At 68.7% G+C, this 57,671-nt stretch carries 51 protein-coding genes (1 of these 51 cut by a window edge); 20 read left to right on the forward strand and 31 right to left on the reverse strand.

Annotation, left to right across the window (positions count from 1 at the left end):
• Positions 1–60 precede the first annotated feature (60 nt).
• The gene (locus tag IT779_RS21730) at positions 61–423 is read right to left on the reverse strand and encodes a hypothetical protein (RefSeq protein WP_196151237.1); all 363 of its coding nucleotides are present in this window, start codon (positions 421–423) and stop codon (positions 61–63) included.
• Positions 424–1,048: 625 nt separating this feature from the next.
• Between IT779_RS21730 and IT779_RS21735 the strand changes: the two genes are divergently transcribed.
• The gene (locus IT779_RS21735) at positions 1,049–2,098 is read left to right on the forward strand and encodes a helix-turn-helix domain-containing protein (RefSeq protein ID WP_196151238.1); all 1,050 of its coding nucleotides are present in this window, start codon (positions 1,049–1,051) and stop codon (positions 2,096–2,098) included.
• Positions 2,095–3,582 (forward strand): aminotransferase class I/II-fold pyridoxal phosphate-dependent enzyme, encoded by a 1,488-nt coding sequence (locus IT779_RS21740; RefSeq protein ID WP_196151239.1) that lies wholly within the window; start codon positions 2,095–2,097, stop codon positions 3,580–3,582. Before IT779_RS21735 ends, IT779_RS21740 begins: the two co-directional genes overlap by 4 nt.
• Before the next feature lie 132 nt (positions 3,583–3,714).
• Here the strand turns inward: IT779_RS21740 and IT779_RS21745 are convergent, their stop codons facing one another.
• Positions 3,715–4,353, reverse strand: coding sequence for a class I SAM-dependent methyltransferase (locus IT779_RS21745; protein WP_196151240.1), 639 nt, complete (start codon positions 4,351–4,353; stop codon positions 3,715–3,717).
• A gap of 48 nt (positions 4,354–4,401) precedes the next feature.
• Between IT779_RS21745 and IT779_RS21750 the strand changes: the two genes are divergently transcribed.
• Positions 4,402–5,817, forward strand: a complete 1,416-nt coding sequence (locus IT779_RS21750; RefSeq protein WP_196151241.1) for a hypothetical protein — start codon at positions 4,402–4,404, stop codon at positions 5,815–5,817.
• A 450-nt stretch (positions 5,818–6,267) separates the two neighbouring features.
• Here IT779_RS21750 and IT779_RS21755 read toward each other — a convergent pair whose 3' ends face one another.
• Complete coding sequence (locus tag IT779_RS21755) at positions 6,268–6,918, reverse strand: TetR/AcrR family transcriptional regulator (RefSeq protein ID WP_196151242.1); 651 nt, start codon at positions 6,916–6,918, stop codon at positions 6,268–6,270.
• Between the two features lie 91 nt (positions 6,919–7,009).
• Between IT779_RS21755 and IT779_RS21760 the strand changes: the two genes are divergently transcribed.
• Complete coding sequence (locus tag IT779_RS21760; protein WP_196151243.1) at positions 7,010–9,175, forward strand: MMPL family transporter; 2,166 nt, start codon at positions 7,010–7,012, stop codon at positions 9,173–9,175.
• A gap of 757 nt (positions 9,176–9,932) precedes the next feature.
• Here the strand turns inward: IT779_RS21760 and IT779_RS21765 are convergent.
• Positions 9,933–11,018 (reverse strand): stage II sporulation protein M, encoded by a 1,086-nt coding sequence (locus IT779_RS21765; RefSeq protein WP_196151244.1) that lies wholly within the window; start codon positions 11,016–11,018, stop codon positions 9,933–9,935.
• Positions 11,019–11,061: 43 nt separating this feature from the next.
• On the opposite strand from IT779_RS21765, the gene IT779_RS21770 reads away from it, so the two are divergent.
• Positions 11,062–11,838, forward strand: coding sequence for an RDD family protein (locus IT779_RS21770; protein ID WP_196151245.1), 777 nt, complete (start codon positions 11,062–11,064; stop codon positions 11,836–11,838).
• A 101-nt stretch (positions 11,839–11,939) separates the two neighbouring features.
• On the opposite strand, the gene IT779_RS21775 is transcribed toward IT779_RS21770, so the two are convergent.
• The 5 genes from IT779_RS21775 to IT779_RS21795 all read right to left on the reverse strand — a co-directional run bounded on the left by IT779_RS21775 (position 11,940) and on the right by IT779_RS21795 (position 18,267).
• Positions 11,940–13,235, reverse strand: a complete 1,296-nt coding sequence (locus IT779_RS21775; RefSeq protein WP_196151246.1) for a DUF58 domain-containing protein — start codon at positions 13,233–13,235, stop codon at positions 11,940–11,942.
• 2 nt (positions 13,236–13,237) lie between these two features.
• Complete coding sequence (locus tag IT779_RS21780) at positions 13,238–14,221, reverse strand: AAA family ATPase (RefSeq protein ID WP_196151247.1); 984 nt, start codon at positions 14,219–14,221, stop codon at positions 13,238–13,240.
• 118 nt (positions 14,222–14,339) lie between these two features.
• On the reverse strand, positions 14,340–15,383 hold the full coding sequence (locus IT779_RS21785) for a DUF4129 domain-containing protein (RefSeq protein WP_196151248.1): 1,044 nt from the start codon (positions 15,381–15,383) through the stop codon (positions 14,340–14,342).
• A complete protein-coding gene (locus IT779_RS21790) occupies positions 15,380–16,171 on the reverse strand; it encodes a hypothetical protein (RefSeq protein ID WP_332838903.1) in 792 nt (263 codons plus the stop codon). Before IT779_RS21790 ends, IT779_RS21785 begins: the two co-directional genes overlap by 4 nt.
• A 344-nt stretch (positions 16,172–16,515) precedes the next feature.
• Entirely contained in the window at positions 16,516–18,267 is a 1,752-nt protein-coding gene (locus IT779_RS21795; RefSeq protein WP_196151249.1) for a DUF4407 domain-containing protein, read from the reverse strand.
• Positions 18,268–19,321: 1,054 nt separating this feature from the next.
• Between IT779_RS21795 and gltB the strand changes: the two genes are divergently transcribed.
• From gltB to IT779_RS21810, 3 genes are all read left to right on the forward strand, one after another.
• Positions 19,322–23,974 (forward strand): glutamate synthase large subunit, encoded by a 4,653-nt coding sequence (gene gltB / locus IT779_RS21800; protein WP_196151250.1) that lies wholly within the window; start codon positions 19,322–19,324, stop codon positions 23,972–23,974.
• 59 nt (positions 23,975–24,033) lie between these two features.
• Positions 24,034–25,503, forward strand: coding sequence for a glutamate synthase subunit beta (locus tag IT779_RS21805; protein ID WP_196151251.1), 1,470 nt, complete (start codon positions 24,034–24,036; stop codon positions 25,501–25,503).
• 534 nt (positions 25,504–26,037) lie between these two features.
• The gene (locus IT779_RS21810) at positions 26,038–26,934 is read left to right on the forward strand and encodes a cutinase family protein (RefSeq protein ID WP_196151252.1); all 897 of its coding nucleotides are present in this window, start codon (positions 26,038–26,040) and stop codon (positions 26,932–26,934) included.
• An 85-nt stretch (positions 26,935–27,019) separates the two neighbouring features.
• Here IT779_RS21810 and IT779_RS21815 read toward each other — a convergent pair whose 3' ends face one another.
• From IT779_RS21815 to lysX, 4 genes are all read right to left on the reverse strand, one after another.
• Complete coding sequence (locus IT779_RS21815) at positions 27,020–27,319, reverse strand: hypothetical protein (RefSeq protein ID WP_196151253.1); 300 nt, start codon at positions 27,317–27,319, stop codon at positions 27,020–27,022.
• A gap of 148 nt (positions 27,320–27,467) precedes the next feature.
• Positions 27,468–28,094, reverse strand: a complete 627-nt coding sequence (locus IT779_RS21820) for a histidine phosphatase family protein (protein WP_196151254.1) — start codon at positions 28,092–28,094, stop codon at positions 27,468–27,470.
• A gap of 153 nt (positions 28,095–28,247) precedes the next feature.
• Positions 28,248–28,475: a hypothetical protein gene (locus IT779_RS21825; RefSeq protein WP_196151255.1), complete on the reverse strand. Its 228-nt coding sequence runs from the start codon at positions 28,473–28,475 to the stop codon at positions 28,248–28,250.
• A 146-nt stretch (positions 28,476–28,621) separates the two neighbouring features.
• The gene (lysX, locus tag IT779_RS21830; protein ID WP_196151256.1) at positions 28,622–31,945 is read right to left on the reverse strand and encodes a bifunctional lysylphosphatidylglycerol synthetase/lysine--tRNA ligase LysX; all 3,324 of its coding nucleotides are present in this window, start codon (positions 31,943–31,945) and stop codon (positions 28,622–28,624) included.
• Positions 31,946–32,077: 132 nt separating this feature from the next.
• Here lysX and IT779_RS21835 point away from each other — a divergent pair, with 132 nt between their 5' ends.
• A complete protein-coding gene (locus tag IT779_RS21835) occupies positions 32,078–32,299 on the forward strand; it encodes an RNA-binding S4 domain-containing protein (RefSeq protein WP_196151257.1) in 222 nt (73 codons plus the stop codon).
• A 6-nt stretch (positions 32,300–32,305) separates the two neighbouring features.
• Here the strand turns inward: IT779_RS21835 and rraA are convergent, their stop codons facing one another.
• The 9 genes from rraA to IT779_RS21880 form a co-directional block, all read right to left on the reverse strand.
• Positions 32,306–32,800 carry a ribonuclease E activity regulator RraA gene (rraA, locus tag IT779_RS21840; protein ID WP_196151258.1) on the reverse strand — a complete coding sequence of 165 codons (495 nt, stop codon included), beginning with the start codon at positions 32,798–32,800 and terminating at the stop codon, positions 32,306–32,308.
• Positions 32,801–32,866: 66 nt separating this feature from the next.
• Positions 32,867–33,232, reverse strand: a complete 366-nt coding sequence (locus IT779_RS21845; RefSeq protein ID WP_232541970.1) for a DUF5313 family protein — start codon at positions 33,230–33,232, stop codon at positions 32,867–32,869.
• A gap of 43 nt (positions 33,233–33,275) precedes the next feature.
• Positions 33,276–33,656 carry a DUF5313 family protein gene (locus IT779_RS21850; protein WP_196151259.1) on the reverse strand — a complete coding sequence of 127 codons (381 nt, stop codon included), beginning with the start codon at positions 33,654–33,656 and terminating at the stop codon, positions 33,276–33,278.
• A gap of 8 nt (positions 33,657–33,664) precedes the next feature.
• Entirely contained in the window at positions 33,665–34,138 is a 474-nt protein-coding gene (locus IT779_RS21855; RefSeq protein ID WP_196151260.1) for an SRPBCC family protein, read from the reverse strand.
• A 39-nt stretch (positions 34,139–34,177) separates the two neighbouring features.
• Positions 34,178–35,110, reverse strand: coding sequence for a CopD family protein (locus tag IT779_RS21860; protein ID WP_332838904.1), 933 nt, complete (start codon positions 35,108–35,110; stop codon positions 34,178–34,180).
• Between the two features lie 4 nt (positions 35,111–35,114).
• Positions 35,115–35,660, reverse strand: a complete 546-nt coding sequence (locus tag IT779_RS21865) for a copper resistance CopC family protein (RefSeq protein ID WP_196151262.1) — start codon at positions 35,658–35,660, stop codon at positions 35,115–35,117.
• Complete coding sequence (locus tag IT779_RS21870) at positions 35,657–36,319, reverse strand: YcnI family copper-binding membrane protein (protein WP_196151263.1); 663 nt, start codon at positions 36,317–36,319, stop codon at positions 35,657–35,659. Before IT779_RS21870 ends, IT779_RS21865 begins: the two co-directional genes overlap by 4 nt.
• A gap of 44 nt (positions 36,320–36,363) precedes the next feature.
• Positions 36,364–36,747, reverse strand: a complete 384-nt coding sequence (locus tag IT779_RS21875) for a hypothetical protein (RefSeq protein WP_196151264.1) — start codon at positions 36,745–36,747, stop codon at positions 36,364–36,366.
• Between the two features lie 289 nt (positions 36,748–37,036).
• Entirely contained in the window at positions 37,037–37,669 is a 633-nt protein-coding gene (locus tag IT779_RS21880) for a DUF6474 family protein (RefSeq protein ID WP_196151265.1), read from the reverse strand.
• A gap of 197 nt (positions 37,670–37,866) precedes the next feature.
• Here IT779_RS21880 and IT779_RS37930 point away from each other — a divergent pair, with 197 nt between their 5' ends.
• The 3 genes from IT779_RS37930 to IT779_RS21900 all read left to right on the forward strand — a co-directional run bounded on the left by IT779_RS37930 (position 37,867) and on the right by IT779_RS21900 (position 42,716).
• Entirely contained in the window at positions 37,867–39,693 is a 1,827-nt protein-coding gene (locus IT779_RS37930; protein ID WP_332838905.1) for a TM0106 family RecB-like putative nuclease, read from the forward strand.
• A gap of 83 nt (positions 39,694–39,776) precedes the next feature.
• The gene (htpG, locus tag IT779_RS21895) at positions 39,777–41,732 is read left to right on the forward strand and encodes a molecular chaperone HtpG (protein ID WP_196151266.1); all 1,956 of its coding nucleotides are present in this window, start codon (positions 39,777–39,779) and stop codon (positions 41,730–41,732) included.
• A gap of 165 nt (positions 41,733–41,897) precedes the next feature.
• The gene (locus tag IT779_RS21900) at positions 41,898–42,716 is read left to right on the forward strand and encodes a class I SAM-dependent methyltransferase (RefSeq protein ID WP_196151267.1); all 819 of its coding nucleotides are present in this window, start codon (positions 41,898–41,900) and stop codon (positions 42,714–42,716) included.
• A gap of 72 nt (positions 42,717–42,788) precedes the next feature.
• Here IT779_RS21900 and IT779_RS21905 read toward each other — a convergent pair whose 3' ends face one another.
• The gene (locus IT779_RS21905; protein WP_196151268.1) at positions 42,789–43,556 is read right to left on the reverse strand and encodes an SDR family NAD(P)-dependent oxidoreductase; all 768 of its coding nucleotides are present in this window, start codon (positions 43,554–43,556) and stop codon (positions 42,789–42,791) included.
• A gap of 237 nt (positions 43,557–43,793) precedes the next feature.
• Here IT779_RS21905 and IT779_RS21910 point away from each other — a divergent pair, with 237 nt between their 5' ends.
• Positions 43,794–44,453: a TetR/AcrR family transcriptional regulator gene (locus IT779_RS21910; protein WP_196151269.1), complete on the forward strand. Its 660-nt coding sequence runs from the start codon at positions 43,794–43,796 to the stop codon at positions 44,451–44,453.
• Positions 44,454–44,582: 129 nt separating this feature from the next.
• On the opposite strand, the gene IT779_RS21915 is transcribed toward IT779_RS21910, so the two are convergent.
• From IT779_RS21915 to IT779_RS21930, 4 genes are all read right to left on the reverse strand, one after another.
• Positions 44,583–45,302 (reverse strand): TMEM165/GDT1 family protein, encoded by a 720-nt coding sequence (locus IT779_RS21915; RefSeq protein ID WP_196151270.1) that lies wholly within the window; start codon positions 45,300–45,302, stop codon positions 44,583–44,585.
• A gap of 317 nt (positions 45,303–45,619) precedes the next feature.
• Positions 45,620–46,147: a peptidase gene (locus IT779_RS21920; protein WP_196151271.1), complete on the reverse strand. Its 528-nt coding sequence runs from the start codon at positions 46,145–46,147 to the stop codon at positions 45,620–45,622.
• A 194-nt stretch (positions 46,148–46,341) separates the two neighbouring features.
• Positions 46,342–46,965 carry a superoxide dismutase gene (locus IT779_RS21925; RefSeq protein WP_196151272.1) on the reverse strand — a complete coding sequence of 208 codons (624 nt, stop codon included), beginning with the start codon at positions 46,963–46,965 and terminating at the stop codon, positions 46,342–46,344.
• Between the two features lie 231 nt (positions 46,966–47,196).
• Entirely contained in the window at positions 47,197–47,832 is a 636-nt protein-coding gene (locus IT779_RS21930) for a hypothetical protein (protein WP_196151273.1), read from the reverse strand.
• Between the two features lie 522 nt (positions 47,833–48,354).
• On the opposite strand from IT779_RS21930, the gene IT779_RS21935 reads away from it, so the two are divergent.
• From IT779_RS21935 to IT779_RS21950, 4 genes are all read left to right on the forward strand, one after another.
• The gene (locus IT779_RS21935) at positions 48,355–48,741 is read left to right on the forward strand and encodes a rhodanese-like domain-containing protein (RefSeq protein ID WP_196151274.1); all 387 of its coding nucleotides are present in this window, start codon (positions 48,355–48,357) and stop codon (positions 48,739–48,741) included.
• 49 nt (positions 48,742–48,790) lie between these two features.
• A complete protein-coding gene (locus IT779_RS21940; RefSeq protein ID WP_196151275.1) occupies positions 48,791–49,858 on the forward strand; it encodes a DUF4328 domain-containing protein in 1,068 nt (355 codons plus the stop codon).
• Positions 49,855–50,616: a glycerophosphodiester phosphodiesterase gene (locus tag IT779_RS21945; protein ID WP_196151276.1), complete on the forward strand. Its 762-nt coding sequence runs from the start codon at positions 49,855–49,857 to the stop codon at positions 50,614–50,616. The genes IT779_RS21940 and IT779_RS21945 overlap by 4 nt, the downstream gene beginning before the upstream one ends.
• 65 nt (positions 50,617–50,681) lie before the next feature.
• On the forward strand, positions 50,682–51,602 hold the full coding sequence (locus IT779_RS21950) for a DUF5926 family protein (RefSeq protein WP_196151277.1): 921 nt from the start codon (positions 50,682–50,684) through the stop codon (positions 51,600–51,602).
• Between the two features lie 344 nt (positions 51,603–51,946).
• On the opposite strand, the gene IT779_RS21955 is transcribed toward IT779_RS21950, so the two are convergent.
• The 4 genes from IT779_RS21955 to IT779_RS21970 all read right to left on the reverse strand — a co-directional run bounded on the left by IT779_RS21955 (position 51,947) and on the right by IT779_RS21970 (position 56,005).
• A complete protein-coding gene (locus IT779_RS21955) occupies positions 51,947–52,495 on the reverse strand; it encodes a ferritin (RefSeq protein WP_196151278.1) in 549 nt (182 codons plus the stop codon).
• 147 nt (positions 52,496–52,642) lie between these two features.
• On the reverse strand, positions 52,643–54,079 hold the full coding sequence (locus IT779_RS21960; protein ID WP_408637780.1) for an LCP family protein: 1,437 nt from the start codon (positions 54,077–54,079) through the stop codon (positions 52,643–52,645).
• Between the two features lie 96 nt (positions 54,080–54,175).
• Entirely contained in the window at positions 54,176–54,964 is a 789-nt protein-coding gene (locus IT779_RS21965; RefSeq protein ID WP_196151280.1) for a CPBP family intramembrane glutamic endopeptidase, read from the reverse strand.
• Positions 54,965–55,243: 279 nt separating this feature from the next.
• Positions 55,244–56,005 (reverse strand): DUF2470 domain-containing protein, encoded by a 762-nt coding sequence (locus tag IT779_RS21970; RefSeq protein ID WP_196151281.1) that lies wholly within the window; start codon positions 56,003–56,005, stop codon positions 55,244–55,246.
• Positions 56,006–56,139: 134 nt separating this feature from the next.
• Between IT779_RS21970 and IT779_RS21975 the strand changes: the two genes are divergently transcribed.
• The 3 genes in view from IT779_RS21975 to IT779_RS21985 are tightly spaced (at most 47 nt apart) and all read left to right on the forward strand, a layout consistent with a single transcriptional unit that may run on beyond the window.
• The gene (locus IT779_RS21975) at positions 56,140–56,571 is read left to right on the forward strand and encodes a hypothetical protein (protein WP_332838906.1); all 432 of its coding nucleotides are present in this window, start codon (positions 56,140–56,142) and stop codon (positions 56,569–56,571) included.
• A 47-nt stretch (positions 56,572–56,618) separates the two neighbouring features.
• Complete coding sequence (pheA, locus tag IT779_RS21980; protein WP_196151282.1) at positions 56,619–57,533, forward strand: prephenate dehydratase; 915 nt, start codon at positions 56,619–56,621, stop codon at positions 57,531–57,533.
• Positions 57,530–57,671: the beginning of a histidine phosphatase family protein gene (locus IT779_RS21985; RefSeq protein ID WP_196151283.1), read on the forward strand. 521 nt of this gene lie beyond the right edge of the window; 142 of the gene's 663 nt are visible here — the first part of the coding sequence; the start codon lies at positions 57,530–57,532; the stop codon falls past the right edge of the window. Before pheA ends, IT779_RS21985 begins: the two co-directional genes overlap by 4 nt.

Consider the following 57,671-nt stretch of genomic DNA (forward strand, 5'->3'; position numbering starts at 1 on the left):
TTGTCGGGGTGGCGCGGTTCCTCTCCCCTCCGGAGGAACCGCGCCACGGGGGGAGGGTGGTCAGGGGGTTGGTATGGGTTCGGGGGGTTGGGATGGGGTCATCGGGGGTGGGATGGGGGTTGGGGGTTCCGGGGCTTCTCGTTCCAGGATTCGGATGGAGAGGCGGATCACTACGGCGGCGAGGGTTGTGCCGAGGGTTCGGGCTCGGTGGGCGGCTAGTTCCATCGCGGTCGCGGTGTCGGTCAGGTGTGGGTCGCTGAGGGTTTCGTCCAGGACCATGCCGTTGATGGCTTGTTCGCGGGTGAGGGGGATCTCGGGGAGCCAGCTGAGCAGCCAGTGGCCGCCTTGGTTCGTCGGGAAATAGCGCGCGTATTCGGGGGTGATGTCGCTGGTGATCAGTTCGGCGGTGATGTCGAGTGCCATGGGTGCGCTCTATTCGTCGAATCCGTCGCGGGGGTGTGCGGCGGGTGCGGGGTGAAGCTGTCGAGGTCCGCCGGGGCCGGAGGGTCGGCTCGGGGGTGTTCCTGGAGGGAATGGCGGAGGGGCCGCGGTTCGCGGCTGGGCCGGTGGCGGCTCGGTGGAGGGAGATCATCTCCGGAAGGGGCCGCATGGTGATGAGGTATCCGTATTCGACACCCCCTGGTTCCATGCGGGCTCTTGAACTCGAAGCGGTGGTCTGTCGCGAATACGCGGTGCCGCTGCGAAAAGCCTCTGCCAAAAATGCTAGGTGCCGCCACTTCTCGCTGTCAATGAGCGAGGATGATAGTTGTTGATACACACTTTGTGGCATTGCCGCTGTGAAGGCGTAGTGTGCGCAGTTTGTCGCTTTTCGGCTCAATTTTGGGCGGAATAATCGGAAAAATGACCTGTAAGGGAACCTGATCTGCGGTTTGTATCCGACCGTGGCTGCGCGGTGGGTGGCGTCGATGGGAAAAATCGGGCGGACTCGGATGCGTCGCGAAACTGCGAGTGCCACAGTGTGACTAGAATGTCGCGTCGTGACACATCATCGGCATTCGATTCCCGGGCGGCGGGTGGAAGGCGCAGGATGGCTCGCATAGCCAAGGACGGTGAGTCGATCGGCGAACTCGTTCGCCGACTCCGGTTGGAACGCGGATTCACCCAGGCCGCACTCGCCGCGAGGGCGGGTTGTTCCCGCAGCCTCGTCCAACAGATCGAGAACGGCACGCGAGTGCCGCCGCTTCCGCTGCGGGAACGGCTCAGCCTCGCCCTGGGTGAGGAACTGCCGGTCGCCCGCGACGCGGACGCCGGTCAGGAAGCGGGTGCGCACACCGATCTCAGGATGAGATTCAACGTGCTGCTCGGGAAAGATCCGGAAATCATCGAGCGGGTGCTCGGAATCGCCCAGAGCCTCATCGACGCCGCCGGGGTCAAGGACGAGATCGAACCGCTGCGGCTGATCGCCGACCGGCAACTCGACCGCGCGGAGGAGATCCTCGCCCAGATACCCTCGCGCAGCGCGACCGTGTGGGAGTGGAACACGGTCAGCGACTGGCTGACGATCATGGAACAGGCCGAGGTGTCGGTGCGCGCGATCCACACCGCCGACCTCGGCACCATCGGCGGCGACGTCGGCGACGACTATCACGCCGCCATTCTGCGCCTCGCCGACCGTGCGGAGTCGCCGAAGATCGACGTGCGCCGGATGTACGTACTCGACTCGATCGACGATGTCTGGGCATACGACGAGAAACTGTGGCGGCAGGCGCGTTCCGGGGTGGAGACGGTGCTCGTCAAACGTGAGCACGCGCGCAACGCGCAGGGCATGCTGGTCGTGGACGATCGCTACGTCGCGGTGGGCGAATACGACTATTCGCGGCAGGCGCGGGTCGCCACCCGGTTCTCGGTGCTGCGCCACGACGTCGGATTCGCGGTGCGGCGGTTCGAGAAACTCTACGAACTGCGCACCTCGGGATCGGCCGTTCTCGTCGACGACATCGTCACCAAGCCGCCACTCGAACGGTTCGAGCACCTCACCGACGGCGACTGCCGCGACCTGTTCCGCGCCGCCCTGAGAGCCGAGTGGGCGCGAATGCCCGAACCCGGCGAACCGTCGAGCCGGAGTGTGCATCGTTGAACGCGGTCGGGCGCTCCGCCGCGGATCTGCGTGAAGTCGTCGATCGCTCCGAGGCCCGCAAGCGCGTGGTGCGCGCGCGGCTGCGCGACGATCTCGGTTTCGCGGGCACCCGGGGACGCGGATACGCGGGCGTGGTCGACGCCTACCACGGCGACACCGGACTCGCGATGGCCGAGGCGGCGGCCGCCGCGCGCGAGGTGGCGTGGAAGGAGGTGAACGAATCCGAGTTCCCGCCCGGATACGGTGACCCCGATTACGACAAGCGACAGCCCCGGCGACTCCTGGAAGCGGCGGCGCACCGGATGTTCGCGGCGCTGTCACGACCCGCCCCCGATGTGCCGGGAGTGCGGGTCGAGCCCGATCAGGTCGTGGTGGCGCCGTATTCGAGCACGCTGCTGCTCGAGGAGGTCGTCGCGCAGCTGGCGAGCCGGTGTCCCGGTGGCGCGCTGGTCTGTCCCGAGATGTTCTACAAGAACGCCCCGCTGCATGTCGCGAAGTCGGGGCTGCGGATCGAACGATCCGCCGTGACCGCCGACGACGCGGCCCGCATCGACCCCGTCGCACTGGCCGAACTGCTCGCGCGACTATCGAACGCGGGCGAGCTGGCGGGCGTGTTGCTCACGCTGCCCGGCAATCCCGTCGTCGCCGACTACACCACGCGCGAACTGCTCGACATCGGTCGAGTGCTGGTGGACAGCGGCGCGCGGGTCGTCTGCGACATGGCTTTCGACCATCTGGTGGCGGGTCACGTGCCGATCGCCGCGATGCGGGTGCCCACCGCGCACGGCGAGGTCGCGATGTTCGACCGCGTGCTCACCGTCACCGGTAATTCCAAGGGCTACAACGCTTCCGGCCCGACCAAGATCGGGGCGGCCTGCACCGGGGACGCACGCTGGCTCGGCGAGGTGCGGGAGCGGTTGACGATCGCGTTCCAGCGCGAGACCACGCACTTGGCCGCGGCGGTGATCGAGAACACGCCGGATGCCTATTTCGAAGCCAACCGCGCGCTCGCGCAGCGGCAGCAGCGGCGTGCGCTGCGCCGTATCGCCGAGATCAACCGGTGCGACCGGATCGCCGCGCGTTTCGGGCCTGCCGCGCTGCGCCCGCTCGGCAGCGGTCATGGCATGTTCTCGACGATCGAGTTCGCGCCGGAGGTGCTCGCGGCGGCGGGTATCGAAGACACGCCGCAACTAGAGGACCTGTTGCTCGCGGTGGCGGGTATCGACAGTGTCGGACTGCTGCGCACCGGCTCGGAACGGGCCGCGGTGCGGCTGAATGTGCTCACCCCGCGCAATCGGCACACACCGGCGCGGACCGACGACGGCGAGCCCGTGCAGCGCAGGGTGTCCGTGCTGGACGAGATGTTCGATCGCCTGGAAAGAGTGCTGCTCGACATCGCCGATGGCCGTACGTACGCCGAGGCGGTGGCTTCGCGCGGGCTGACGCCGTTGGCCGCCATGGGAGGCGGTCGGATCGCGCGATGATCTCGGGTGTGCCGTCGCAGACCGCGCGCGGCGCTCGTCCCGCCGATATCGCGCGGGTCGTGGCCGACGCGGTATCGAGGTGACGGGCGCACCCACATGACGTTCCCACGGTGACACGGCCGAGGCGGACGGTCAGTTCGGTCGGGCGATCAGTAGGTGGTAGGGAATCGGTTTGTGGGCGACGGGGCGGTGTTCGACCTTGCATCCCGCGCGTTCCAGTGCGGCGATCACGTCGGGGACCGGGCGCAGGGTGAATCCGTACCGGGTGAGGGGGATGCGGGACATGGTGTCGGGGTCGCCGATGCCGATCACCGCCGTGCCGCCGGGACGGATGACGCGGGCCAGTTCCGTCGCGGCGGTGTCCAGGTCGGGGACGAAGTAGATGGTGTTCACCGTGATGGCGGCGTCGAGGCTGTCGGTTTCGAGGGGGAGGCTCGTCATGGAACCCTCGGTCAGCGTGAGGCGACCAGCGGTGATCGGGGCGGTGTGCGCGGCGCGGGCTCGGGTGAGCATGTCGGTGGCGACCTCGACGCCGTGTACGACGCCGTCGGCGCCGACCGCGTCGAGTAGCAGGGTGAGGCCGACGCCGCCGCCGAAACCGATGTCGGCGACCCGAGCGCCGTGGGCGGGGTCGGCGGCTCGCACGGACGATTCGATCATCGCCTTGTTCCCCAGATTGAGGAAATGCGCGACGCCCTTGCCGAATAGTCCGTGTGGTCTGCCCAATTGGCCCGCGAGGGTGGACAGGACGCGATCCCGAATTCCGCTCATGTCGAACCAGCTTAGGCTGATGACGCGGCCTGGGAACGGAGACCGGTAATGCGTGCGTTCTTGCTCACTCTCACGGTGTGCGCCGTGGTTTCGGCGTCGGTCGGGCCCGCGGGCGCGACGGGCGCGTTCGGGCCGTTGGCGCCGCCGAATCCGTACCTCGGTCCGGCGGGGACCGCGACCATGCACGGTGATGCCGGGTCCTCGGATGCGACGGCACTGCCCGGGCCGGGGCCGGGAACCCGGCCGGTGACGGTATATCCGCTGGCAGCGGCGTGTCCGACGCTGTTGCAGGGGTACGACGGCATGGTGGTCGGGTTGTGCACGTCGATCGCGGGGCGGACGCCGACCGTGCACCTGTTCGATCCGGATTTCGAAGGTCCGGTCGGAACATCCTCGGCCGCACTGGAATTGACGAAGGGTAGCCTGCTGGGCGGGGTGTACGCCTATCTCGACCACGCGGACCGGCTGGTGCTCGTCGACGGCGCGCGTGCGCTCGTCCGGGTGGGGCACACGAGGGACGAGCACGGTCGGTGGCGGCTCGCGGTGGACAGCAGTACGGATCTGTCGGGCGCGATTCCGGAGGGCGACAATGTCACCGGGTTGGTGGCCGACTGGTCGGGTGCGGTGTGGTTCGCGACCGGTGGCGGGGTGGTCGGGACGGTGCTGCCCGACGGCGCGGTGTCGACGGTGGCCTTGCCCGAGGGGGAGCGGGTGGCGAACAGTATTTCCGCGGCGCCGAGCGGGCGGGTGGCGATCGCTACGACGCACGCGCTGTACGAGTTCCGCGCGGACGGGTCGGGGCGGCCCGAGCGGTTGTGGCGCGCGCCCTACGATCGCGGGCCGGGACGTAAACCGGGACAGCTCAGTTGGGGTACGGGGTCGACGCCGACCTACTTCGGTCCCGATACCGGCGCCGACTATCTGACGATCGTCGACAACGGCGCGGATCAAGTGCGCGCGTTGGTGTTCCGCTCCGGTGGCGGTGCACCGGTGTGTTCGGCGCCGGTGCTCGCCGGTGGCGGCGCGGGCAGCGAGAACTCGCCGATCGGTGTCGGGCATTCGGTGTTCGTGGCGAGCACCTACGGCTACCCGTATCCGGCGACGCCCGACGACGCGGGTCCTGCGCTGCCATCGACCGCACCGTTCACGGGCGGGATGACGCGGGTGGATGTGGGCGCGGACGGTTGTCGCGTGGTCTGGGACAACGCGGTGCGCAGCGCGGTGGTGCCGCATGTTTCCACCGCCGACGGATACCTCTACACGGTCGAGCGCACGGGCGCCGCCGTCACGACGCCGGTGGACGGATACGAGTTCGCGGTTCTCGATCCCGATACCGGCGAGGTGCTGTCGAGGTCGGCGCTGCCGGGGACGGTCGCACACGATCCGATCCAGATGTCGGCGCTGATCGATACCCGTGCGCGGGTTTGGCAGGGCACCGTGACCGGCATCGTCCGCATCGGGTGAGGGCGGGAACACCACGGATCACGCCCTCGAACTGATCGATGGCACGTGATCGGCATCGTCCAGCGGAGAGGGAGTGCGGGGGACGGCTAATCATGCTGTCGGGCTGGTCGGTGGGCGCCGCGACCCGGCTTTGTCCGCATCGGGTGACCGTCCGGGAACCCTGTGGATAGCTCTGGAATTTCTGTGGATAACTTTTCCGAGTTCGGCGTGTCCCAGGAGGGCTGTGGATAACTGGACACCACCCGTTCGGAGGTTCCCACAGCACGGCTCGACCGAGGCAGAAGTTATGTGAATCGGCTGTAATAGCAGGTAGTTGCCGGTATTGTGGACCTGTGCCGTCGGGCGCGGGTGTGGCATTCAGCGCGCCCGACCGTCGACCCGGGTGGCGGTGGAGCGAGTCTCATCCTCGGCTAGAGGGTTATTCACAGGTTCCGGAATAGCCTGTGGGTATCAGCGGGAACCGGCGTCGTTGAGGTGCGCTTCGGGGCCGGTGCCGAGACCGCGTCGCACCAGCTCGATCACACGCTGGATCACGATCTCGCGCTGGAATTCGTCGAGCGTGCCCATCGCGTCGTCGATGAACAATCCGGCAATGCCGTGCACCGCCGACCACGCCCCGAATTCGGCGCCGGGTCGGTCTTCGGGATCGGTGTATCCGACCTCGACCAGTTGATCGAGGATCTCGCCGAGCAGCAAGTAGGCGGGGGCGTCGAGGTAGCCGTTGTCGGAGGTCTCGGCGACGCAGAAGGCGGTGCGGAACAGTCCAGGCTCGCGCAGGGCGAAGGTGATGTAGCCGCGACCCGCCGCGTCGAGCCTGCGGATGGGGTGCGCGTCGGGGGGCAGCGCCGCCAAGGTCTGGGAGATGGCGCCGAACAGGTTCTGTTGGGCCTGCTCGTGCGCCGCCTGCAACAGCTGGTCGTGGTTGGCGAAGTGCCGGTACGCCGCGGTGGGGGTGACGCCGACGCGGCGGGCCGCGGCGCGCACGGTGACCGCCTCGGGTCCGCCGGTCTCGGCCAGTTCCGCGGCGGCGTCGACCAGCGCGTTGCGCAGGTCGCCGTGGTGGTAGGGGCCGTCGCGGGTCGGTTTGGCGCTGCTGTTCATCAATTCGATGTTGACACCCGCACACATCGCGTGGCAAGTTAACACCCGTAAAGTTAACAGGCGAAAACATCTCGATCGGGGGAGGCCCGACATGTTCGAACGACTCGGCGTATTCGTTGTCCATCGAGCGCGCTGGATACTCATCGCCAGCGTGCTCGCGCTCATCGCGGGCGGGGCGTTCGGCGTCACCGCCTTCGGCAAGATGCAGACCGGCGGCCAGGACGATCCCGCCGCCGAATCCAGCCGCGCCACCGCGCAATTGACCCGCGAATTCGGCGCGGACTCGGACTACATATTCCTGATCAGGGCCAAAGAAGGCACCGTCGACGCGGGCCCGGCGGCCGACGCGGGCCGCGAACTGGCACGCACCCTCGCCACCGACGCCAGGTTGACGAATGTGGTGTCGTACTGGGACACCAAGTCACCGGCCATGCGCTCCACCGACGGCACGGCCGCCGTCGTGATCGCGGGCAATGTCGAAACCGACCTGGCCGAACAGAACAAGATCGCCGCGAAGATCGTCGACGAGTACAGCTCCGACGGCCCGGTCGTCGAGGTGCGCCTCGGCGGGCTCTCGGCCACCTTCGGCGCGGTCGGCGAACAGATCGGCAAGGATCTCGGACTCGCGGAGGGCATCGCCATACCGCTGATCATGGTGCTGCTGGTCCTCGCCTTCGGCAATGTGGTCGCGGCGCTGCTCACCCTGGTCGTCGGCGGTATCGCGATCCTCGGCACCTTCACCGAACTGTCCATCCTCGGTTCGATCACCGACGTGTCGATCTACTCGGTCAACCTCACCACCGCGCTCGGTCTCGGTCTCGCGGTCGACTACGGCCTGCTCATGGTCAGCCGGTACCGGGAGCGGCGGGCCGCGGGAGCGCAGACCGGGGACGCGGTCGCCGCCGCGGTCTCGACGGCGGGCCGGACCATCGTGTTCAGCGCGGCCACCGTGATCGCGGCGCTGTCGTCGCTGGTGATCTTCCCGCAGTACTTCCTTCGCTCGTTCGCCTACGCGGGGATCGGCGTCGTCGCCGTCGCGGCCGCGGCGGCCGTGCTCACGCTGCCCGCGCTGATCGCGGTGCTCGGCCCGCGCGCCGACGCGTGGAAGGTGCCCGGGGTCGGCGGCATTCGCGGGGAGAGTTCGCGATTCTGGTCCGGGGTGGCCGATTTCGCCATGCGCAGGCCCGCGCTGGCCGGTATCCCGGTGGTGGCGGCGCTGCTGCTGGCCGCGACTCCGCTGCTCGGCGTTCAGTTCGGCACGCCGGACGACCGGGTGCTGCCGACCACGGCGCAGGTGCGGCAGGTCGGTGACGCCATGCGCACCGAATTCGGTGGGGGCGGGGCGAATACGCTGGCCGTGGTCACCACCTCCGGTGCGACGACCGATGCGGTGGGCGAGTACGCCGCCGCGCTGTCGCGGGTCGAGCACGTGGTCCAGGTGGATTCCAGCGCGGGCACTTTCGCGGCGGGGCAGCGGCAGTCGCTCACTCCCGCGGACGCGCGATTCGCCCGAGCGGAAGCGCAACGTCTGACCGTGCACATCGATCTCGATCGCAATTCCGCCGAGGCGCGGGCGCTCGTGGACCGGGTGCGCGCGGTGCAGGCGCCGCAGGGGACCGCCGCGCTGGTCGGCGGTCAGGTCGCGGAACTGCGGGACAGCTTGGCCTCCATCGGTTCTCGGCTGCCGATGGCGATCGCGTGGATCGTGCTCACGACCTTCGTACTGTTGTTCCTGTTCACCGGCAGTATCGTGCAGCCGCTGCGCGCCCTGCTGTCGAACGCGCTGAGCCTGGCCGCGACCCTGGGGCTGATGGTGTTCGTCTTCCAGTACGGACATCTGTCGGGGCTGCTCGGGTTCACGCCCGCGCCGCTGGACGTCTCGATGCTGCTGCTGTTGTTCTGCATCACGTTCGGGCTCTCGATGGACTACGAGGTCTTCGTGATCAGCCGGATCAAGGAATTGCACGACAAGGGCGCCGCGACGGCGGAGGCGGTGACCGAGGGACTCGGGCGCACCGGTCGGCTCGTCACCACGGCGGCGGCGTTGATCTCGATCAGCTTCCTGGCCTTCGTCACCAGTGACGTGCGGTTCATCCAGTTCTTCGGGCTCGGCGCCGGGCTGGCGATCCTGATCGACGCGACCCTGGTGCGCGGTGTGCTCGTGCCGGTCGCGATGCGTCTGCTCGGGCGGGCGGCTTGGTTCGCTCCGCGGCCACTGCGCGTGGTGCACGCCAGGCTCGGGCTGGTAGACGCCTGAACCGACCGTGTCGACCGCGGTCGCCGATTCCCGGAGTTCATCGGGCGGCGACCGCGGTCGACGTGTGTCCGCGAGCGGTCCCGTGAACCTTCCGGGATCGCCGATCGGAGCCGAGATATTCACCGGTGAGGCGAAGATCACACCGGGCTACATAGTTGCCATTATGGTGCCGAACCGGCGGCGCGAGGCGGGTCCGGTGGCCAAAAATTCACCGCTGGTTATCTCTCTCCTCGACCGCATGCGGGTAGGTGTACAAGGGGTTGGGGGAGTCTGATGTCTGGATATTGACCGGCTTAACAAACCTGAGGTTTCTTTCTGGTCGTCCAACGTTCGGCAATCGACCATGATCGGTATATATCGCCAGGTCAGAGCCAACTGGATATTGCATACCGAATGACGCTTCGGGAGGTTGGCAACTCGCACAAGGCGGGTCTCGGAGGTGGCTTCCGAGCCTTGGTCGCGGCGTTGTGGCGACCCATGTTCGAGCGGGTTGATCGAGCGCCTAACGCCGGTTCGAAAACAGCTGAAGGTTAGCTGTGGATGTGAAACGGTAGTGGCTCACCGAGGTTTGCTCGCATACTGCTTTATACGCTTGACACGGGCGACGAGGGTTGCGCCGCCATAACGATTGTGTAGAGTTGACGGTAACGCTGACCGCAGCTGAGCTCGACTCGCTGCGGTCAGCGGAACTCAAATGGGGGAGTTCTTCACTACTTCGTAACCTGGCGTTGCTGCCGGTTATCCGGATCGCGTCGATCTACCGTATGCCCGAGGTTGTCTGCCACTGCTCCGAGCGAACCGCTCCCGCCGTGTCACCCGCGGCCGAGGCGCTGTCACCGGCCAGATGCGCCCCGCCGCTCGCCGACACCGATTCGATCAGCGCCCGCGCCGCGCCGTCCTGCTCCTGTGCCGCGCGCCTGCCGATCACGAACACATACGCCAGGAACGCGGCCTCGGCGGCGAGGCCGATCGCCACGCGCAGCGCCACGGGCAGGGAACTCGGCGTCACGAACCCTTCGAGCAGTCCCGAGACGAACAACACCACGACCAGACCCACCGCGATGCTCGCCGTGGCCCTGCCCTGCCGCGCCACCGCCTCCAGCCTGCTCAGCCTGCCCGGGTCGACCAGCGTCCAGCCCAGTTTGATGCCCGCGCCGCCCGCGACGAAGACGGCGGTCAGTTCCAGCGCGCCGTGCGGGAGGATGAATCCGAAGAACGCGTCGAGGCGACCCGCCTCCGCCATCAGCCCGGCGGTGATGCCGACATTGAGGGCGTTCATGAACATCATATAGATCGCGGGCAGGATCAGGATGCCGGTGAACAAGGCGATCGCGGCCACCCACGCGTTGTTGGTCCACACCTGCGCCGCGAAGGCGTCATTGGGGTGTTCGGTGTAGTAGGTCTCGAACTGGCCGCCCTGAGCCGTCAGATCGCTGTTGTCGGACGGGATGCCGAACAACTCGCGGGCGTCGCCCGATCCGGGCACCCACACCGCGAGCACGGTCGACACCGCGATGAACAGCAGCGCCGTCACCACCCACCACGGCCACGCCCGGTACACCGCCGCGGGGAAACCGTGGGTGAAGAACCGGCCGATCTCGGCCCATGTATCGGATTTCGTGCCGAGCACCCGTGCCCGCGCCCGCGTGAGAATCGCGCTCAGCCCGGCGATGAGCTGCGGATCGGGACTGTGCGACTGCAGGCGGGCCAACTGCTGGGAGGTGCGTCGATACAGCACGATCAGTTCGTCGGCCTCGGCGCCGGTGAGCTTGCGCCGTTTGGCCAGCTGGTCCAGCCGCTCCCAGGACCGCCGATGTGCCAAGCTGTAAGCGTCCACATCCATTTCGGTTGCCTCCCTAACCGCCGGTCGAAAGAATGCTATCGAGATGGCCGAATTCACCACCGGCGAAGCGGTCGCCCTCGAATTGCCGATCGCCCGCATCCCGACGCGGGCCACCGCGTTCGTGATCGACCTCCTGGTCCAGATCGCGCTGCTGTTCGGGCTGGTCGCCGGGCTCGCGGTGGTGCTGGTGCCCGCCGACCTCGACTCCGCGTGGACCGACGCGATCTGGCTGGTGACCATCGTGTTCGTACTCGTCGGCTATCCGGTCGCGTTCGAGACCCTGAGCCGCGGCCGCAGCGTCGGCAAGTTCGCGCTCGGGCTGCGAGTCGTGCGCGCCGACGGCGGGCCAACCGACTTCCGGCACGCGCTCACCCGTGGACTGTGCGGCGCCATCGTGGATTTCTGGCTGTTCGGCAGCTTCGGCGCGGTCGCGGTGATCACCTCGATGTGCTCGCCCAACGCCCGCAGGGTCGGTGACGTGCTCGCGGGCACCGTCGTCGTACACGCGCAGGCCACGCTGCCCATGCCCGCCCTCGTGGTGCCCCCGCCGTGGCTCGCAGGCTGGGTCGGCCGCTTGGACCTTTCCGGTATCCCCGAGGATCTGGCGCTGGCCGTGCGGCAGTACCTGACCCGGGTACGCACCCTCACCCCGGCCGCCGAGGCCGGAATCGGCAGCGAGCTGGTGCAACTCGTGTGCGCGCGCCTGCAGGTCAAGCCGCCGGTGGGGTACCCGCCGGTGCAGGTGCTCGGCGCCATCGTGGCCGAACGGCAACGCCGCTCGCTGACTCCGCGCGCGGCGGGCCTGGTCCGCACCGGCTGACACCGGCCGCGCTCGCGCGACGACCTGCGCGGTCGCGACGGTCACGGTGCGGGGGGCCGTGTGGGCCGAGCCCGGTCGCGCTTGTGGTGGGGCGTGGGCGGTCACATCGCGCCGGACTGTTTCAGTTCCAGGTATTCGTCGGCGAGGGCCTCGGGCAGTTGGGCCGGGCCCGCGGCGACCACCGCGACACCGCGGCGGCGCAACGCCTCTTGGACCAGTGCGCGTTCGGCGAGTACCGATTCCGCCGCCGCCGCATGGTACAGGTCCGACAGGGTGGTGCGTCTGCTCGCGGCGCGGACGATATCGGGGTCGGTGGCCGACACGATGAGGACTCGGTGGCGTTGGGCGAGCACCGGAAGTACCGGCAGCAGGTTCTCTTCGACCGCCGCGCCGTCGAGGGTGGTGAACCACACGACCAGGCTGCGGCGTCTGGCCCGCTGCAAGGTCGCGCGCACCAGGCCCGCGCTGTCGGTGTCGACGAGCGCGGGGGTGATGCCCGCCATCGCGTGCATCAGGCCCATCTGCAACCGCCGGCCCGCGATACCGCGCACCTCCGAGCGCACCTCGCGGTCGAAGGCGAGCAGGTCAACCGAATCGCCTGCCGCGGCGGCGATTCCGCCGAGCAGCAGCGCCGCCTCGATGCTCGCGTCGAGGCGGGTGCCTTCGCCGACCCGGCCCGCGCTGGTGCGGCCGGTGTCGAGGACCATGAGCACGTTGCGGTTGCGTTCGGGCCGCCAGGTGCGCACCAGGACGTCGGTGGCGCGGGCGGTGGCGCGCCAGTCGATGGAGCGCACGTCGTCGCCCGCGACGTATTCGCGGAACGAATCGAATTCGCTGCCCTGGCCCCGGGTGTTCGCGACATTGCGGCCCTCGAGGTGTTGGAGTCGCTTCACTTTCGAACGCAGCAGCCGCTCGCTGCGGAACGCGGGCAGTGCGCGGACGCGGGCGGACACGGTGCGTCGGGTCTGGCGGCCCGCGAGGCCGAGCGGGCCGAGCAGTCGCACGGTCACGGGTCCGGCGACCCGGTCGCCGCGGTAGGTCGGCGTGAGCGTGGTGCGCAGGCGCACTTTGGTATTGGGCGCCGAGTCGAGTCGGTGCGCGTGCCGCGTGCCGCGGGCGCTGTCGGGCCAGTCGTCCCACAGGTAGCCGCGGGCGTGTCGGGCGCCGGTGTTGACCACGGTGAGCTCGATCTCGGCGCTGTGCCCGAGCCGTACCACGGTGAGCGCGGTGCGCGACAGGGTGAGATCGCGGGCGCGCGCCACCGAACCGAGATCGATGAGGACGGCCGCGCACAGCAGCCCGGACACCACCGCGACCCCGACCCAGTCGTGCAACACCACCGCGACCAGGACCGCGCCTAGCGCGGCGACGGCGACCAGCCGACCGGTGACGACCACGACTACACCGGGACCGGGACCGCGAGCAGCAGCGAGGACATGACGCCCTCGGTGGTCACCCCGTCCAGTTCGGCTTCCGGCTTGAGGTGCAGGCGGTGCCGCAGCACCGCGGTCGCGACGAATTTGACGTCGTCGGGGGTGACGTAACCGCGTCCGTTCAGCCAGGCGAAGGCGCGCGAGGCCGCCATCAGCGCGGTCGCGCCACGGGTGGACGCGCCGTGCTGCACGGCGGGCGAGTTGCGGGTCGCCCGGCACAGGTCGACGGTGTAGGCGAGCACTTCCGGGCTGATCGCGACCTGCGCGACGGCGGCGCGTCCGGCGGCGATGTGCGCGGGGCCCGCGACCGGGCGCAACCCGGCGGCGGCCAGGTCGCGGGGGTCGAAGCCGGACGCGTGCCGTTGCAGGATGCGGAATTCGTCGTCGCGGCCTGGCAGTTGGATGTCGACCTTGAACAGGAAGCGGTCGAGTTGCGCCTCGGGCAGCGGGTAGGTGCCCTCCTGCTCGATCGGGTTCTGGGTGGCGATGACCACGAACGGATCGGGCAGCGCCTGCGGTTTGCCCTCGACGGTGACCTGGCGTTCCTCCATGGATTCCAGCAGCGCCGACTGGGTCTTCGGCGGTGTGCGGTTGATCTCGTCGGCGAGCAGGAGGTTGGTGAACACCGGGCCGTGCCGGAAGGTGAACTCGGCCGAATGCGGATCGTAGATCTGCGATCCGGTGACATCGCCCGGCATCAGGTCGGGGGTGAACTGCACGCGCGCGTGCTCCAGGTCGAGCGCGGTCGCCAGCGCGCGGACCAACAGCGTCTTCGCGACGCCAGGGACGCCTTCGAGCAGTACGTGGCCGCGGCACAGCAGTGCGAGCACCAGGTACATGACCGCGTTGTCGTTGCCGACCACCGCCTTGCCGATCTCGGCGCGCAACGCGCCGAAGGCCGCCCCCGCCTGTTCGGCGGTGGGTTCGCGGTTGGTGTCGGTCTGGGTCATCGTGCCCTCCTGTATGTCCCGTTCGGAGCGCTCGCGCTCGGTGTTGCGTTCGGAGCGCTCGCGCTCGGTGTTGCGTTCGGAGCGCTCGCGCTCGGTGTTCGGTTCGGAGCGCTCGCGCTCATCGCCGCGCCTCGATCTGTTCGAGTCGGGATGCCACCTGATGCAGCGCGCCGGTGTCGGACACCGGCACGAACAGCGCGGCGCCGACCGTCGCCTGGTCGATGCCGGTGCGCGCGGAGATCGCGGTGACGAGTTGGTCGGGGGTGGCCTCGGCGGGCACGCCGAGCGAGGGCCGGATCCGCCGCAGGGTGCTCGCCCGCAGTTTCTCGGCCACGTAGTCGGGTGTGCTCGCCTTGCGGTACAGCGCGGCCTGCCCGTCGAGCAGTTCGTTGGCGGCGACCTCGACCGGGCGCGGTTCGCCGACGAGCGCGCCGCGTCGCCTGGCCCGCCACCACACCAGCAGTGCGGCCGCGATCAGGAATTGCAGTCCGCCGAAGGCGATCGGTGCGGGCAGCCGCTCGAAGATCGAGTCCTGGCCCGCGCCGAACAGCGGACCCGAATCGTAGTCGCTGTCGGGTTTGCCCGGCGGTTTCGGCGGCGGTTCCGGTTTCGGCGGCGCGATCGGAGCGCTCAACGCCTGAATCAACGCCCACACCAGCAGCGCGAGCACCACCGCGCCGATCAGGACGGCCCAGAACTTGGGGTTGCGCAGCAGCGCGGGCAGCGGCGGCAGTTTCCGGCGGACCCGCCGCTCGACCTCGATGGCCTCGGTTTCCACGGGCTCCGGTCGCGGCGGCGGCGCGGCCTCGGAGAAGCGGTCGGCGTATTCGAGCCTGCGGTACTCGTCCTCGGTGGCGCGGCGGCCGCCGTAGACGACCTCGTCGAAGCTGCGCGCGCTCGGCTGGAGTTCGCCCGCGAAGTCCGGCGGCAACGCGGTCGACACGTCGTCGACGGTTTCGTCGGCGGTGCGGGAACGCCGGACCTCGATCACACCGCCCTGTTCCAGGCCGCGCAGCATGGCGCGGAACCGTTCGCGCAGCGCCCGGTCGAAATCGCGGTGGTGGGCGGCGGCGTCGGCGGCCGAGCGGTGATCGGCGGCGGCGCCGAGCCGCGGCGGCGCCGGTGTGCCGGTGTCATCGGGTCGGTAGGACGGGTCGCTCACCTTGCCTCCGGGATGACGATGTCCAGTCCTTCGCGCCTGCAGCGCAGGTCGACGTAAGTCAGGACGCGCGAACTCGCCTCGACGATCTCGCCGAAGGCGACCAGCAGCAGCACCGCCGAGGTGAGCAGGGCGATCACCGGCCAACGGTGGGTTCCGGTGAAATCGGACAGGAACAGCGGCACGCCGAGCAGCGGCACCGCGAGCAGGGTGAACAGCGCGCGTTGCGCCATCCACAGGCCCGCCACGGTCCATTCGCGGCCGGCGACGAGCAGTTTCGCCCGGCCGACCGCGACCGAGTGACCGGCGCGCTCGATGAACATCGCGGGCACGGCGACGAAGCGTTTGGCCCGCAGCCACCCCAGCCAGGGCAGTGCGATCGGCGCGGTGATGACGAGCACCGAACACAGCGCTGTCACGCCGAACCCGGTCAGGGTGAACAGCAGTTGGAAGATCAGCAGCGGGAGCGCGCGGTCGCGGAGGGCGCCGAGCGCGGCGCGCACGGTGCGCGGGCCGCCGAATACGGTGGCGAGACCGAGGGCGACGGTGGCGCCGCGCAGCAGGTAGCGCAGCAGCCAGGCGCACACCGCGGTGGACAGGATGGCCGACCACCAGGTCGCGGTGTCGTCGCCGTCGGTGAGGTGCGAGAAACCCGCGGTGGTCACGAGCACCGCGGTCTCGGCGAGTACCAGTCCGCCCGCACCCAACCAGCACAGCGCGACGACATTCGCCTGGATCAGCGCGAATGGCGTATCGAGCAGTTCGCGGAAGGTGAACGGGCGTATCGGCACCGTGGCAGGGGAGGGTGGTGCCGGATCTTCGCCCGCCCCTGCGGCACCCGCCTCGACGGCTGGCAACACGCGGCCGAGTCTAGATCGTGTCACGCGAGTTGGCGGGACATCCCCGGTCGAGTGGTCGAGCGCGGGCGGGGGCGCCGCCCTAGTTGCGACGCGTTCACGCAGCGTCACGAACTCCCGAGACCCCACAGTTCGGCTGCGGCCGCGTCCGCCGCCGCAGCCGTGTCGGCCACCGTCGACACCTTCCGCCCTCCTGTTTCACAGGTCCGCACAGCCGCGCCGCCTCGTTCACCGGATCGCCGCTGACGCGCGCGGATCGCCGCCGCCGCGCATCCCGGTCAGTGCCCCGGTGGCAGCTCCCGCGGACCGCGTCGGGCGGCGAGTTCTTCGGCGCGACCGGCCGCGAGTCCCGCCTTGCGCGCGGCATCTACTTCCGTGCCGCGCGGGTCGGCGGCGACGTCATAGCCGACCGAGTCGACCACGGTGGCCGCGACTCGATTCGCGTGCCATGCCTCCGGTGCGAGCTGGTAGCCGCCCGGATGGGCATGGGGCGAGTCCTGGGTTTCGATGGTCACCTTGCGGGTGCGGCGCAGGGTGAAGGTGATCTCCTCGACCTCTTCGAAGGCCTGGCGCGCGGTGCGCAGCGGGTGGGTTGCGGTGTCGATGGCGTTGGCGACGAAGGTGGGGACGAGGGGGCGGATCCAGCGGGCCGCGGTGTCGCTGAACGGGACCTGGCCGATGATCGGCAGTTCTATGCCGCCCTTGGGTTCGGTCTCGGCGAGTTGGCGGCGACTCTCGGCCGGTGCGATGGCCGCGGGTGCGACGGCGGCGGGCAGATTCGGCGCGGAGGGTTCGGGCACGGTGCTGTCCTTTCGGTCGGCGGCGGGCAGTTCGGCGCCGCGTTGTGCGGTGGCGCCGCGTTGTGCGGTGTCGGCGGCGCGTTGTGCGGTGGCGGCGCGGCCTTCGGCGAGCCTGCGCGGTTCGGTGACGCCGAGTTCGATCCCGCCGATGGCGGCGATGATCCTGGTGCGCTGGCGTTCGCGGTCGATGGCGGCGTCGGCCTCGACGGCCAACCGCGTCGCTTCGAGTTCCCGTTCGGCGCGCAAGGCTTCCGATTCGACGCGGACCTCGGCGCGTTTGCGCACCACGGCGGTGTCGGCGTCGAGTTCGGCCTGTTCCTTGACGGCACGGTACGCGGCGTGCCGGTCGAGCGAGGTCTCGCCGCGCCACCAGCGCAGGATCAGCGGCAGCAGGGCGAGCAGGACGAACGCGGCGATGGTGAGCAGCCGCAGCAGCAGTACGCCCGCCGACCGGGCGGATTCCTCGTGCATGACAAGCCAGCGCGCGCCGATGCCGCGGTCGGCGTCGGCGAAGGCGGCGGTGCGCGCGGCGGAGACGGCCTGTTCGTCGGCGGCGACGCGGAGGTCGGCGCGGGTGACTCGTTCCTGGGCGGCGGTGTGTCTGGCGCGCGCGTCGTCGAGCATCGCGTTGGCGGTCTGGGCTTCGGGGCCGCGACCGGGGACGCCGGTGATGCGGGTCTGCGGGCATTCGGGGGTCGGATTGAATTCGCAGCGCGCGATGACCAGCGCGTTGTCGATGTCGGCCTGTGCGGTGTCGACCGCGCGGGCGGCGGTGTCGCGTTCGGTGCGGGCCGCCTCGAGTTCGGTGACCGCGGCGAGTACGCCCGCGCCGGTGGCGACACCCCGCTGGGCTTTGTCGTCGAGCAGTCGGTCGACGGTGCCGCCGAACAGGGCGGTGGCGGCGAGTTCGGCGAGCAGGACGCCCGCGAGGACGGCGACTGCTATACGCGCGGTGAGTCCGAGCCGGTCCGGGAGGCGGCCCGGTTTCCTGGTGGCCAGCGCGCGCCCGATGGTTGCGGCGATGAGCGCGGCCGGTACCGCGACGAGTGTGATCACGGCCGCGTGCCACCCGCCGGAGGCGGCAGGCGCCGCGATCACGACCACCGCGCTGACCAGCGCGAAAAGTACGACTGCCAGCCCCGTGACGAGGTATCCGGAGCGTTCGTGCCCTTCGTGGACATCGGTGGATCGGCCGCCGCCGAGCCAGGTGAGAGTTCCGGTGACGGTCATGGAGATCTCACATCCTCTGCGTCCCGTTGCGGCGTCCGGTCGTCACAGCGTGACAGGCCGTATCTCGACACACCGAGTATCGGCCGCAGGTTGTGGGCAGCCTCACAGCTGTCCTCGCGAACTACCGACTGACATGGACATTCCCGGTTTCCGGCCGGAACCGCCGGATCCGCCCTGCCACACCGGATCTCGTTTTCGGCCTGGTCCGAGCCGCCGCCGCGAGCCGCGTGGTTCGCCGTTCACATCCGGATGCTCGTGTCCGGTTCGCGGTCGGGTCGTCGCCCGAACCTCCGTGCGATGGCGGTCGGCCCGGCGCGTCGCGGCGCGACACGGCTCATGTGGCGAATGCCACCCAGTTGGGTAGCTGGATGTGTGCTGATGGTCATTTCGGGGAAAAGAATCCGAACGGTCGGATATGGTCACGGGCTCGTCACGGGCTTGTCGTGGGTGTGCGGCGATCGAGGGGCCTCGATTAGCCGCCACCAGGTGGTTTGCCCCCGCCCGCACCGGGGAAATCCATCTCGACGCAGGTGAGCGCCGGTTCGGCCGCTCCGACTCCACACCCGTCGGCGCGGAATTCCGGGGTCGACGAGGCCTGCGGCACCCGGTGCCAGGGGATCGATCCCGACGCGTTCGCTGCTTTACACTGGAAAACGCGCACAAGTGAAGGACGGAAAGAATTGGCCCTGCTAGACCGGTTTATTAGTACGACCTAAGTTGGTTGGGCCCCGGACCTGACTTATCGTTTGCTCTTACGCCGAACACAAAAATGGTCGGCACCATCGCCCGCTCGGGCTCACCAAGTCGGTGCGCTCACCGAACCGGTGCCCGAGGTAGCGGGCGAACACCCGCGCGGAAGCACGGAACACGTAAGCGTTCCGTTACCTCCGAGCACCCACTACGTAACACCAACGCGGGTGGACAACTGGAGACGTGACTGCACACCGAAGACCATCAGCGCGGCTGGATTCGGATCGTACGGGCGCATCTTGACGAAGGCGTTCGACGAAAGGCCCCTTTTTCTTCGAAGGCCGACTTTCTTGAAGGCAGAGGCATGACGCAACTTCCTGGCCACAGGTCACCTGGACCGATCGGTCTCTACGACCCGGCGAACGAACACGACGCCTGCGGCGTCGCATTCGTCGTCGACATGCACGGCCGCCGCAGCCGCGACATCGTCGACAAGGCTATTACGGCTCTGTTGAACCTGGAGCACCGAGGCGCCGCGGGCGCCGAGCCGAACTCCGGCGACGGCGCGGGCATCCTGCTCCAGATCCCGGATCGCTTCTTCCGAGCGATCGTGGACTTCGAGCTGCCCCCCGAAGGCTCCTACGCCTCCGGTATCGCCTTCCTGCCGCAGGCGCGCCGCGAGGCCGCTCGCGCCGCGTACGGCGTCGAGAAGATCGTCAAGGAGGAGGGCCTCGAGGTCCTCGGCTGGCGCGAGGTCCCCATCGACGAATCGTCGCTCGGCGCACTGGCCCGCGACGCCATGCCGACCTTCCGGCAGATCTTCGTCGCCTCGCCGCGCAACGGCGCCGAACAGCTCTCCGGCATGGATCTGGAGCGCCGCGCCTACGTGGTGCGCAAGCGCATCGAGCACGAACTCGGCAAATCGGGTGCGGGCGAAGGCGCCGTCGGCAAGGAATCGGTGTACTTCCCGAGCCTGTCCGGCCAGACCTTCGTCTACAAGGGCATGTTCACCACGCCCCAGCTGCGCGCGTTCTACCTCGACCTGCAGGACGACCGGGTCGAATCGGCCCTCGGCATCGTGCACTCGCGCTTCTCCACCAACACCTTCCCGTCCTGGCCGCTGGCGCACCCGTTCCGCCGCGTCGCGCACAACGGCGAGATCAACACCGTCACCGGCAACGAGAACTGGATGCGGGCGCGCGAGGCGCTGCTGCGTTCGGACGTCTTCGGCGTCGATGAGGCGGGCAAGAACCGCTTGCAGAAGATCTTCCCGGTCTGTACGCCGGGGGCGAGCGACACCGCCCGCTTCGACGAGGTGCTCGAGTTGCTGCACCTCGGCGGGCGCAGCCTGCCCCACGCGGTCCTGATGATGATTCCCGAAGCCTGGGAACGCAACGAGAACATGGACCCGACCCGCCGGGCCTTCTACCGCTACCACTCCATGCTCATGGAGGCGTGGGACGGCCCGGCGTCGGTGTGCTTCTCCGACGGCACCGTCGTCGGCGCGGTCCTCGACCGCAACGGACTGCGCCCGAGCCGCATCTGGGTCACCGACGACGGCCTCGTCGTGATGGCCTCCGAGGTCGGCGTGCTCGACATCGACCCGTCGAAGGTGGTCAGGAAGGTCCGGTTGCAGCCGGGCCGCATGTTCCTGGTCGACACCTCGCAGGGCCGCATCGTCGGCGACGAGGAGCTGAAGTCCCAGCTGGCCGCCGAGCATCCGTACCAGGAATGGCTGGACGCGGGCGTGTTCAAGCTCGCCGATCTGCCCGACCGCCCGCACGTGCACATGTCGCACGATCGCGTGCTGATCCGCCAGCAGATCTTCGGATACACCACCGAGGAGCTGAATCTGCTGCTCTCGCCGATGGCGAAGACCGGCGGCGAGGCGCTCGGGTCGATGGGCACCGACACCCCGATCGCGGTGCTCTCGGCGCGCCCGCGCCTGCTGTTCGACTACTTCTCGCAGCTGTTCGCGCAGGTCACCAACCCGCCACTGGACGCGATCCGCGAGGAGGTCGTCACCAGCCTGCGCCGCGCGCTCGGCCCGGAGTCGGATCTGCTGCATCCCAGCGGTGATTCCTGCAAGCAGATCACCATCCCGCAGCCGATCCTCGACAACGACGAGTTGGCCAAGCTCGTGCACATCAACGACGACGGCTCCCATCCCGGCCTGCGTTCGGTGGTGGTGCGCGGCCTGTACCCGGTGAAGAAGGGTGGCAAGGGCCTGCGCAAGGCGCTCGAGGCCATCAACATCCAGATCTCGGCGGCCATCGACGGCGGCGCGCGCATCATCGTGCTCTCCGACCGCGAGTCCAACGAGAAGTTGGCGCCGATCCCGTCGTTGCTGCTCACCGCCTCGGTGCACCACCACCTGGTGCGCGAGCGCACCCGCACCATGGTCGGGCTGGTCGTCGAGGCCGGTGACGCCCGCGAGGTGCACCACATGGCGACGCTGGTCGGTTTCGGCGCGGCCGCGATCAACCCGTACATGGCCTTCGAGACCATCGAGGACATGCTCGAGCGCGGCGCGCTGGAGATGCCGGGCAGCACCGGCGACGTGCGCGCCGACTACGCCAAGGCGGTCGCCAACTACATCAAGGCGTCGAGCAAGGGCGTGCTGAAGGTGATGTCCAAGATGGGCATCTCCACCATCGCCTCCTACACCGGCGCGCAACTGTTCCAGGTCATCGGCCTGTCTCAGGAGTTGATCGACGAGTACTTCTCCGGCCTGCGCTCACACCTCGACGGCATCGGCCTCGAGGAGATCGCCGCCGATGTGGCGGCCAGGCACCGGATCGCCTTCCTGGAGAACCGCAACGAGCGCGCGCACCGCGAACTCGAGGTGGGCGGTGAGTACCAGTGGCGGCGCGAGGGTGAATACCACCTGTTCAACCCCGACACCGTGTTCAAGCTGCAGCACGCCACCCGCAGCGGGCAGTACTCGATCTTCAAGGAGTACACCAAGCTGGTCGACGACCAGTCCGAGCGGCTGGCCTCGCTGCGCGGTCTGTTCCAGTTCAAATCCGGTGAGCGCGCGCCCATCTCGATCGACGAGGTGGAGCCCGCGGCCGCGATCGTGAAGCGCTTCTCCACCGGCGCGATGAGCTACGGCTCCATCTCGGCCGAGGCCCACGAGACGCTCGCGGTGGCCATGAACCGGCTCGGCGGTCGCTCGAATTCCGGTGAGGGCGGCGAACATCCGGCGCGTTTCGAGGTCGAGGAGAACGGCGACTGGCGTCGCTCGGCGATCAAGCAGGTGGCCTCTGGCCGCTTCGGCGTGACCGCGCACTACCTCACCAACTGCACCGATATCCAGATCAAGATGGCCCAGGGCGCCAAGCCGGGCGAGGGCGGTCAGCTGCCGGCGCACAAGGTGTACCCGTGGGTCGCCGAGGTGCGGCACTCCACACCCGGCGTCGGCCTGATCTCGCCGCCGCCGCATCACGACATCTACTCCATCGAGGATCTGGCGCAGCTGATCCACGACCTGAAGAACGCGAACCCGCAGGCGCGGATTCACGTGAAACTGGTCGCGGAGCCGGGCGTCGGCACCGTCGCGGCGGGCGTGTCCAAGGCGCACGCCGACGTGGTGCTCATCTCCGGCCACGACGGCGGCACCGGCGCGTCCCCGCTCACCTCGCTCAAGCACGCGGGCGGTCCGTGGGAGCTCGGCCTCGCCGAAACCCAGCAGACCCTGCTGCTCAACGGCCTGCGCGACCGCATCGTCGTACAGGTCGACGGCCAGATGAAGACGGGCCGCGACGTGATGATCGCCGCGCTGCTCGGCGCCGAGGAGTTCGGTTTCGCCACCGCGCCGCTGGTGGTCTCGGGCTGCATCATGATGCGGGTCTGCCACCTCGACACCTGCCCGGTCGGCGTCGCCACTCAGAATCCGGTGCTGCGCGAACGGTTCACCGGCAAGCCGGAATTCGTCGAGAACTTCATGCTGTTCATCGCCGAGGAGGTCAGGGAACTGCTGGCCCAGCTCGGTTTCCGGACGCTGGATGAGGCCATCGGCCGGGTCGACCTGCTCGACACCACAAGGGCCAAGCAGCACTGGAAGGCCAGCAGGCTCGACCTGTCGCCGATTCTCGACAAGACCGAGACGGCGTTCATGTATCAGGACCGTCGCTGCACCAAGACCCAGGACCACGGCCTGGACAGGGCGCTCGACCAGCAGTTGATCACGCAGAGTCGCGACGCGCTCGAGCGCGGGGCCGCGGTGAAGTTCGAGACGAAGATCACCAACGTCAACCGGACCGTCGGCACCATGCTCGGCCACGAGGTCACCAAGCTCTACGGTGGCGCGGGCCTGCCCGACGAGACGATCGACATCACCTTCACCGGGTCGGCGGGCAACAGCTTCGGCGCCTTCGTACCGGCGGGCATCACGCTGCGGGTCAACGGCGACGCCAACGACTATGTCGGCAAGGGACTTTCGGGCGGCCACATCGTGGTCCGGCCGTCGCTGAACGCGCCCGCCGATTTCGCCGCCGACGAGAACATCATCGCGGGCAACGTGATCCTGTTCGGCGCGACCAGCGGGCACGCGTTCATCAGCGGTGTGGTCGGCGAGCGGTTCGCCGTGCGCAACTCCGGCGCCATCGCGGTGGTGGAAGGCGTCGGCGACCACGGCTGCGAGTACATGACCGGCGGCCGCGTGGTGATCCTCGGCGAGACCGGTCGCAATTTCGGCGCCGGTATGTCGGGTGGTCTCGCCTTCGTCTACGACCCGAACGGCGCCTTCGCCGAGCGGGTGAACCCGGAGCAGGCCGAGGCCATCGAAGCGCTGTCAGGTGACGATTTCACCTGGTTGCGCGACATCATCACCCAGCACCGCGAGCAGACGGGTTCGGCGGTCGCCGAACGCATTCTCAGCGACTGGTCGCAGCAGGTGAACCATTTCGTGAAGGTCATGCCGCGCGAATACAAGAAGGTTCTGCTCGCCATCTCCGAGGCGGAGAAGGCGGGTAAGGACGTGGACGAGGCGATCATGGAGGCCGCTCGTGGCTGACGTAAGCCGCGTCGAAAACGCAAGTGCACTGTTGAGAGGCGAGAATACGGAGGCCGCTCGTGGCTGACCCGCAGGGTTTTCTGAAACACACATCGCGGGAACTGCCGAAGCGCCGTCCGGTTCCGCTGCGTCTGCTCGACTGGAAAGAGGTCTACGAGGAGGGTTTCGAACACAAGACCCTCCAGGCCCAGGCCAGCCGCTGCATGGACTGCGGTATCCCGTTCTGCCACAACGGCTGTCCGCTCGGCAACCTGATTCCGGAATGGAACGACCTGGTCTACAAGGGTCAGTGGCGTGACGGCATCGACCGATTGCACGCCACCAACAACTTCCCGGAATTCACCGGGCGGCTGTGCCCGGCGCCGTGCGAGGCGTCCTGTGTGCTCGGGATCAACCAGGATCCGGTGACGATCAAGCAGGTCGAGGTCGAACTCGTCGAGAACGCCTTCGACGAGGGCTGGATCGTCCCGGTGTACCCGACGCGCATCACCGGCAAGAAGGTCGCCGTCGTCGGTTCCGGTCCGGCCGGTCTCGCGGCCGCGCAGCAGCTGACCCGCGCCGGGCACACCGTCACGGTTTTCGAGCGGGCCGACCGCATCGGCGGTCTGATGCGTTACGGCATCCCGGAATTCAAGATGGAGAAGCGCTTCATCGATCGCAGGCTCGCGCAGATGGAGGCCGAGGGCACCATCTTCAAGACCGGCGTGAACGTCGGCGTCGACATCACGGCCGCGCAGTTGCGTGAGCGTTTCGACGCGGTGGTGCTCTCCGGCGGCGCCACCATCGCGCGCGACCTGCCGATTCCCGGTCGCGAACTCGACGGCATCCACCAGGCCATGGAGTTCCTGCCGTGGGCCAACCGGGTGCAGCTCGGCGACGACGTCACCGACGCCGACGGGCTGCCGCCGATCCACGCCAAGGGCAAGAAGGTCGTCATCATCGGCGGCGGCGACACCGGCGCCGACTGCCTCGGCACCTCGCACCGGCAGGGCGCGGAGACGATCCACCAGTTCGAGATCATGCCGAGGCCGCCGCAGGAGCGCGCGGGCTCCACCCCGTGGCCGACCTATCCGCTCATGTACCGGGTGTCCTCGGCGCACGAGGAGGGCGGCGAGCGGGTGTTCTCCGTGAACACCGAACGTTTCGTCGGCGCCGACGGCAAGGTGAAGGGCCTGGAGGCGCACGAGGTCAAGATGGTCAACGGCCGTTTCGAGAAGGTCGAGGGCACCGAGTTCACCCTCGAGGCGGATCTGGTGCTGCTCGCCATGGGCTTCGTTGGGCCGGAGAAGCGCGGCCTGCTCGAGGATCTCGGTGTCGGCTACGACCAGCGTGGCAATGTGCAGCGCGACAAGAACTGGTCGACCAATGTGCCCGGCGTCTTCGTCGCGGGCGATATGGGTCGCGGCCAGTCGCTGATCGTGTGGGCGATCGCCGAGGGGCGGGCCGCCGCGGCGGCGGTGGACAACTACCTGGAGGGTGAGACGGCGCTGCCTGCGCCGATCACGCCGGGCATGGTGGCCCAGCGCTGACCTGATTCACCGAACGAGCGCCCGCGGACTTCCGAGTCCGCGGGCGTTTTCGTATTCATGTCTCGAAATGTCGCGGCCTGAAAGTCGCGATCCTGTGTCGCGGGATCGGTGCGTGCCGTGATTGCCTCGTAATGGACATGCATCCGATAACGAACATATGTCCCGATTCTGTACGCGTGTCGTCGCGTGTCGCGCACGTTGATGTTCATGCTGCGAACGCTTACGTAAGTGGGTCGCGCGCAGCATCACTCGCGTCGGGGGACCGGCCTGTCGAATCGATAGTGCGAATCGCGACACGTCGGAGGTGTTCGAATGGCATCCGGGCGGTTGTCGCTCTATTGTGATCAGCGGCGCGTGACGGGACTAGGGGTTCGTGGGGCCGATACGCGCAAGCGCATTGTGGAAACCTCAGTTAACCAGCTGTGCACTGGCCGGACATCCGCCGAGTTCAGCATGGTTAGCGGCAAACTTTTGTCGGAATTGCTACCGCAGGGGCGACTGGCTCCGCCGGTGCATGGTTCGAACTGGAGCAGTATGCGGTTGAAGAAGGTTGTCGCGGCCCTTGGTGCGTCCGCGGCGGTGGCGTCGGGCCTGGTCTTCGGCGGTGCGTCCGCGGTGGCGGACAGCTGCCCGAGCCTCTACGTGGTGGCGATTCCCGGCACCTGGGAGACCGGCCACGAGAAGACGCCGCAGCCGGGAATGCTGTCCGGCGTCACCAGGGGCCTGCCTCGCAACACCGAGGTCGACTACGTCACCTACGCGGCCACCGCCTTCCCGTGGGAAGGCGATGTGTACGGCTCCTCCAAGAAGGAGGCAACCGACAACGCGCGCGGCCTGATCACCGCGATGGCGCAGCGTTGCGGCGCCACGAATATCGCGCTCGTCGGCTACAGCCAGGGCGCTGACGCCGCGGGTGATCTGGCGGCCGAGATCGGCACCGGGATCGGCCCGGTCCGTCCGGAGCGCGTCGCCGGTGTCGGCCTGATCTCCGATCCGCGCCGTTCGCCCACCGACGTCCAGGTCGGTCCGCCCGCGCCGGGTGCGGGCGCCGGTGGTCCCCGCGTCGGTGGATTCGGCTGGGTCAGCGACCGCACACGGACCATCTGCGCGCTGGACGATCTGTACTGCGCCACGGCCAGCGACGATTTCGTGACTCGTTTCGCCGGTTTCCTGGCGCAGAGCTCGGACGCGAACCCGGCCAACATCTGGCGCTACCAGATCGAGGCGGGTGCGATCCTCAACGATCTGATGGCCAACGGCGGCGTGCCGATGTTGCAGTCGCAGCTCACCGAGTCGGCGACCGAGCAGCGCGCCAAGGATCTCGAGCGGTTCTACCGTTCCGAATCGCACACCCTGTACGGAAGTTACAACGTGGGCGGCGGCCAGACCGCCATCTCCTGGATGCACAACTGGATCGCCGGAATGGCCTGATCCGTTCGAAATCTCGCGGGCCCACCCCCAAATTGGGGGTGGGCCCGTCTCGTTGATCCAGCCGTGCGGCTATCCGGTTGTGTGCCTATCCGGCCGAGCCGGTGGGCGGCTGGATCTGGTGGAAGAACGCGCCGGGTCCTTCGGGGCCGCGGAACTGCACCCTCGGTCCCTCGTGCTCGTCGTGGCCGCGACGGTGGCGGGGATGTTCGGCGATCTCGGCGCCCGAGGTGTCGGAGGCGGAGACGACCGGTACGGCGTCGGTGGGGTCGGGGGTCTGCGCGGAGGCGGTGACGGCGAGCGCGCCGAGCGGGACCGCGACCAGCGCGCCCGCGACGGCGATCCGGGCGGCGCCCCGGCGCCACCGTGTCGATATCGTGGAGTGCAACGGAATTCCTTTCTGACCGAACATGAGTCGCTGCTGCGACTCACGGGGTCCATCGAAGGTTCCGTCACTGGGACACCGGTGCGATCGGGCCGGCAATCGCCTGTGTGTCGTCCGCGCCGATCAGCCGGCGCCGATCAGCCGGCGCCGATCAGCCTGCGGTGCGCGCGGCGATGTTGCGCGGCAGCAGATCCCACACGTGACCGTTCTCGTTGATGGTGGCCGCGGTGCGCCTGCCGGTGCGGGAGAACAGGATTCGGGTGATCGAGCCGTAGTCGATGGGGAAGGTCAGCGGGCGGGCCAGGCCGAGGATGTCCTGTAGCAGGATGTTGATCACACCGCCGTGCACGAAGGCGACCACGGTCTCGGACGGGTCGGTGGCGGCGGCGATCTCGGTGACGGCGTCGCGCACCCTGGTGACGAAGGCCGGGCCGTCGATCTGTTCGGGCAGGTATCCGGCCTTGATGCGGTCGTAGGCGGCGCGAAATTCGGTCTTGGCGTCCTCGATGGGGATGTACGCGGGCAGGTCGCGGTCGTATTCGGCCAGGTCGTCCACGATTTCGACATCGAGGTCGAGCTTCGCGCCGGTCGGCGCCGCGGTGTCGCGCGCCCGGCGCTGCGGACTGGTCAGTACCCGCGCCACCCGGTGCTGGTCGAGGGCCGTCGGCACGCGTTCGGCCTGTTCCCGCCCGATCGCCGAGAGTTCGGGATCGGCGGGCCCGGCCGCCGCGTTGTCGATCCGTAGCGGCTGCGCATGGCGAACGAGTATCAACTGCACGCCCAACACTCTGCCGTATTCCGACGGGAAATCTCGCGGTGGCCGGTGCGCGATACCGATCACACATCGGTGCGCGACGCCTGCACGGACTTCGGGAAACCCGCGGCGGTGACCCGAGCGGATGTCGAGGTCACCGCCGTTCGACGGGGTTCGTCAGCTGCTCTTCTTGCGCTTGGTGAACAGGACGATGGCGACGATGATCGCCACCACAACGAGCACGCAGCAGATCAGGCCGAAGATCAGTCCGCCGCCGCCGCTCTTGCGCTTCTTCTTCGCCGCGAACTCCATGGCGGTGTTCACGGTGTCGGAGCCGAGTACGTCCGGGCTCGCCCACACCGTGTGGTCGAGCAGGCTCGCGTTGGTGAGCAGGTCTAGATACATGTTTTCCCCATTCCGTCGGTGGCGGCCTCCTCCTCTGGCCGAATCCTTAAGGTTATCCGGGCCGCTGAATTCGGCGTTAACGGTTCGCGAACGCGTCCTTCATCGTGAGATTCGCCATCGGGCGCCTCGCGGTGCGAGTACCCCGGTCACCGCGGTTTGACCAAGGGGAACGGCAGGGTCTCGCGGATGCTTCGGCCGGTGATGAGCATGACCACGCGGTCCACGCCCAACCCGAGTCCGCCGGTCGGCGGCATGGCGTGTTCGAGGGCCTGCAGGAAGTCCTCATCGAGTTCCATCGCCTCGGGATCGCCGTTGGCCGCGAGCAGCGACTGTTCGGTGAGACGGCGGCGCTGTTCGATCGGGTCGGTGAGTTCGCTGTAGGCGGTGCCAAGTTCGACGCCCCACGCCACCAGATCCCAGCGCTCGGTGACCCCGGCGATGCTGCGGTGCGCGCGGGTCAGCGGGGAGACCGAGGTGGGGAAGTCGATGTAGAAGGTCGGTTCCTCGGTGTGCGCCTCGACCAGGTGCTCGTACATCTCGAGCACCACCTGTCCGGCGTCCCAGCCGTGCTGGTAGGCGATACCCGCCGTATCGCACAGCTTGCGCAGCTCGGCCACCTCGGTGGCGGGGGTTATGTGCGTGCCGATGGCGTCCGACACCGCGCCGTGCACCGTCTGCACCGACCAGTCGCCGGAGATGTCGACCTCGTCGAAGCCGCCGTCCTCGTTCGGCCGCAGCGCCACCATCGCGCCGTTGGCGGCCAGCGCCGCGTTCTGGATGAGTTCGCGGCAGGTGTGCATCATGCGTTCGTAATCGCTGTGCGCCTCGTACGCCTCGAGGATCGTGAACTCGGGGTTGTGACTGAAGTCGACGCCCTCGTTGCGGAAGGTCCGGCCGATCTCGAACACCTTCTCCATTCCGCCGACGCACAGCCGCTTGAGATAGAGCTCGGGCGCGATCCGCAGGTACAGGTCGAGGTCGTAGGCGTTGATGTGGGTGATGAACGGTGTGGCGTTGGCGCCGCCGTGCACCTGTTGCAGGATCGGGGTCTCCACCTCGAGGAAGCCGCGGCCGTCGAGGGATTCGCGCAGCGAGCGCAGTACCGCGCTGCGTTTGGCCAGCACCTCGCGGGTCTCGGGGTTGATCGCCATGTCCACGTAGCGCTGGCGCACCTTGGCCTCGGGATCGGACAGGCCGCGCCACTTGTCCGGCAGCGGGTGCAGGCATTTGCCGTTCATGCGCCAATCCGCGGCCAGTAAAGACAATTCGCCGTTTCGGCTCTTCCCGATCTGACCGCTGACCTCGATCAGGTCGCCGAGGTCGAAGTACTCGCCGAATTGCGCGCTGCGTTTCACCCCGACCCGGTCGCGGTCGATGACCAGCTGGATCTCGTCGGTCCAGTCGCGCACCACCGCGAAGATGACGCCGCCGTAGTCGCGGATGCGCAGCAGCCTGCCGCAGACCCGGACCGTGGTGCCGCGTGGTGACCGGCGCGCGGCGGCCACGGTGTGGGTGGGCGGATAGGCGACCGGGTAGGCGTCGATGCCGTCGGCGGTCATCCGGTCCAGCTTGTCCATGCGCACCCTGACCTGCTCAGGTCGGCGCGGGGCCGGTTCCTCGGCCGCGCTCGCGGGCGCGTCGGGCGGACTGCCGTCGGCGTGCAGTCCGGTGACGGTGTCGGGTACGGCGCTGTGCAGACCGGTGTGCGTCGCGGTCACGGGGTCCTTGCCGAGCCTCGGCAGGAATCCTTCGGCCAGCGCACTCGCCATCGCCACGCGCGGCAGCTGCCTGCGTTCCTCGAAAAGGAAGAAGCGCGGCACCCATTTCGGCTGGTATTTCACATTCGACCGGTACAGCGCCTCGAGCTGCCACCAGCGTGAGAAGAACAGCAGTACCCCGCGCCACAGCCGCAGCACCGGTCCCGCCCCGATCTGCCCGCCCTCCTCGAACACCGAACGGAACACCGCGAAGTTCAGCGAGACCCTCGTGATGCCGTGCAATTCCGAAGTCAGCGCGAGCTGCGAGATCATCAGTTCCATCGTGCCGTTGGGCGCGTTGGGGTCGCGGCGCATCAATTCCAGCGACGCGCCGGTGCGCCCCCACGGCACCAGCGACAGCATGGCCAGCACCCGGTCCTGAGTGTTGACCGCCTCGACCAGCAGGCAGTCGCCGTCGAGGGGGTCGCCGAGTCGGCCGAGTGCCATGGAGAATCCGCGTTCGGTCTCGGTGTCGCGCCACGCGTCGGCCCTGGCGATGATGTGCTCGAACTCGACGGCATCGATGTCGCGATGGCGCCGGATACGCACCGTGACACCGTGTTTGCGCAGCCGGTTCGCGGCTTGGCGCACCTGCTTCATCTCCGGACCGGCGAGGGAGTAGCCGCGGGTGTCGAGGATCGCCTCGTCACCGAGCCGCAGCGCGGACAGGCCCGCCCGCCGGAACGCCTGCGCGCCGACCTCGCCCGCGCCCATCACCGCGGGCGCCCAGCCGAACTGGTCGGCGAGCCGCAGCCAGGCGTCGATGGCCTGCGGCCACGCCTCGCGCACGCCGATCGGGTCACCGCTGGCCAGGCAGACCCCGAGTTCGACGCGATAGGTGATGGCGGCCTTGCCGCTCGGCGCGAACACCACGGCCTTGTCGCGGCGGGTGGCGAAATAGCCGAGCGAATCCTCGATGTCCGAGCGTTCGAGCAGACCCCGGATCGCCGACTCGTCGGTGCCGGTCATCGCGTTCTCGGCGCGCTGCGAACGGAACAGCACGATCACCGCGGCCAGCAGGGCGATCGCGCCGAACAGGCCGAGCAGGAAGTTGACGAACGGCCGAGGGTGGCCGTCGAAGTGCTCGTTGTCGACGAAGATCACCGCGGTCACCCGGTACACCGCCCAGCCGGGGCGCTGCCAACCGCCCGGCAGCGTGCCGGGGAACAGTTCGACCAGCCCCCAGCCGACCAGGCAGCCGACCGCGAGTCCGCCGACCAGCACGCCGAGCGCCTTCCACCCCGCGCCCCGGCGCACTCGCGTATAGAACTCGCGCCACGCCGCGACCAGCACACCGATCGCCACCACCTGCGCGACCATGGCGACGAGGGCGTTGAGATTGTCGTTGTCGGCGAATTCGATCGCGTTGGTCAGCGCGTAGAACGCGAGGTAGGACACGAGCAGCCACCAGGCGATGCGCTTGCGACTCGCGATCGCGCCCGCCATCAGGCCGAGGATCAGCGCCCACATCAGGTTGGTGTCGGGCGCGTCGAAGTAGTAGTCGTCGAGGTAGCGGCGCGGCACCTGGGTCAGGAAGCGCAGACCCGGCGAAAGGCTCCACAGCAGGCAGATCGCCGCGATGACGCCGAGGACCATGCCCGCGATGTGCGGCGCCTCGGAGAACCGGCCGTGTCCCCGGTGCGGGACCGGTGGGATCGGTCTGTCCTGGCGTGGTTCGGTGTCCGTGCGATGACCGGCGTGCGTGGAAGTCACCGAACCAGTGTGTACGGTGCCGCGCGGTCTCTGTCCGAAGCCCACTCGGGATGTCGGAATGAGGGGGTGGGCACGGGCCGGTATCGGGGGTTGGCGTGCCGCCGAAATCACCGCCGGGTAAGGATGTATTCCATGTCAGACGCAGTCGATGTACCGATCGATGACGATGTCATCCGGCTCGGGCAGTTCCTGAAGCTGGCCAATCTGATCGATTCCGGTTCCGAGGCGAAGACGGTCATCGCCGCCGGGCTGGTTCGGGTGAACGACGAGGTGGAGACGCGCCGCGGCAGGCAGTTGCAGGCCGGTGACGTGGTCGCGCTCGCCGGTCACCGGGTGCGGGTGGCTCCGGTCTGAGCTCGGTCAGGTCGCGTCGGTTTCGGAGGTTTCGGATCGGACGACGATGCCGTCGTGGTCGCTGTAGAGCATGTCCCCGGGCACGAAGGTGACCCCGCCGAATTCGACGGGCACGTCGCGTTCGCCGCTGCCGGTCTGGGTGCTCTTGCGCGGGTTGGTGCCCAATGCCTTGATGCCGATGTCGAGGGTGCGCAGGATCGCCGAGTCGCGGACCGCGCCGTGCACGATCACCCCCGACCAGCCGTTGTCGACTCCGCGCCCGGCGATGATGTCGCCGACGAGGGCGGTGTGCACGCTCGCGTCGCCGTCGACCACGAGGACCGCGCCGTTGCCCGGTTCGCTCAGCGTCTGCTTGACCAGCAGGTTGTCCTGGAAGCAGCGGATGGTGGTGATCCTGCCCGAGAAGGTCTCGCGGCCGCCGAACTGGATGAACTGCGTATCGCAGCTGCGGATGTCGGGGCCGATCTCGTCGGCTAGGTCTGCGGTGGCGACGTCGGTCATGGGTCGATTGTCCCTACCGGCCGGTAGCCGCCGTGTCGCGACCCCCGCTCGATGTGATCGCGCCGACTATCGGTGTCCGTAGTGCGATTCGTAGACGTCGCGGTCGTGTTCGGAGATCTTGTTGTGGTCGAGCAGGTCGGGGTCGAGGCCGTGCTGGCCGAGGCGGAAGCGGCGCCAGACGTAGCTGAGCGCCACGGTGAAGACGACCAGCGGGATGATCATCATCACGATCATGCCGATCTTCAACGGCATCGGACCGGGGAACAGCAGCACGAGGGCGAAGAACGGGATGACGGGTACGAGGAACCGGACGAGATAGCGTTCCATGGCCCCGTGTCCGACGAGGTCGTGGACGACCCACTCGTGCAGCTCCGGCGGGAGCGCGCGGCCCAGATCGTAGGCGATCCGCTGCCTCATGGTGGGGGTTCTCATACCTTCAGGCTATGCCTGTGCGATATGTCACCGCCAGTGCCGATCAGGCGCGGCCGTGGCGGCGTTCGTAGTCGAGCCGGTCGGCCTCGGCGCGGCGGCGGGCGTCGAGGTCGGCGAGCGCGGGGTCGAGTCCGTGTTGGATCAGCCGGTGCCTACGGAACACGTACATCAGGGCCACCGTGAAATAGATGAGCGGGATGTAGAGCAGCGCCATCATCGCCGCACCCATCCACAGCGGGCCCGGTACCAGCAGGAACAGGCACAGCACCGGAATGATCGGCACCAGGATCCTGGTCAGGTAGCGGCGGGTCGCGCCGGGACCGGTGAGATCGTCCACCACCCAGTCCGCCATCGACGCGGGCAGCGTGCGCCCGAAGACGTAGCCGATGCGCTGGGCGAAACCCGGTGTGGTCGCGTCGCTCATGGCCGGGTTCAGGCCTCGCGGGCGTCGGGCGCGCTGCCCGCGTGGAATTCGGTGATCTGGGTGATGAGGTTGTCGGTGGTGTGCTTGACGGCGATCTTGACGAACGGCTCGATGGTCTTGCCGAGCGCGCGTCCCGCCAGACCGCCGGGCACCCGGTAGTCCACGATGGCGTCGATGGTGCACCGCTCGGCGCCCTTGGGGTGGAACAGGAAGGTGGAGGCGACGTCGAAACCCTTGATCGAGGTGATCCCGATGGCGGCGTCCGGCTCCCAGCGATTCACCTCGACACGCGAACGCAGCGAGGCCGGACCCAGTTTCATGTGGCCGTCGAAGGTCGCGCCGACCCCTTCGGTCTGCGCGCCGACCGGGGTGAAGGACTGAATTCCGTACAGGAACCGCGACAGATTCCGGTAATCGTTCACGTACCGGAACGCGGACTCGGCCGAAGCCGCGCAATCCGTCACGATCCTCACTTCGGTCATGAGGCAACTGTATCGGCTGCCCCGGTCACCGCGACCGGCTCACGCGGTGACCGCGAGCGCCGCGGCGAGGCCGAAAGCGACCGACATCACCGTCACCTCGAGCACCGCGCGCCGCAGCGAGGCGCGCGCGGTCATCCTGTGATCGGCGGCGCGCGGCACCCAACCGCGCCGCCACCACCAGCCGAGCGCGAGCAACGCGGCCAACAACACGGTCTTCGCGAGCAGAATCCGGCCGTAACCGGTGTCGAAGACTGCGCCGACGCGTTCGAGCCGCACGAATCCGTTCACGATGCCGGTCACCCCGACCACCGCGATCAACGGCAGCGCCACCGCCGAATACCGCGGCAGCACCCGCGCCCACTCGCCTCGGGTGCGCACCACGAGTCCGATGGCGAGCAGCAGCCCGAACCAGGCGGCGGCCGCGAGCGCGTGCACGGCGGCCAGCACCGAGCCGAACCGCTGCTGCGACATGTGCCCGGTGATCGGACGCAAGGCCAGCGCGACCGCCGTGAACACCAGCACCAGGTCGGCGGAGGCGATATCCGGTCTGCGGTGCGCTACGGCCGCGTACACCGCCACCGCGCCCGCGCCGAACAGAATCGCGATACCGATCTGGCCGCCGCTGAGTTCGGTGAGGAAGGTGCCGAACTGGTCGGCGCCGAGTTCGCTGACCGGCACGCCGACCACATCGGCGGCCTCGAACAGCAGCACCGCGAATTCGGCCGCGCACCAGATGCCCGCCAGGCCGGCGAGCAGCCGCCACGGCGGCGACACGCGGGCCGAAAGCCGTGGCAGCGCCGCCAACCCGAGTACGGCCGCGCCCGTGACATCGGCGACCACACGGACCAGCGCCGCCGTCGGCGCCGGATCGGGCACCGAGAGCGCCCAGGCCAGCAATACGCCGAGTAGTCCGGCGGGGACGACCAGCAGCAGTTCCCGAACGTCGCCGTCGCCGGTCGTCCCACCTTTCACGGTGCTATCCCTTGTCGCGTGACCGGCCGCCGTACAGCGCGAACACCAGTCCGCCGCCGAACAGCACCGCGCCGCCGAGGATGAACACCCACAGCGGTACGCCGCCGCCGCTGTCGCCATCCTCCGCCGCGCCCGGTTTGGGGCCGGGGGTTCCGTTGCCGGGCGTGCTCAGCGTGAACGTGCGGGTGCCGCTCACCGGATGCCCGTCGGCCGAGGTCACGCGGAACGCGATCGTGTACACGCCCGCCGGTCCGAGCGCGCCCGTCTCGACGCTCACCGTGCGGCCGTCGACCGCGGGCTGCCCCTTCGACCAGAGATTGCCGTCCGGGCCGACCACCGTCAGCGACGGGAAATTCGGCTGCAATTCCTCGTTGAAGGTGACGCTGACCCGCACGGGCCCGGTGTCGACGGTCGAACCGTTCTCGGGCACGCTCGACACCGCCGCCGAATGCGCCGCCGCCGGACCCGCGGCCGCGAGACCGACCCCGAACAGGGCGAACCCGGTCAGCAGTGCGGTCAGGAGGCGGCGGGCCGAGCCTCGGGGCGTCACGACCGCCGTCCGCGCAGGACGGTGCCGACGCCGAGGGCGACGCCGAGCAGGCCGAGGGCGAGCGCGATGCCGCCGATCAGGCGCGCTGTGTCGTCGGTCGCGTCCTCCGATTTCGCGGCGGCGTGCTCGTCACCGGTCGAATGCCCGTGCCCGTCTTCGGATTTCGCTTCGGCGAGGGTGATGGTCGGCGCGGGGTGCTCCGGTTCGGCGCCGTCGGGTCCCGCAGCCTGATCCCAGGCCACGACCTTGCCGTCGCTGTAGGTCTGCTTGGCCGCGAACGTCACGGTCGGCTGCTCGGGCAGCGGTCCGAGGGAGACGACGAAGCGCTGGAACTGGCCGGGTCCGACACCGGGATTCCCGGCGTCGGCGGTCCAGGTGACCGCGACCGCGTCGGACTTGTCGTTGCGGTCGACCTTGGCGCTCCACCCCGGAAGGGGTTCGGTGCGCGCGCTTTTCACGCCGGGCATGGTCACGGTGAGCGCGGTGGTCGCGGCGGTGTCCGATTCGGTCGGCACCCGGAAGGTGACGACCGAATAGCCGCCCTGTGCCGCGCCTGGCGCGTCGGCGGTCACGTGGGCCGCCGCGGAACCCGCCCCGAGCAGGACCGCGCCGGACGCGGCGAGCACGGTGGCGCAGGCGCGCAGAACTGAACTTCGCATGGTGATGAAAGGCTTTCTCTCCGAAAGGGGGTGACGGTGTCGGCTTATCGAGCCGACACCGGCGGAGCCCGCGGACCCGCCGCGCCTTCCTGACAGGTGTGCCACGCGCCGACCTCGCGATTCCACACACCGCGGACGGTGGGCATCGGCGCGCGGCCGGGTCGGCTGGTAGCCGCCGCGACGGCCGTGGAGACGAGGTCGTAGAGACGCCGCGCCGCGAGCACGAGCACCCCGCACAGCACGGTGGCCACGACATGCGCCGCCACCATCCACCCACCGGGCAACCCGGGCGCCGCCGCTTCCCGCCCGTGCTCGTGGCCGATCACCCCCGACAGCGCGGCGTGCGCCGCGAACTGCCCGACCGCGAGCATCCCGAACACCGCGAGCCGCCCCGCCGACAACGCCGAGACCAGCGCACCGGCGAGCACCGCAATGAGAAGAACCAGCGTGCCGTCCGCCGAGTCGGGATACCCACCCCCCGCCACCCCGTGCGCGGCGAACGCCAGCGCGGCGACCGTCGCGCCGACCGCTCCACCGGCCGCACTGCGCGACCCACCCCGCGGGTCGCGCCGCAGATCACCGGATGTGCTCCGGGCGGCGGTACGAGCGGCGTCGCTTCGCGTGGACCGAGGCCGGATATACCCATCCACCACTTCGACTGCGCGCGGGGCGGCGGCCGGGGTCGGGGGCGGGGCGGTGATCACGGAGGGGGAGGGGTCAGTTCACGCCGAGGCGGGCCAGTACGTCGGCTTCGATGCCCGACAGTTCGTGGGAGATCGAGGTGTGGACCGCGCGGCGGCGGGTGGCGGGCATCTGTTCGGCGGTGCGGACGGCGGCGGTGAGTCCGGCCAGGCGTTCCTCGGTGCCCGAGACGAACTTCTGGTTCTCGGATTTGCCCGCGGAGATCTTCTCGAGCGCCGCTTCGACGTTCACGATGCGCGCCTGGAGTTTGCCACCGTGGCCCGCGAAGTCGCCGAGCTGGTCGACGCCGATGCCGAGTTGCTGGGCGCGGCGGGTGTCGAGCTGTCCGCGCAGGAAGGTGGCGGCGCGGTAGGCCAGCGGCGCGAGCACCGGCACGAGCACGCGTGCCACGCCGAGATACTTCTTCACCTGACTCGCGCTGAACGGGTCGCGTTCGGCGCGGGCGGCGATCTTCACGGCGGCCTTCTCCTCGGCTTGGAACGCGGCGATCTGCGCCTTGGCCACCTTGCGCTGCGTGCGGGCCTGCTCGCGCCGGGCCTTACGATCGTTCCTGGCGCCGAGCTTGGCCTCCATCGCGGCCTTGTGCTTGAGGGCTTTCGCCTCGGCCCGGCGGCTCGGTCGCCGCTTGCGCTTCGTGAACAACCCCATCGAAGGCCCTCCGTCATGCTGGTTCGCCACGGCGGAAACGACGCCGGGGAACGCCCGTCCGCCCATGTCACATGGATTGCCGTAACACTATCGGGTCGACGCGGCCCGCTGCGAGTGGGTGAGTGCGACGGGTGTGCGGCGATAGCCGTGAACACGCGATTCACGGAAGTGTCAGAGGCAGGGACCATACTGCGTATGTGAATTCGGGCATCGGCGACCACGGCGGTCGCGTAAACGGCGGCACCGCCGACACGGTCGGCGGAAGGCAGGTCGACGGAGGCCCGGTGGCATATATCGATGCGCGCGCGTTGATCGGCTGCAGGCATCGCCTGCACTTGGACGCCACGCATCCGCAGTTGCTCACCGGTGTCGTCGAGGATGCCGGTGTGCGCCAGCGCAGAGAGGCGGCGGGCGAGCACCGTCGCCGGGTTCGCGACGCTCTGATCGCCGCGGATCCGCAGAGCTGGATCGTGATCGATCCAGTGCTTCGCGCCGGTGAGCGCGCCGAGCAGACGCTGCGCGCGTGCGTGGCGGGCACCCATCACATCTGGGGCGCCCTGTTGCCGCAGGAACCGGAGACGGGCAGACGCGGCGGCGCGGAAATCCTGCTGCGCGACCGTGATCGGGGCGGTTACATCCCGATCATCGTGGTGAATCACAAGGTCAGCGATCCGCGCAAACCCGAGCCCGCCGATTTCCATCCAACCACCAGCGATCCGTACCACTGGGATCCGCAACCGGATCCGCATCACAAACTGCGTCAGCAGCCGCGCGATACCCAGCGTCTCGCGCACCTGTACCGGATGTTGCAGCGGCACGGTCTTGCCAGTCCGGCGCTGGTCGGCGGTGTCATCGGCTATCAGTTCGGCCGTGCGGAAGAGGCGCCGCGCCCGGAGTCGAGCCCGTCCGAACGCCCGAATCCGCGCGGGCACGGGCGGCGTCGGCCGTCGCGCCCTGTCGTCGGGGTCGGCCGCTACGATCCCGACCGCATCCTCGTGCACGATCTCGGGCCGGTGCTCGCCGATTACGACCTGCGCTACGCCGATCGAATCGCGGTGGTGCGCAACGAGCTGCCGACCACGCCGTCGAAGGTCCCGGAGTGCCGCCAGTGCCCGTGGTGGCAGCGCGGCGCCGAAGGCGCGCCGAGTTGCGAGGGCTGGCTGGTCGACCACCACGATGTGAGCCTGGTCGCCCCCGGTTCGCGGGCCGATGTGCTGCGCGGCCACGGCGTGCACACCATCGACGATCTGGCCGCCTGGGCGGGCGATGGTCCCGACGATTGGCAGCACGGCCCGTTCGAGGAGGCCGTGGTCACCGCGCGGGCCTGGCTCGCGGGCGCGCCGCTGGTGCGCCGGGCCGACCGCGTATGGGTGCGGCGCGCCGACGTGGAGGTCGACGTCGACCTGGAGAGCTATCAGGAGTTCGGCGCCTACCTGTGGGGCACCCTGCTCGACGGTGTGTACCGCCCGTTCGTCACCTGGGATCCGCTGCCCACCGAGGACGAGGGCCGTTCCTTCGCCGAATTCTGGACCTGGTTGATGACGGTGCGCGCCGAGGCCGTCGCGGCGGGGAAAACCTTTGCCGCCTACTGCTATTCGCGCACCGCCGAAGACAAGTGGCTCTACGAGTCGGCGCGCCGGTTCGCGGGGCGCCCCGGTGTGCCGACCGTCGAACAGGTGCGCGCCTTCGTCGACGGCCCGCAATGGGTCGACATGTTCCAGGCCGTGTCGGAGCAGTTCATCTGCCCGAACGGCAAGGGGCTCAAGAAGATCGCGCCGGTGGCCGGGTTCTCCTGGCGCGATCCGGAGGCGGGCGGCGAGGCGTCGATGAGCTGGTACCGCAAGGCCGTCGGCTACGACGCGGAACCGGATCTGTCCCAGCGCACCAGGCTGTTCGAGTACAACGAGGACGATGTCCGCGCCACCATGGTGCTGCGGGAATGGATGAATCCGAGGGTGCCCGCCGAGCACAGCGCCGACCGCGAAGTCCCCGGCCTCGCGGATTTCCGCGCGGCGGGGGTCTGACGACGGCGGGTCCGACGAGCGGCGAGGGTCTGACCAGGGCCGTCGGCGTTCCGGTACGCGCGGCGCGGCGGTACCATCGCGACGTGACAGAGCACGTCGAACAACTCGAGTTCCAGGCCGAGACCCATCAGCTGCTCGAACTGATGATCCACTCGGTCTACTCCAACAAAGACACGTTCCTGCGGGAGCTGATCTCGAACGCTTCCGACGCACTGGACAAGCTGCGGCTCGAGTCCTACCGGGACAAGGACCTGCACGTCGACACCTCCGACCTACACATCGAACTGGAGGTGGACAAGGACGCGCGGATTCTCACCGTCCGGGACAACGGCATCGGCATGTCGAGGGCCGAGGTGGTCGACCTGATCGGCACCCTGGCCAAGTCCGGTACCGCGGAGCTGCGCAAGAAACTGAACGAGGCGAAGTCCGACGCCGCCACCGAGGAGCTGATCGGCCAGTTCGGCATCGGCTTCTACTCCACTTTCATGGTCGCCGACAAGGTCGCGCTGACCACCCGCAAGGCGGGTGAGTCCGAGGGCACCCGCTGGGAGTCCGAGGGCCAGTCCACCTACACCATCGAGACCGTGGCCGACGCGCCGCAGGGCACCGCGGTCACCCTGCACCTCAAACCCGCCGACGAGGACGACCACCTCTTCGACTACACGCAGGAGTGGAAGCTCCGCGAGATCGTCAAGAAGTACTCCGACTTCATCTCGTGGCCGGTGCGCATGCCGGTGGAGCGCACCGTCACCGAGGGTGAGGGCGAGGAGCAGACCGAGCGCACGGTGCTCGAGGAGCAGACCCTGAACTCCATGAAGGCGCTGTGGACCCGCCCGAAGAGCGAGGTCTCCGACGAGGAGTACAAGGAGTTCTACAAGCACGTCGGGCACGGCTGGGACGATCCGCTCGAGATCATCGCCTTCAAGGCCGAGGGCACCTTCGAGTACCAGGCGCTGCTGTTCATTCCCTCGCACGCGCCGTTCGACCTGTTCACCCGCGAGCACAAGCGCGGTGTCCAGCTCTACGTCAAGCGGGTGTTCATCATGGACAACTGCGAGGAGCTGATGCCGGAGTACCTGCGTTTCGTGAAGGGCGTGGTCGACGCGCAGGACCTGTCGCTGAACGTCTCGCGGGAGATCCTGCAGCAGGACCGCCAGATCCAGATGATCCGCAAGCGCCTGGTGAAGCGGGTGCTTTCCACGGTCAAGGAGCTCCAGGGCGCCGAGGACCAGTCGAAGTACCGGACCTTCTGGCAGGAGTTCGGCCGCGTCCTCAAGGAGGGCCTGCTCTCCGATTTCGACAACCGCGAGACGCTGCTTCAGGTGTCCTCGTTCGCGTCGACGCATTCGGAGTCGGAGCCGACCACGCTCGCGCAGTACGTGGAGCGCATGGCCGATGGCCAGGAGTCGATCTACTACATGACCGGCGAGAGCCGTCAGCAGATCGAGTCCTCGCCGCATATCGAGGCGTTCCGGGACAAGGGCCGCGAGGTGCTGATCCTGACCGACCCGGTGGACGAGATGTGGGTCGGTTCGGTGACCGACTTCGACGGCAAGCCGTTCCAGTCCATCGCCAAGGGCGAGGTCGATCTGGAGACCGAGGACGAGAAGAAGGCCTCGGAGGCGCTGCGCGAGCAGCAGGACAAGGATTTCGCCGATGTGCTCGGCTGGCTCGGCAAGACGCTGGAGGACAGCGTCAAGGAGGTGCGCCTGACCAGCAGGCTCACCACCTCGCCCGCCTGCCTGGTCGGCGACGTCTACGATTTCACGCCGATGTTGGAGCGCATGTACCGCGCGTCCGGTCAGGCGGTTCCGGAGAGCAAGCGCATCCTGGAGCTGAATCCGACGCATCCGCTGGTCTCGGGTCTGCGCGAGGCGTATTTCACGCGCAAGGAGGACGCCGACGCCGGTAACGTGCCCGAACTCGCGGAGACGGCCGAATTGCTCTACGGCACCGCGGTTCTCGCCGAGGGCGGTGAGTTGAAGGATCCGGCGCGTTTCGCCCACATCCTGACCGATCGCCTGACTCGCACGCTCTGATCCGCCGGACCGGGGTCGCAACGCCGCGACCCCGGTCCGCGCGTGAGCGACGCGACCGGTCGGTCCGATAGGATGGCCGAAAGCGTTCGGGCACAGCGATATCCGCCCGGATCACCGGGACGCCGCGCGCGTAGCCTGATGCGGTCGAAAGGATCGTGCTCGAACATGTCCGCCAATCCACTCACCGTCGCCGAACCGTGGGATCTCGTCGCCGAGAGCTACGCCGAGTTCGGACCCGCGGTCATGCGGCCGTTCTCCTCCCACGCGCTCGAGGTGGCCGGACCGGCGCCGGACGCGCGGATCGTCGACATCGCGGCGGGCACCGGAATCCTGAGCCTGCTCGCGGCCCGACAGGTCGCCTCGGTGCACGCCATCGATCTCTCCGAGGGCATGCTCGAGCGGCTGCGCGAGGCCGCGCGGCAGGCGGGCATCGACAATATCGAGACCGAATGCGGTGACGGGCAGGCGCTTCCGTTCGAGTCGAACCGTTTCGACGCCGCGTTCTCCATGTTCGGGCTGATCTTCTTCCCCGACCGCACCGCCGGATTCGCCGAGATGTTCCGCGTGCTGCGGCCCGGCGGGCTCGCTGTGGTGTCGAGTTGGGCGCCGATGGTGGAATCGCCGCTGATGATGACCATGTTCGCGGCGGGCGCCGCCGCCGACCCCGACCTGCAGGAGCCACAGCCCGATTTCCTCGGACTGGAGAACCCCGACGTCTTCGCCACCGAGATGCGCGCCGCGGGCTTCGCGGGGGTGACGATCCAGCGGCACACCGCGTCGATCCACTTCGACAGCGTCGACGAGATCTGGGCCTCGATGATCGTCGGCAGCGCGATGATGCAGTGGATCCGCCGCCAGGAAGGCGAGCGGCGCTGGGCGGCGCGCACCGCCGCCATGCGCGGCTATCTGGACGCGAACTTCCGTCCCGGTGTCGGGCTGTCGACCACCGCGCTGCTCGGGATAGGCCACAAACCTCGGCTCTGAGCGGCACGCTTTCACGTCGAGTCGGTGGCTGCTCCCTCGCCCGCGAGGACGAGGGAGCCCGCTACCGCCGGATTATCGCGGCGCCATGCGCAGCGCGCCGTCCATGCGGATGGTCTCGCCGTTGAGGTAGTCGTGTTCGACGATGTACTGCGAGAGCTGCGCGTACTCGTCGGGGCGGCCGAGCCGCGACGGGAACGGCACACCGGCCTCGAGGCCCTTGCGGTAGTCCTCGGTGACGCCCGCGAGCATCGGGGTGTCGATGATGCCGGGAGCGATGGTGTTCACCCGGATGCCGAACTGCGCGAGGTCGCGCGCCGCGGGCACCGTCATGCCGTGCACGCCGCCCTTGGACGCGGAGTAGGCGATCTGGCCGATCTGGCCCTCGAACGCGGCCACCGACGCCGTGTTGATGATCACACCGCGCTGCCCGTACTCGTCCACCGCCTCGGTCTTGGCGATGGCATCGGCCGCCAGCCGCATCACGTTGAAGCTGCCGAGCAGGTTCACGGTGATGACGGTGCGGAACAGCTCCAGATCGTGCGGGCCGTTCTTGGACAGGATCCGACCGGCCCAGCCGACGCCCGCACAGTTGACGACGATGCGTAGCGGCGAGCCGGATTCGACGACCTGCGCGACGGCGGCCGAGACCTCCGCGTCGCTGGTGACGTCGGCGGGGATCAGCGTCACGCCGGCGGGCACGTTGTCGCCCGCGCGCTCGATGGATTGCGGTACGTCGAGACCGAAGACGGTGGCGCCGAGCTCTGCGAAATGCTTGGCGGTGGCGGCGCCGAGGCCGGACGCGCCTCCGGTGACAATGGCGGCGGTACCCGAAATCTCCACGATGGTCCTCTCGTTCGTGACAGCCAGTTGGCCTATCGTCAATTGCACCCTAACCGGTGTCGAGCTCGACCACGAGAACGGCTCCCTCACACTTCGCACGCCCGTCACGAACCCCGTGAACAGGGCGCGCGCACCGAATCGCGGTGCCGAAACTTTGCCGTCCTGCGAATCCGGGACCGACGCCGGAAAGCCGCGCACACTGGATATCGCGGCTTGCGAAGTGGCAACCTTTACCGAATGACCGAACTCGCCGGTGTCAGCAGCCGGCTCCCGCGCGGGCGACACGGCCTGCCAAGAGAACAGGTGATCGCCTCCCAGCGCGAGCGGATTCTGCGGGCGATGGCCGACGCCATGGCCGAACGCGGCTACGTGAACACCCCGATCGCGGTCGTGCTGAAACGCGCGGGCGTCTCGCGGGAGACCTTCTACGAACAGTTCCGCTCCAAGGAACACTGCTTCGAGGCCGCCTTCGAACGCGCGGTGCACGGCGTGATGGGCAGGATCGCCGCCGCCTCCGACGAAACCACGCCCGCTCCCGGCACGCCGGAGAACACCGACCGGCTCGACCGCCTGCTCGGCGCCTACCTGGAGGCGCTGGCCGCCGAACCCGCCTATGCCAGGCTGTTCCTGGTCGAGGTGTACGCCGCGGGCGCGAAGGCGGTAGCCAAACGCGCCGTCCTCCAGGAATCCTTCGTCGCGGTGATCGCCGATGTGCTCGGCGCCACCACCGAATCCCAACGCTTCGCCTGCCAGACCTTGGCCGCCGGGGTGAGCGCGATGGTCACCGCGAAGATCGCCGCCGCCGATCCCGACGGCCTGCGCGCACTGCGCGGCCCCCTGCTCGAGTTGGTGCTACGCAGCGGCGACCTCTACGGCGACGCCGTGCGAGCGAACTGAGCGGGCTGCCGAACAGTCGAGGACACGCGCGAGGCAGCCGGGTCAGGTCGATGTGCGACGGCGGCCGAGCGAATCGAAGTGCGCGGGCGGGCCGAGTTCATGCTCTACCGGTGAGCCGAATCGAGGGGCTCAGCCGATCTCCGCCGATTCGGGCGTTTCTCCGACCGGATCCGGCTGCGCGCGCCCGACCGTCCGTCGCCGCAGCACCAACGGTGTTCCCGCGACCAGCGGGACCACCAGGGCGATCGCCGCACAGGACACCACCCCGAGGTCGGGCAGCGTCGCCGAGAGCAGCGTGGCCGTGCCGAGGTAGAGGAACAGCAGTCCGGCTCCGATGCCGATCAGCCGTTCCGGCAGGTGTTTGCCGATGAGAATGCCGACCGCGATGGCGAGGCCGTCCGCGGCGACCATGCCGATGGTCGAGCCGATCCACACGCCGATCCAGCTGTTGTCGGTGGCCAGCGCGGCGGTCGCGAACATGGTGCGGTCGCCGAGTTCGGCGAGCAGGACCGCCGACAGCACGACGAAGAAAGGCGCCCGGGTCGAGCGCGGTGCGGCGCGTTCCTCGTCCGGTTCGGCGGGTCCGAAGTGTTCGCGCAGGGTCCAGAGGCCGACGGCGAGGAAGGTCAGCGCGGCGACGACGGCGATGGCGCGAGTCGGCAGCGCCGCGCCGAGGAAGTAGCCGACCCCGACGGAGATGACGTGCACGGCGGCGGTGGCGGCGGCGATACCGCCGAGGACGACCCACCAGCGGTAGCGCAGCGCGAAAGTCAGCGCCATGAGCTGGGACTTGTCGCCCAGTTCGGCGAGAAAGACTATGCCGATACTGAGCAATACGGTGGCGATCATCGGTTGCGTCTCCCCGGATCCTCGGCCTGCCTGCCGGAGATCTCGGGTACGCCTCCGGCCGACAGACAAAACTGTCAGACCGAAGGTCTCGCCCACCGGAACGTCGCCGGTTCACGCGACCGGATCCGCGGCCCGACGGGCGCGCGAATCAGTATGTCGACCGCGTGATTGGGGGCTACTCCCCTTCGCTGCCACCGACAGTACCCGGACAGCCCTGTCCTGACAACCGCGTGTGGCCCAAATCGCCCCGCGCGCAATAAGTTTGGGAGACCATGCGGCCGACTTCGGTAACCCTTACAAAGTCGGCCGCCCAACCGTCACGCGGCAAGCAGCATCGCCAGAACCGCGGTGTCGGGATCGCTGATCGGATCCAGCCCGACCCGGCTGACCAGCGAGGTCACCGTGCCGTCGGATTCGGCCTCCGCCCAGGCGGCGCGATGCTCCAACCCCAGGTGCGGCACGCCGGGCAGCAGCACGCACCCGGAGGCGGCGCCGGTGCACTCGGGCAACGACGGCCGGGTCTCCGAGGGGGGATGCAGCATCAGCAGCGCGGGCGGCACATGCTCGGCGAACCGACCCGGCGCCAGCGCTTCCTCGCCGATGACCGTGCCCTCGGCGAGCACGATGCCGACCGTGCCCGGCATCGGTTCGTCGGGTAGCTCCTCGCGCACGCCGAAGACCGTGGTCGTGGTGAGCAGGCCAGGTAGCGTCGCCACGCGCACCGCGAGCACGAGTACCTGCGCCCATTCCTTGGTGGTATCCGGCCAGCGGCCGGAGATGACGAATCCTCGCAGCGATCCTCGAGCGTGGAACGGCGTGATGCCGATCGGTTCGTTCGCCCGCATGATGCCTCCCGTCATGGAACCGGGGGCGGCTTTGCCCTGAACTGTGGATTTCGACAATGACTCAGGTATCACCTGGCACACAAGTACCAAAGAGTGCTAACGCGACATCAGCGCCGGATTCCGGGCGGTCCCCGACGACGACCGGACCCCCGCCGCGAGCACGCGACGGGGGTCCGACGAAGAAGGGGAACGGCTCAGCCGAAGACGAGGCCCTTGCCCTGGCTGACGGCGCGGGCGAAGCGCTCCTGCACGTCCTCCCAGTTGACGACGTTCCAGAACGCGGTGACGTAGTCGGCCTTCACGTTCTTGTACTGCAGGTAGAAGGCGTGCTCCCACATGTCGACCTGCAGCAGCGGGATGATGCCGAGCGGCACGTTGGCCTGCTGGTCGTACAGCTGGAAGGTGAGCAGCTTCTGGCCGAGGGTGTCGTAGCCGAGCACCGCCCAACCCGAGCCCTGCAGGCCGTTGGCCGCGGCGGCGAACTGCGCGCGGAACTTGTCGAACGAGCCGAACTGGTCGTCGATTGCGGCGGCCAGCTCGCCGACCGGCTTGTCACCGCCGTTGGGGGACAGGTTCTTCCACCAGATGGAGTGGTTGACGTGACCGCCGAGGTGGAAAGCGAGGTTCTTCTCGTTCAGGAAGATGGCGCCGTGATCGCCCGCCTCACGGGCCGCTGCCAGCTTCTCCAGCGCGGTGTTCACACCGGCGACGTATGCGGCGTGGTGCTTGGAATGATGAATCTCGTTGATCTGCCCGGAGATATGGGGCTCCAGGGCGCTGTAGTCGTAATCCAGATCTGGCAGCGTGTACTCAGCCACGATGTCCCTTCCTATGTCGGGCCGAAGGCGCGCGGACTCCTCGTGCGCCTTCAGCCATCATTCGTACACCCGCTGGGTCCAACCCGGACCGAAGCCCCCGCTATTCCGGCAGCAGGCCGTCTTTCGGCGAACTCCGTCTTTCGTCGTACCCGCGCGCGTTCGATCGAACCATGTCCCACCCCGGCGGGCCAGCGGGGCATGACGGCCCGCCGCGGGACGGTGGAAGGGGATTCAGAGCGGGGGAGTGATACCGGGTCGGATCGTGCGCGGGTCGCCCGCGTCGTGCGCGGCCCACCAGCGCACCCCGCCCGCGATGAATTCGGCGAGTGGCACCTCGCGGCCGTCGGCGTCGTGAATGGTCATGCCGTCGAACCACACTCGCACGTCGAGTTCGCGCGGGTCGGTGCCCTCCTCCTGGGAGAACTCGAGCACGTGCGGGCAGATGTGGTTGTCGATGCTGGTGTCGAAACTGAGCAATTCGCCCCACAGCGTCCAGCCGCTGTCGTCGAGGTCGACGAATTCCCAGCCGTGCAGCCTGCCGCCGCCGAAGCTGCGGATGGCCTCGCCGAGATCTTCCAGGCGCAGCGGGAGCACCCTCGGCTCGAGATCGTCCCAGCGCTGTTCGCGCAGCGAGGCGGCGACCCGCCCGACGCCGGTGCAGGTCAGTGTGACCTTGTAGTCCTGTTCGGCCCGCGCGTCGTGATCATGCGACGCGCGCGCGTCGGCACGCAGCGTCAGCACTTCGAGGTCGAGGCGCAGCGTGCGCGCCACCGGGTCGACCTGTACTCCGAGGCAGGCGGCCTCGGAGAGTGCGGTGTTGAGTCCTGCCGTATCCGATCCTTCGACTAGCCCCCTGCTCACGTTCATGCCTCCAGGCTACCGACGGCAAGGTCGGGAACCGCGTATTTCACATTTTCATCGGTGTTCCTCGATTTTCATGGAACCGAATCGGGGTGCGCGCCGTCCAAGTAGTTGTCGGATCCGGATCGGCCACGGTTCCGCCGTAGCGGCGAATGACCGCTCCGGGATGTCAGGAGGGGAGTTCCGGAACGGTCGTTCGCAATGCTGCCCGTTCGCGGGAAGTCCATCGAACGTTCATCCGGAATGCCTTGTCACAGTTGACCCGCGGCAAATGTGGATCGCGATGCGATAGCTCGCCGCCCGGAGAGCGGAATTCGAAAGGATCGCTGACCACAACCTGTGGATCAGGCTGTGGAATTTGTGGATAACTCCCGTGTGGATATACACACCTGCCGCAGCAACGGGGCGCAGGGTAGGAATCGAAGTATATAACAAACCTGAAGTCCGAAATTACCCCGGTGTCCCCGCAGACGCTCTGGGACGCACCGGTACTCCCCCGCGGCGCACCGGTCGTGGCAGGATCGAATCGTGACAAGTCCCGAGATTCCGTCGGTTCCGGTGCATGAGCTACCCGGTCGATTCGACCGGACCGGGTCCACCGCGGACGGCGATACTACCGAAGCGGCCGCCACCGCGATCCTGCTCGACGTCCGCGAGGACGACGAATGGCGGCTCGGCCACGCACCGGGCGCCACGCACATACCCATGGCCGACGTACCCGCGCGCATCGACGAACTGGACTACGACGCCGCCCTCTACGTCGTCTGTCGACAGGGCGGCAGATCCATCGAAGTGGCCCGATACCTGGCGCGCGTCGGATTCGACCCGATCAACGTCAGCGGCGGCATGGTGGCCTGGCAGCAGGCCGGTCGCCCGGTGGTCGCCGACGGCGGCCATCAGGCGAAGATCTACTGACGAGGATGAAGTGTGCGGCGCCCCCGTGCGCGCCACTGAGGAGGCAGCCATGAGTACGGTGGTGCAGCCGTGTGCGCGTTGCGGCGCGCGCTGGGCGGTCCAGGGAAGCCCGATGCACTGGTGCCCGCGCTGCCGCGGCGTCCTGCTGTCGCCGGGACCGATCGACGCCGCGCCCGAACATCGCAACTACCGCTGGGTCGCCCGCCGACCCGACCACCGCCCGCGCCGCGCCGACACCGCGTCGCGCCCGCCTTCGGGCGCCCCCTCCTACTCGCAGATCCCGCGCTGGGGACTGGTCGACCACACGCCGGGCGCCGCGGAAGAACCGCGCCGAGGCATCATCGCGGGCTTCGGCGCGCGAGTGAACTCGCTGCTGGTGATCACCGCGGCCATGTTCGCCCTGGCCGCGCTCGGCGAGCTGATCCGCTACGGCATCCTGCTGCGCAACCGCACCAGGCTCATCGACCCGTGGGTGCTGCGCCTGTCCGACGCGCTGGTCACCGCCTCGGCCGCGCTGTCGCTGATCCTCGGACTCGCCGCCGCCGTCGCCCTGGTGGCCTGGCTCGTCGACGCCCGCGCCGCCGCCTACGCGCGAGCGGGCCACCGCGACCCCCGCTCGGCGCGCACCCTCGCGCTCGGCTGCCTGATCCCCGTGGTCAACCTGCTGTGGCCCGGCGTCTTCCTCACCGAGCTGGCGCGCCTGACCGACGACCCGCGCGGGCTGCGCGCGGTGCGCGTCTGGTGGGCGGCCTGGCTGCTCGGCGGCGCGCTCGCCGTCGTCGCGCTGCTGTGGCGCACCGCGGACTCGCTGCAGGCCAAGGCCGACGGCGTGCTGTTCACTGCGCTCACCGATGTCGGCGCGGCCGCGCTCGCGGTGCTGAGCCTCTGGCTGCCGCGCTATCTGGACGGCAGGACGATGCGCGGCGAGGAACGCGCCGCGCGGCGCTGGGTGTTCGCCGCGGATCCACTGGTCCAGGTCATCGAGCCGGTGCACCCGACGCCGGAGGACGTGGCGGACGCACCGGCCCTCCGGGATGCGCCCGCGCGGGACATCCCCGAAGATCGGGTTACCGACATCGCCGTGGACCGTCAGCACGAGGAGGTTATGGCCAAGTGAGCCAGGGCAGTCGCGCGCCGTTCGTCGTCGCGCACCGGGGAGCTTCGGCGGCGTGCCCGGAACACACGCTCGCCGCGTACGAGTTGGCGCTCGAGGAGGGCGCCGACGGTGTCGAATGCGATATCCGGCTCACCAGGGACGGTCACCTGGTCTGCGTGCACGACCGTACGGTCGACCGCACCTCATCCGGCACCGGCCTTGTCAGCGAGATGACCCTCGACGAACTGCGCGAACTCGATTTCGGCGGCGACGGCGAACCCGCCTCGGTGCTGACGCTGAGCGAGCTGATCGGACTCGTGCTTGATTGGCGGAGCAGGCCGACCAAGCTGTTCATCGAGACCAAACATCCGGTGCGCTACGGCGCCCTGGTCGAGAACAAGCTGCTCGCCGAACTCCAGCGCTTCGGCATCGCCACCCCGGCCTCGGCGGATCATTCGCGCGCGGTCGTGATGTCCTTCGCGGCCACCGCGGTCTGGCGCATCCGCCGCGCCGCGCCGCTGCTGCCGACCGTCCTGCTCGGCGAGTCCTCGCGATATCTGGGCGGGAGCGCGGCCACCACCGTCGGCGCGACCGCGGTCGGACCCTCGGTGAAAACTCTGCGTGACCACCCCGAACTGGTAGACAAGGCCGCCGCGGCGGGCCGCGCCACCTACTGCTGGACCGTCGACGACCCGGACGATGTGAAACTGTGCGCCGAACTCGGCGTGAGCTGGGTGGCGACCAACCATCCCGGACGCACCAAAGCGCTGCTCGGGTAGCCGGCCCGCGGCGCGCGGAGGCGGGATGCGTAGGTCGCGTCGCCGGGGTAGTAGTTTGACCATCCGTGGGTAAGAGCAAGCGCAACACTCCGAAGCCCGGTGGGAACCGGGCCCAGCGTCTGGCCGAACGCAAGGTGGCACAGGAGCAGGCGGCGCAGTCGGTCGTCCGTCCGTTCGAGGGTTTGGCCGCCGAGTGCGATCTGGTCGCGCTCCGCGAATTCGTGCCGTCGGCGACCGCGACGCTGAAGCTGTCCGCCGATGTGGCCGCCGAACGTTCGGTGGTGCTGTCGACGGTGCTACCGGGTGCGGTGGCGGCGCTGGTGCGCGCGGGCGAGCAGCCGGTCGGCTACGTCGGCGTTCAGGTGCAGACGCAGAGCGAGGACCCGGCCTCCGATATCGCCGCATCGATTCTATGGACCCAGTCCGCCGAGCCCGGTGATTCGCTGACCGCCGCGTCCATCGCGCCGGGCGGGCCGCGCCTGGCCGACGTGATCGATCCCGGCGCGGATCTCGAGTTGACCGTGCACCAGGATTTCGACTGGTGGGTGCCGGAGGGCGTGCAGCCCGATCCGCAGGTCGCCGCGACCATCGAGCAGGCCAAGCAAGCGATCATGCCGTCGGCGCGCCTGGATCTCGGTCCCGACGCGGTCGGTGCGGCCTGGTGGGTCGACGCCGGTGAGAAGGCGCATATCCGCTGGGTGCGGCCCGAGGACGAGGACGCGCTGATGCTGGCGCTGGCCCGCCTGCACGCCGCGGGGGCGTTGCAGCTCGGCGAGGGGTCGCGTTTCGCGGGTTCGTTCCGCACGCACGGTCTGCTCGTGCCGGTCTTCGATCTGGATCCGGAGCGCCATCCCGACGAATGGGTGGATGCGGCAAAGGAATTCGGCGCGAAGTTGACGGCGGCGGTGGCGGTGGACGCACCGTTGACGGCCGAGGAGCGGCGCTCGCGCGACGGACTCCGGTCGCGTCAGGTCACGCTGCGCTGAGCGCTGGTCGGGTGCTGCGCTGAGCGCGACATCAGGTACGGCCTGAGCCCGGCGAATCTTCCGCAAAGAATTTTGTGAAAAACACTCCTTTCTGAACTCTGCTCGGTTAGGTTCTCCCCATCACCGCAAGCCGGTGAGGGTGTGGGAAACCACACCGAACAGATGAGGAAAGCAGGTACACCATGGAAGTAATCGTCGGGCTGCTCACGGCACTGCTCAGCTCGCTGAGCGCGTCGTAATACGATTCGTCAATCCATAGCCGCGGCGCACACCACGGCTAACACCACGTTCGAGTGAGTCGGCCCAGCTCGTCGCGAAGAGCTGGGCCCGCACCGGAAATTCCGTCAGAGGTGACCGCCTGCGGTGGCGGGCGCACCGGCGGTATCGACCGTTCCGCTCAATTCGCGGGACACATAATTCTCCAGGTCGAACAGATTCGCGCCCGCCCGCTCGGCGACGGTGAGCAGCGTCGACATCTTGGCGACCTCCTCCACCTGCTCCTTCAGGAACCACTGCATGAACTGTTCGCCCAGATAGTCGCCCTCTTCGCGGGCCGTGCTCGCGAGCTGGACGATCTGCTCGGTGACGGTGCGCTCCTGCGCGAGCGCCAACGCGATCGGATCGCGCACGCCCTCGAAATCCGACCGGGCCGCGTCGATGCCGGTGAATTCCACCTCGATATCCCGGTCCAGGAAATACCGCACGATCATCATCGCGTGATTGCGTTCTTCCACCGCCTGCTTGTAGAAACGCTTGGCGAGTACCGGAAGATCGGCTGTGTCGAACCACACAGCGATGGCGATATATTGATGTTCGGCATTGAATTCGTGGCGGATCTGATCGTGTAGTAGCGCGTGGAATTTACTTCGGGAGGCTTCGGTACGACTGGACATGCGACCGACATTAACGGCGGTCGCCGCGCCTGTCATCCAAGCGCACCCTTATCGAGCGCACCCTAATTGAGGCAAGTATTACCTAATCGATCCGGTGTAATTCCATAATTCCCGCGACATTCACGGCAGCCGTTTCCGGCGCCGCGACTACTGGCTGAGCAGATCCTCCGGCACCGGTTTGTCCGAGGCCAGCGCCTCGAAGAACCGACTCGCCTTCGTCTTGTCCCACAACACCACATTGCCGCTTGAAGTGTCCTCGAAGCCGCCGATCGGCACCGTCGTGGCCACCGTGTCGCCGCGCATCGACCAACCGAGTTTGCCCAGATGCCACAGGTGATCGCCGTTGTCGACCTTAAGCGATCCGACCGTGTCGGAGGCCAGCGGCCACAGCGTGAACGGATTGGCCAGGGTCGCGCCGCTGGTCGCCTTCTTCAGCAGCGCCGCCATGAACAGGCGCTGATTGTTCATGCGATCGATGTCGGCGAGCGCGGTGGCGCGGGTGCGCACGAAACCGAGCGCGGTCGGGCCGTCCATGGTCTGGCAGCCCGGCTGGATATCGATGCCGGCCAGCGGGTCGTTGATCGCCTTCGGCACGCACACCTCGATACCGCCGAGCGCGTCCACGATGCCGGCGAAACCGGCGAAACCGACCTGCGCGTAGTGATCGATGTGCACTCCGGTGGCGATCTCGACGGTCTGCACCAGCAGTTGCGGTCCGCCGATGGCGAAGGCGGCGTTCAGTTTGTCCTTGCCGTTGTCCGGGATGCTCACGTAGGAGTCGCGCGGCAGGCTGACCATGGTGGTCGCGCCCGATTTCGGGATGTGCACCAACATGATGGTGTCGGTGCGTTCCGGCCCGACCTCGCCGCCGGTCGCCAATTCCTGTTCCTGCTCCGAGGACAACCCGCCGCGACCGTCGGAACCGACCAGCAGCCAGTTGGTGCCCGGGGTGTCGGCGACGCGGTTCGAATACTGGACGAGCGCGGCGATGCGGACCAGTTTCCCGTCCAGATGGAACACCGCCCCCGCGATGGCGAGAATCAGCACGAGCAGGAACACCAGGAACCAGCGGAACGGATGGCGCTTGCGGCGCTTGCGCGGCCGGTCGGCGCGCCCCTGACCGGCGGGCGGCGGACCGGGCGGCGGCTGATTACCCTCCCGCTGCGGCATCGGCCGCGGCGCGGGGGAGTGGCGGCGCGGCGACTGCCGGTCGTCGAACGGTTCGGGTCGCTGGGTCGGCGCGTGGGTCTGGCGCGGCGCGCGCGGCGGCGGGTTGCGCGTGGCGGCCTGCTCGGGCGGGCGCTGCGAGTAGGCGAGCGGCGGCGCCTTGTCCGCGTCACGTCGCATGACCTTCGTCGGCTCGACCTGGCGCGGCGCCTGGTCGCGATTCGGCGGCGGTTGACGCACGCCGGGACGCCCGCGCGGATCGGGCTGCTGTCCCGGATTCTCGCGCTGTTGCGGCTGCCGGCGTGGGTCGGGATGCGGACGCGCGGGCGGTTGCGGGCGGCGCGCGTCGGGCTGTCCCGGAGGCGGCGGCGGTACCCGGTGCCTGCGGGCGTTGAACTGGGGATCGTCGCCGTTCATCATTCCGACTCTAGGTGATCGTTGGCTGCCGTGAAGGCCGCGTCACAGAGGGTTTTCCGTACGCTCCCTCATAGATCACACGCGGACTCGCCACCGTTACGGCAGCCAAGAGATGTGACCTCGCAGCAACGAATATCCGATGTAGGCGACCGCATCGATGGTCGCATGCGCGAGGATCAACGGCCACAGTCGCTCGGTGCGCTGCCAGAATCGTCCGAATATCAAGCCCATGACCAGATTTCCGAGTCCGCCGCCGAGTCCCTGGTACAGGTGGTAGCTGCCGCGCAGCAGCGCCGAGGCCGCCAGCGCGGAGTTGTCCGACCAGCCGAGCGCGCGCAGCCTCGTCAGCAGGTATGCGACCACGATCACTTCTTCGGCCACCGAATTCGCGCAGGCCGACAGCAGCAGCGCGGGCAGCCGCCACCAGTGCTCCTCGAGCGAACTCGGCACGATGGTGACGCTGAACCCCATGGCGTGCGCGACCAGGTACAGGCCGAGGCCGGGCAGTCCGATGATCGCGGCGAGCGCGAGTCCGGGAGACACGTCCGCGCGCAGGCGCATCCGCGCGAGCCCGACCGCCTTCGGTCCGATACCGCTGCGCCACAACAGATAAAGCCCGAGCGCCGCCCAACCCGCCAGCCGAAGCACGCCGAGCAGTTGGTACAGCAGGTCGATCAGCGAATGCGTCGACCGCGAAGCGTTGAGCGCCACCGTCCTTCCGCCGACGCCGCCGGGCGCGAGCGCACTGTCGATCAGCGAGAGCGCGGCACCGAGGCCGCTCAGTCCGAACGTGATGGTCAACACGATCGCGATCTCGATCCGGATCGCGAAACGCTGCCGAACCGAGTCGGGGTCGTTCCAGGTGCCGTCCGATTCCGCGCGCATGCGCACGAATCTATTGCCGCCCGCCGTTTCGTGGGCACCGGGGTGGTCCGCTGGATTCCGGATGCCACCGGACGGGTCCGCTGTCGTTCCGGCCGTAGAAGACGCCGATGGCAGTCGGCTGGAGAAGGTCAGCTGGAGAAGGTCGGCTGGAGAAGGTCGGCCGGAGGAGCGCGGCAGCGGAGGAGCGCGGCAGCGGAGGAGCGCGGCAGCGGTGGGCGCCACAGCCGGGATCGGCTCGTCGGAATCGACCGTGCCGATCGGTTCGCTGTCGGCGGTTGTTCAGATGCGGCGCAGGCCGTTCAGGAACGGGCAGCCCGCCAGGGTGCGGACGGCGCGGCTCAGTGCTTCCACGTCGTCGGCGGGTGCGTTGAACGGGAGCCGGAAATCGTGGTCGCCGTCGACGCCTTCGACGCGCAGGGTGATGCCGTAGCGGTCGATGGCGAGCGGATGCACCGCGCCGCGTTGCAACTTCGGCGGCAGGTGGCGGGCGAGTTGGGCGACCATGTCGGCGTGGTCGGCGTCCATGTGTTGCAGCCAGGCCGATTCGACGGCGCAGAACGGGTCGGGCTGGGCCATGCGCAGGTCGTCGACGCAGACCGCTTCGGCGCCGGTGGCGTCGGCCATCACGGCCGAGCCGATCATCAGGCGCAACAGTGTCGAGGTGTGGCCGATGTCGAGCAGGTCGGGGTGCGGGTGGTCCTTGGCGACCTCGGCCGCAAGCGCGCGCTGCGCGGGCACCGGAACCGTGCGCACCACGCCGCGCAACCACACCAGCGCGCGCACCGGTTCGCGCAGCGGCAGCGGCGCGTGGTCGGTGAGTTCGAGCACCGCCGCGGTGCCGCCGGGGCCGGACCGGAAGATCTGGGTGGCGGCGGTGGAGTCGGCGGGGATCGCGATCACCACGTCGCCGCACTGGCGCAGGTAGTGCACGGAGGTCTGGGTCGGGTCGACGCCGGGCAGTGCCAGCACCGCATGCTCCGCGTGGGCGCAGGCATTGCGCACTCGCTCGGCAGTGCTCGGCGTGACTGTCGTGTTCGGCATGCGGACCTCCCGAAGGAACGGTGTAGAATTAGGTAAACCTAAGCTAAGTGAACGGGACTCGATCTGCAAGGGTTCCGTTCATTCGATATCGGACCGCCGGTAACCCGCCCGCCGCCGCCGGATACCGTGGGGACGTGGTGAACGGAGCGCACGCGGAACACGACTCCACCGGGCAGCCGGTGCTGATCTCCCTCACCGCGCCCCCGCGCCGCGCCCTCGCCGACGGCCTCGTCCGCCCCGTCGGATCCGGTGCGGCGCACACGGTCCCACGCCTCGACGCCCACCTCCCCGACCCCGAAGTAGCAGACTTCCTCGCCACCGTCGTACACACCGACACCGGATTCGTCGCGCGCACCGACGACGGCGCTCGCGTGCTCGCGGTCATCGCGGCAACCGTCGCGGCACTGTGCGGCGAAGACATCCGCACGGCGTTGACAAGTCCGGACATCGATTTCCTGCGCGCCCTCGAACCCCCGGCTGTCGAGGCATTGCGCGGCGTGCTGCGGGCCGTCGAAACCGATCACCCCGATCCGGTGCACGCCGCGCTCGGCATTCTCGCCGCGTAGGCCGCGATCTCGGAGCATCCGCCCCGCACGCCAGTAATCTCGTAGGCGTGCCGCGAATCGCGTACTTCGGACCCTCCGGAACCTTCACCGAGATGGCCTTGGCCGACCTCGAGACCTCGGGCGTCTTCGACGCGCCCGTCGAGCGCGTCCCCGCGCCGAGTCAGGGCGCCGCGCTCGACCTGATCCGCGCGGGCGAGGTCGATGGCGCCGTCGTCCCCATCGAGAGTTCGGTCGAAGGATCGATCTCCGCCACCCTCGACTCCCTCGCCGTCGGACCCCGTCTGCAGATCATCGCCGAAACAGAACTCGAGGTCAGCTTCACGATTCTGGCCCGATCCGACACCGCCCTGTCCGATGTGCGCGTACTCGCCGCCTACCCGGTGGCGGCCGCCCAGGTGCGCGAATGGGTGGCCAGGCAGCTCCCGGAGGCCAGGCTCTACACCTCGGCCTCCAATGCCGCCGCCGCCGAAGACGTCCTCGCGGGCCATGCCGACGCCGCGGTCTCCACCGCGCTCGCGGGCCAACGGCTCGGACTCACCGCGCTGGCCTCCGGCGTCGCCGACCACGATCAGGCCGTCACCCGTTTCGTCCTGGTCACCCGCCCGCGCGTGGCGCCGCCCGCCACCGGCGCCGACCGCACCTCCATCGTGCTCGAACTGCCCAACGTCCCCGGTTCCCTCATGCGCGCCTTCGCCGAATTCGCGACCAGGGGAATCGACCTGACCAGAATCGAATCACGGCCGACCCGAACGGGTCTCGGCACGTACCGGTTCTACCTCGACTGCGTCGGACACATCGACGACGCCGCGGTGGCCGAAGCGCTCAAGGCGCTGCACCGCACCGCCCTGATCCGTTTCCTCGGCTCCTGGCCCGCCACCTCGGCCACCGGCACTCCACCACCGTCCGACGAAGCGGCGGCGCAGTGGCTGATCCAACTACGAAAGGGGGTGGCGGACCTATGAACGGCAGACTGATCCTGGTCCGGCACGGGGAGACCGAAGGCAACGTCGCCAAGATTCTCGACACCAGGCTGCCCGGGCTACCGCTCACCGAACGCGGTGCGGCACAGGCGAAGACCTTCGGCGCCGGACTCCTGACCA

It is taken from the genome of Nocardia bovistercoris, from assembly GCF_015674855.1.
Classification (GTDB): Bacteria; Actinomycetota; Actinomycetes; order Mycobacteriales; family Mycobacteriaceae; genus Nocardia; species Nocardia bovistercoris.

Coding starts and splice junctions, on each gene's coding strand:
- IT779_RS21750 (WP_196151241.1), top strand. CDS start 4,402: ATGCGTGCGTTCTTGCTCACTCTCACGGTGTGCGCCGTGGTTTCGGCG.
- gltB (WP_196151250.1), top strand. CDS start 19,322: ATGACGCAACTTCCTGGCCACAGGTCACCTGGACCGATCGGTCTCTAC.
- IT779_RS21755 (WP_196151242.1), bottom strand. CDS start 6,918: ATGAACAGCAGCGCCAAACCGACCCGCGACGGCCCCTACCACCACGGC.
- IT779_RS21745 (WP_196151240.1), bottom strand. CDS start 4,353: ATGAGCGGAATTCGGGATCGCGTCCTGTCCACCCTCGCGGGCCAATTG.
- IT779_RS21955 (WP_196151278.1), bottom strand. CDS start 52,495: ATGTCCAGTCGTACCGAAGCCTCCCGAAGTAAATTCCACGCGCTACTA.
- IT779_RS21735 (WP_196151238.1), top strand. CDS start 1,049: ATGGCTCGCATAGCCAAGGACGGTGAGTCGATCGGCGAACTCGTTCGC.
- IT779_RS21930 (WP_196151273.1), bottom strand. CDS start 47,832: ATGAACGTGAGCAGGGGGCTAGTCGAAGGATCGGATACGGCAGGACTC.
- IT779_RS21965 (WP_196151280.1), bottom strand. CDS start 54,964: ATGCGCGCGGAATCGGACGGCACCTGGAACGACCCCGACTCGGTTCGG.
- IT779_RS21855 (WP_196151260.1), bottom strand. CDS start 34,138: ATGACCGAAGTGAGGATCGTGACGGATTGCGCGGCTTCGGCCGAGTCC.
- IT779_RS21915 (WP_196151270.1), bottom strand. CDS start 45,302: ATGATCGCCACCGTATTGCTCAGTATCGGCATAGTCTTTCTCGCCGAA.
- IT779_RS21760 (WP_196151243.1), top strand. CDS start 7,010: ATGTTCGAACGACTCGGCGTATTCGTTGTCCATCGAGCGCGCTGGATA.
- IT779_RS21880 (WP_196151265.1), bottom strand. CDS start 37,669: ATGGGGTTGTTCACGAAGCGCAAGCGGCGACCGAGCCGCCGGGCCGAG.
- IT779_RS21730 (WP_196151237.1), bottom strand. CDS start 423: ATGGCACTCGACATCACCGCCGAACTGATCACCAGCGACATCACCCCC.
- IT779_RS21765 (WP_196151244.1), bottom strand. CDS start 11,018: ATGGATGTGGACGCTTACAGCTTGGCACATCGGCGGTCCTGGGAGCGG.
- IT779_RS21960 (WP_408637780.1), bottom strand. CDS start 54,079: ATGAACGGCGACGATCCCCAGTTCAACGCCCGCAGGCACCGGGTACCG.
- IT779_RS21900 (WP_196151267.1), top strand. CDS start 41,898: ATGTCCGCCAATCCACTCACCGTCGCCGAACCGTGGGATCTCGTCGCC.
- IT779_RS21850 (WP_196151259.1), bottom strand. CDS start 33,656: ATGAGCGACGCGACCACACCGGGTTTCGCCCAGCGCATCGGCTACGTC.
- IT779_RS21940 (WP_196151275.1), top strand. CDS start 48,791: ATGAGTACGGTGGTGCAGCCGTGTGCGCGTTGCGGCGCGCGCTGGGCG.
- IT779_RS21770 (WP_196151245.1), top strand. CDS start 11,062: ATGGCCGAATTCACCACCGGCGAAGCGGTCGCCCTCGAATTGCCGATC.
- IT779_RS21825 (WP_196151255.1), bottom strand. CDS start 28,475: ATGTATCTAGACCTGCTCACCAACGCGAGCCTGCTCGACCACACGGTG.
- IT779_RS21810 (WP_196151252.1), top strand. CDS start 26,038: ATGCGGTTGAAGAAGGTTGTCGCGGCCCTTGGTGCGTCCGCGGCGGTG.
- IT779_RS21910 (WP_196151269.1), top strand. CDS start 43,794: ATGACCGAACTCGCCGGTGTCAGCAGCCGGCTCCCGCGCGGGCGACAC.
- IT779_RS21845 (WP_232541970.1), bottom strand. CDS start 33,232: ATGAGAACCCCCACCATGAGGCAGCGGATCGCCTACGATCTGGGCCGC.
- IT779_RS21780 (WP_196151247.1), bottom strand. CDS start 14,221: ATGACCCAGACCGACACCAACCGCGAACCCACCGCCGAACAGGCGGGG.
- IT779_RS21795 (WP_196151249.1), bottom strand. CDS start 18,267: ATGACCGTCACCGGAACTCTCACCTGGCTCGGCGGCGGCCGATCCACC.
- rraA (WP_196151258.1), bottom strand. CDS start 32,800: ATGACCGACGTCGCCACCGCAGACCTAGCCGACGAGATCGGCCCCGAC.
- IT779_RS21970 (WP_196151281.1), bottom strand. CDS start 56,005: ATGCCGAACACGACAGTCACGCCGAGCACTGCCGAGCGAGTGCGCAAT.
- IT779_RS21920 (WP_196151271.1), bottom strand. CDS start 46,147: ATGCGGGCGAACGAACCGATCGGCATCACGCCGTTCCACGCTCGAGGA.
- IT779_RS21870 (WP_196151263.1), bottom strand. CDS start 36,319: ATGCGAAGTTCAGTTCTGCGCGCCTGCGCCACCGTGCTCGCCGCGTCC.
- IT779_RS21835 (WP_196151257.1), top strand. CDS start 32,078: ATGTCAGACGCAGTCGATGTACCGATCGATGACGATGTCATCCGGCTC.